The organism is Oceanobacillus sp. M60 (assembly GCF_053839645.1).
In genome coordinates, this window is sequence record NZ_JBSSNH010000012.1 from 1 (window position 1) to 57,671 (window position 57,671).

A 57,671-nucleotide genomic window follows, 5' to 3' on the forward strand; every position below is an offset into this window, starting at 1 on the left:
TATTCCACAGTAGCTCAGTGGTAGAGCAATCGGCTGTTAACCGATCGGTCGTAGGTTCGAATCCTACCTGTGGAGCCTTTTGCTTCCATAGCTCAGCTGGTAGAGCACCACCATGGTAAGGTGGGGGTCAGCGGTTCGAGTCCGCTTGGAAGCTTAGTGTTAAACGCTTATCCTATAAAGGGTAGGGCGTTTTTTTGTGTTTATAAGGCTCTATACTGAATGTGGTGGTGTCCTCCGTTCCATCGTCAGATGGAAAGAAGGCAAAAAAATACACTCCTTTTCCTCTCTCTGATACCCTTGAGTTGTCGAGACAAAAGGAATGGGAGAGGAAAAGAGTGCATCATCATTTTATCACAGAGTTATTAGGAATAAAAGATTCTCATGTAGATGTGTGGATATCAGACTTAAAAAAGGTTTCCATTCAATAGATATATTTATTGAATGGAAACCTTTTAATTATATAACAATGATTAGAGCTAAGAATTAATCCTTTGGTTCTAAATCCTCAAGTGAATCAATATCCATATAAGCTGGTACTGCCAAACCAGTCTTAGCACCATCTAAGTTTGGTCCCAAATCATCAAAATCGCTTTCGTATTGCTCATATAATTCGGCATGTGTCACGGGCATCCATACAGCTAAGGATGCATCAGCACTTCCAGTAGCGATGGATTCAAACATAATAGCTGGGTCAACTTGTGTCAATGTTACCTGAAACCCTTGTTGTTCTAATGCAATTTTAGCAACATTTGCTGTGAAAATAGCATCATCCCAGGGTAAAAGAGCCAACTCAATGGAAGTGCCATCTACAGAATCTACGCCATCTGTCCACTCTGTAACAATTTCCTGATTAGCATCTGCCCAGTCCTGCGCTACTGTTTCAAAATCCTTTTCTTGAGCTTCTAATAGCGCTTCTTCTACGTCTGGAAGCTCTAACTCGATACGATCAAGAATTGTATAAGCTTCAGGCATTTCATCCTTCAGGCCCTCTCTTGCTATCGTTGTGATTTGTTCTTCATCTCCATGGATTCCCTGTGGATCATCTAAGTATTTTAAATCCCACTGAGCAAACTTATAGTGAGGAGACCAAGCACTGAAAACGATTGGTTCTTCATTTTCAATAGCATCACTTAATTGCGTTAACATTGCTCCTGCGGAAGACAGCTCCTGCTCCCAACCAGCAAGATTATTGTAGGAATCTAAAACTTCTTCATTTTTTAGAGTTTGCCCGGCACCAGGTTCTGTTCCAGTGATTGTATAATCTAGTTCGTCACTAATATTTGCTTCAGCGTGTACGTCCCCATCATTGGAATTGCAGCCTGCAACAATGAGTGATAAAGATAAACCAGTAATTATACCGAGACTTTTCCAAGTGAATTTCTTAAATTTCATCATATGTAAAAATACCCTCCAATTTTATGTACTGCTTTTCTAATAACGTTACCAATTACTTTATAATACACAGAGTTTGTTATGAGCCGGCAGAATCAATGCTATACTTATTAGGTTTTTAATTCAAACGCTAAAAATAGTTGTTTCTGCATAAATAAGTTGTTAAAAGCGGATTAAACATAGGTTTCTGTAAAAGAGCAGCCTTTTACTGCGTCTATCTCTGTATTACATGTTGCTTTCGAATTTTAGTTAGAAGTTTATGTATTGGAAGTATAGGGTGGTAGGAATTTAGCAAAGAATTTTCAAGAGTACAGTCTTAGTTTGGAACGCTTAGATCATAGGAAATCAAAGTAGTTTAAACAACATATGATGTTAGAAAAAATTAAATTTAATATAGTTAATAATTGAATTTAAAAAGCTCAAAAAGTAGAAATAAAAGCATTATGTAGCTAATGAGTCTTCTTCCCTCAGGCTAGCATCCGATAGAGGAAAAGAGTAAATAAAACATGTGTAATCCATTTTAAATTCTCTACCTTTTTCAAAATTGAAAATGCCTATATAAAAAAGCAAATCCATTGAAAATAGGATTTGCTTTTTTATATAGGCATTAAACTATACTACATCCGTTGTACAACAAATAGCTGATATTAAGGTGCAACCAGCTCTACTTTTATTCTATCCGGATCTTCAAAATAAACGGCATAATGATTGTCTCCGCCCGCAAATGGATGTTGGTCAGCATAAAGAATAGATACCCCTCTTTGCTGGAGCCTTTTCGTCATGTCATCTACAAATCTCCGGGAATCTGCATGGAAGGCTAAGTGATTTAAGCCAACTCGGCATCGATGATAAGGAATATCCAGAAATCTTTCTTCCGCTTGTACAAAAACGAGATACGTTTCTCCCAGTTTCCAGCTTTGCCCGCCGTCCCAATTTTGAAAAGGTGTATATCCCAGCTCGCTTAAAAACCAGTCCCAAAAATGAATCGTTTTATTTAAATTAGTAACATAAATTTCAATATGATGAATTAGACCATGGTTCAAAGGAACGCCTCCTTAAATGCAGTAATTATCTTGACTTACTTAATTATTATCTATGCAGATAGATACAACAGGTTTGAAAAAAGTTTACAAAATACGGGATGAATGAGAAAATAAATAGTATATATCTTGATAGAATAAATGCATTATAATCTATTATAGAAGAGCTAGATGATAAAGAAAAGTATTGGAGGAGGAGTTTGATGGTTGAGCGTTATGTTAAATTAGATAAAATTAATGACGTTAAAGATTTTGTAGAAAGAGTATCTGGGTTTGAATACAAGGCAGAGGTTATTTCTGACACATATATATTAAGTGCAAAATCCATTATGGGGATATTCAGCCTGGATTTGACAGAACCTTTAAAATTAAGAGTTCATGCAGATAGCTGCGATGATCTATTAGAGAGTATTTCACTTTATCTTGTTGATAAAGAATAAACTATGAGGGGTATTCAGTTAGGGAACTACATATACTGACACCCCTTTTTTATGTGCGTAAGTAATAGATTTTTCCATGAGACAATGAAACCCTCAAAATGTTTTCCTCGGTGGTTGTTAAATAAAACCTTTCCATTATTGTTCTGTTTTGCCTTCAATGTTGTAAATGTTTCTAAGTAGATTTTTCAACATCTCTTAATTCTATTTATGAATTTCCTGTTTTTGATTTTTTTCAAATGTTTTCGTTTAACATAATGTTTTAAAGGCTAATAAACGATGACTCTTTTAGAGTTTAAAGATAGTATTTAATCATTCATATTGAAAACCTGATGATTTCGTAATTTCTGACACCTATTGTAATTAATCAGAGTAGCTTCAATAAGTATGCTCAAGCGCTGCATCTAAGTTATATAAGATAGCAAGAATTAAGTAATTGAACTTGTTAAAAAAGAGAAATTTAAATAAGATAGGTCTTTTCGTTGGTTTAATTGGGAAAATAATCAAAATGAAAATGATATAAATAATAATTACAAACATAATCAACAACGAAAAAAAATATTAACTAAATTTATCACAAAAAAACAAAAATATTATTGACAAATCGAAAATAAATGATAATATTAATCTAAGGATTTTGAAACCGATTTCAAGTCACTTTTAAAGTTTTATCCTTTATACAAATAGGGAGGTTACAAATGAGTATTAAATTTGGTTGTCATACATCAACTTGGGAACTAGATTACGATAAAGAGACAGACTATTTAGACAATGTAATGAACACAGTGAAGGATGCAGGATTTAAAGGGGTAGACGTACAGGTTGCGATGTTAGGAAGATATCAAAATAATCCTGAAAAACTAAAAAGAGCATTAGATGAAAGAGGTATATATTTAGCAGCTTTAACAGTACCTTTTACTTGGGAAAATGATGAAGAAACAGAAAAAGAAAAGGAACGTGCGGACTATTATATTGATTATCTGATAAATTTTCCTGGAGTAGTTATGAATCTCCCGTCTCGTGTCGGTCCTAATAGAGATAATTTATTAAAGCGTCAAAAGCAGATTATCGCTTGTGCAAATGCCGTAGGAAAAAGAGCATATGAAAAAGGAGTACAAGCTTCTTTTCATCCTGCTTCACCAAAAACGTCTTATTTCAGAACAAAGCAAGACTATGATGTTTTGTTTGAACTGCTAGATAAAACATATATGAGTTATACTCCTGATGCTGGTCATATAAAAGCTGGAGGAATGCGCCCAGAAGAAATTATTAAAGAGAATCTTTCTATTATCAAACATGTACATTTTAAAGATTGTTCTAATAATTTTGAGTGGAAGGAAATGGGCACTGGAGATATTGATTTCCCTTATATCGTACAGACTTTAAAAGATAGCGGTTACCAGGGGTGGATAATGATTGAAGAGGAAACAGAAGAGGCTGCGGAAGACCCGAATCAGGTGATTTTAAATGTTGGGAAATATGTTGAGGAAAAATTGAGACCGATTACAGATGGTGTTAACCAGGATAACTAATTTCCGTTTTACAGTAATATTTTTAGGTTTTTAATTTAACGCTAGTTGATTTTCAATATTTATAAAGGATGAGGGAGGATTATTATGAAGTTTAAAATAGGTCTTGTTTTATTATCCGTGATGATGTTATTGGCAGGATGCGGGGGAAACAGTGAAGAGGGTAATGCGGCAAATAATTATCCGGAAAGAAACATTGAAGTTTTAGTAGGGCATGGTGCAGGAGGAGGAACAGACTTATTTGCACGTGCTGTGACTTCGGAGTTAGAAGATATTTTAGGAGTAAATATTAATGTTGTTAACCAAGAAGGAGGAGCTGGGGTTGTTGCGGCTCAGAATGCTTATAATGCTCCATCAGACGGATATACTTTAGTGGGGGATGCTGCTTTCCCGCTTACAGTAGCTGCGGGTACGAATCAGCATGGGTTAGATGATTTTACCCCAATTGCCCGTTTTCAAAGTGATACATATGCGCTTTGGGTAGACCCTGATAAATATAGCAGCATTGAAGATTTTATCCAAGCTGCAGAGGACAACCCAGGTGAAATTACTGTAGGTGGAACAGGTTCTATGGGGATGGATGAATTTACAGTATTTCTTCTAGGACAAGAAGCAGAAGTAGATTTGAGTTTTATAGCGATGGAAGGTGCAGGTGATATGCACGCTGGAGTTATTGGAGGACATTTAGATGCAATGGTTGAAGAATTCGGTCCGGCAAAAGCGCTTTATGATGATGGTTCAGTTGAACCTCTTGTAGTTTTTTCAGAAGAGAGATTAGATGAATTTCCAGATTTACCCACAACGGTTGAGAATGGTTGGGACTTAACAGATGGGAATGAGCGTGGTTTTTATATAAAAAGCGATGCTGACCCTGAAATTATTAGTGTATTAGAAGAGGCTATGAAAGAAGTCTATGATTCTGAAGAATATAAAGCGTATGAAGAGGAAAATTATCTGCACTTACGTGAAGGATGGATGGATTCAGAAGAGTTTACACAGCGGACAGAGGAGTTAATTGAACGATATACAGAAGTTGCTGATGAATTGCAAGGAAATTAATTGAGAAAGGGAGGGAAGAACCCTCCTTTCTTAAGCATTACGATATAAAGGTGGGACGAAAATGAATCAAGCAAAAAAAGACTATATTTTCTATAGTATTGTCATGATCTTTGCTATTTTTTTTCTTGCTTCTACTCCTCAAATCCAGAGTACAAATCAATCTTTTATTATTGGACCAGCGACATGGCCATATATTCTTCTGATTTTAATGATTTTTTTGGGACTGTACGGGATTGTTAGCACATTAATTAAAGCAAAGGTAATGAAGTCAGAGGAATTAATAGCTAAAGAAGAAGCAGCACCAGTAAAGAAAATATTTCATTTGTCCATTCCGGTTGTTTCTTTATTGGTAGTAATTATTTATGTATTATTGCTGAATGTAATTGGTTTTATTTTCTCTACCGTTTTGTTCTTATATGGCATTACGCTTTTACTTGGTACAAAAAAACAATTAACGGCTATTTTATTTTCAATTATAACAATGGTAGTTTTTGTTATTCTGTTTTCTGTTTTATTACAAATCCCATTACCAAGGGGTATAGGTGTTTTTAGAGAACTCAGCCTGTTTTTTTACTAAGTTGTAAGGGGGCAACACAATGTTGGATTATTTAATATCGGGACTATTAAATGTAGTCACTGACCCAATAAACCTAATTATGCTAATTGCTGCAATATTTATTGGATATTTGGGCGGAGCTATTCCGGGGGTTAGTGGAACAATGCTGGTGGTAATAATGGTTCCGGTTACTTATTCATTTGAACCAGATTCGGCTTTTATTTTACTTACTGGGATATATGCAATAACTGCATTTTCAGGTGCTATTAGTGCTATTTTACTTAGAACACCAGGAACTCCAGAAGCGGTAGTAACCACGTTTGACGGCTATCCTATGGCGCAGAAAGGGCAGCCTGGAAGAGCTCTGGGGATAGCAATTTTCTGCTCCGTTGTAGGAGGAGTTATTGGTACACTCTGTTTGATGCTAATTTCCCCAGCGTTGGCGAACGTAGCCCTCTCTTTTTCAGCTCCAGAGTATTTTGCTTTAGCAGTAATGGGATTGACGGTAGTAGCTTCGCTTAGTGGAAAGGCTTTGGCAAAAGGGTTGATAGGAGTATTAATCGGGTTAATGATTAGTACAATAGGTATGGATCCGTTGACAGGAACATTGCGTTATACTTTTGGATCTTCAGCTTTATTATCAGGAATTGATTTGATTCCGGTAATTATTGGACTTTTTGCTTTATCGGAATTCCTTAAAAAAACGACAGAGAGCCATGCTGTGCAAGAGGTAATATCAAATGTTAAAACAAAGTTATTTGAAATAGAAATATTTAAAAAAATAAAAGGTACAATGGCCAGATCTACTATTATTGGTATATTTGTCGGCATTTTACCGGGGATAGGTGCAACTACCGCCTCTATGCTTAGTTACAGTGAAACGGTAAGGTGGTCTAAAGAAAAAGAAAAAGATTCTTATGGTAAAGGTAATCCAAAGGGGATTGCTGCATCGGAAACAGCAAATAATGCTGCAGCAATGGGGACGCTTGTTCCGTTATTATCATTGGGGATTCCGGGCGGCGCAACTGCAGCAGTTTTATTAGGTGCTTTTGTTCTTCATGGAATGCAGCCGGGCCCGACACTATTCAGTACGGAGCCAGAATTGATGTATACCATATTTGCAGCATTGCTGATTGCGAATTTAGTTATGCTGATTGTATCAAAACCATTTATAAAAATATTTCAAAAAATAGTTAATGTTCCTTATTCTATTTTAGGTCCGCTTATTGTTGTGTTTTGTGTTATTGGTACTTACACAGTCCGGAATAGTTATGTTGATATTTTGATTATGGTTGTGTTTGGGATTATTGGTTTTATCCTTGAAAAATACCGTTTTCCTTTGGCGACAATTATTCTGGGTGTCGTGTTAGGTCCGTTAACGGAAAGTCAATTTAGAAGAGCTGTTGAGATGTCTAGCGGAGACTTTTCTATTTTCTTCACAAGACCTATTAGCTTAACTTTATTGATTATTTCAGCATTAATGTTGTTTTTCCCATTAATTAGCGGATTATTTAAAAAGAGAAAAAATCAAGAGCAAGAGGGCTAACCTAATAGATAAAGAAAATTAATGATTTATATTTGCTCTCATTAAAATGAAAGGCAAGAGAAATATCATCATCAAAGAATGTGAAATTATTTATTGAGGAGGAGTTTAAATGAGTAAACCACGAGTTGGGTTATTATATGGAGATGCGGCAGGGGTAGGACCGGAAATTGTTGCGAGAGCAATGATAAAGGAAGAAATTTTAGAACAAGCAACATGGGTTTTAATAGGAGACGAAAGAATCTTTCAAAGAGGTGCTGAGGTAGCGGGTAATGAAATGAAGTATCAAAAGGTAGATACAATAGACGATGTTGATCCTGCGAAGGGCAGCTTATGGCTTATTGATGTAAAATCTACTGATCCTAATGATGTCGAATATGGTACTTTATCTGCTGCTTCAGGAAAAGCTGCAGGAGACAATTTAGTATATGCGCTTAATTTGGCAAAAGAAGGAAAGTTGGACGGTTTAACTTATGGTTCTATGAATAAAAGTGCCCTGTATCAGGGAGGGTATGAATTTAAGGATGATATTCATTTAGTAGCTTCTGTATTTGAATTAGAATCAGGATTTAGTGAAGTGAATGTAATGAATGATGTATGGTTTACGCGTGTGACATCTCATGTTCCTTTAAAAGAAGTCGCAGAAAATATTACTAAAGAAAGTGTACTAGAAAGTATCTATTTTGCTAATGAGATTGTTTCTAAAGCGGGTATTAAACCCAAAATAGCAATTGCTGGACTGAATCCACATGCAGGAGATAATGGATTATTAGGTGATGAAGAAAATGATATTATCATCCCGGCAATTGAAGAAGCGAAAAAGAATGGTGTGGATGCTCATGGACCATTCCCGGCAGATACAATGTTCCTTAGGTTAGAAAAAGAATCATTTAACACTCTGCTCGCAATGTACCATGACCAAGCTCAAATAGGAATGAAAACATTAGGATTTAGCAAAGGAATTACGATTAGTGGAGGACTGCCAATTGTAATTACAACTCCAGCTCATGGGACAGCATTTGATATTGCAGGTAAGGGAATCGCGGATTCGAACGCACTGGAAGAATCATTAAAATTGTGTGTGAAATTAATCAATAACGGATATAAGTAAAACGATTATAACTTGTAGAGTTCTCTCCTTTAAAGAGAAAGGAGAGAACTCTACAGAACAATACATAAATAACCGAGGAGGTTCCTCTCATGAAAAAAGTCATTAACAATCCAGGTGATGTAGTTGAAGAAATGCTAGAAGGAATTATGCGCGCACATCATGGTAGCTTCCAAAAAATAGATGGAGTAAATGGAATCGTTAAAAAAGAATTAAAAGATAAAGTAGCTGTTGTTACTGGTGGCGGTAGCGGTCATGAACCTCTTTTCTTTGGTGTAGTTGGGGATGGGTTGGCTGACGGAGTTGCGATTGGAAACGTTTTTGCTGCTCCTACGCCGAATACGGTTCAAGAGGTAGCAAAAACAGTGGACTCTGGCAAAGGGGTTTTATTTATATACGGGAACTATGCAGGGGATGTTCTTAACTTTGATATGGCAGCAGAGCTCCTTGAATTTGAAGATGTGCAGACGACCACTGTTAAAGTGACGGACGATGTGGTTTCTGCACCGTTAGAAAGAAAAGAAGATCGCCGTGGAATTGCGGGAGATATTTTCGTTATTAAAGTGGCAGGAGCAGCTGCTGAGAAAGGTCTTTCTTTAGAAGAAGTAACAGCGGTATCACAAAAAGCGAATGAATATACTTACTCTATTGGGGTAGCATTATCGCCTGGAACCATTCCTGATTCTGGGGAACCTACGTTTACATTAGCTGATGATGAAATAGAGTTAGGGATGGGTATTCACGGGGAGCCGGGGATGGAACGGACCAAACTAATGCCGGCTGATGAACTGACCAATCAATTAATGGAAAAGTTATTAGATGAAAGTCAATTGACATCGGGTGATGAAGTGAGTGTTTTAATCAATGGCCTTGGTTCAACAACATTAATGGAATTATTTATTGTTAATCGCAAAGTAGCGCAAATTCTCGATGAAAAAGGAATTGGCATTCATGATATCGATGTAAATAATTATTGTACAACCCAGGAAATGGGTGGATTTTCGATTTCTTTACTGAAATTGGATGATGAATTAAAAGCATATTATGATGCCCCGGCAAATGCACCATACTACAAGAAATAATGGAGTTGGAGGGATTTACAATGACGGCAACGGACGTAAAAAAATTGGATGCTGCGCAAACAAAAGCAATGATTCTCTATGCAGGAGAAAAAATAAGAGAAAATAAGCCATTGTTAACCAAAGTCGATAGCGCGATTGGTGATGGCGACCATGGAATTGGTATGTCAGTAGGCTTTGAAAAAGTGGAAGAAAATCTAAAAGATCAAGAATTTACAACGATTAATGATATTTTTAAAAAGACGGGTATGTCCATGGTGCAATCTATGGGAGGAGCTTCTGGCGTTATTTTCGGCACGATGTTTCTTGGCGGTGTAAAAGATCTGGATTCTAAAAGTGAATTAGATGTACCTGTACTTTCGGAAATTTTTAGTGCATCCTTAGATGCGATTAAGCAGCGGGGTAAAGCCAGTTTAGGAGATAAAACAATGATTGACGCTCTGGAGCCGGCTGTTAATGGGTTGAAAGAGAGTGTAACTGACTCTGCAACACTATTAGAAGCTTTGAAAAAAGCAGAAGAAAATGCTGCTGATGGAGTAGAGAAATCTAAGAATTATATTGCGAAATTTGGAAGAGCAAAATCTTTAGGGGAAAGAGCGCTTGGTAATCAAGATGCTGGTGCTACAAGTGTATGGATCATCTTTAAATCCATGAGAGAATGGGTAGAGCAATTAAATAAATAGATACGAGGTTAATATAGAGGCATTTCTAAGGAGTGCCTCTATATTATTGAGGCGATTAAAAACAGCAGCTTATATAAAGTAAGGAGAAGGTGATTTAAAATGACAAGTACTACAAACGTATCAACAGAACAATTATCTATTAATACAATTCGAACATTATCCATTGATGCCATTGAAAAAGCAAATTCAGGACATCCCGGTCTGCCGATGGGGGCAGCACCAATGGCTTACACGCTATGGACGGAATTTATGAGGCATCATCCGAAAAGTTCAAAATGGTTTAACCGTGACCGTTTTGTCCTTTCGGCTGGTCATGGTTCGATGCTTTTGTACAGTTTGCTGCATTTATCAGGCTATGACGTATCATTAAATGATATTAAAAATTTTCGTCAATATGGATCTAAAACCCCAGGGCATCCGGAAGTGCATCATACGGATGGGGTAGAAACCACAACTGGCCCGCTCGGACAAGGAATTGCGACAGCTGTTGGAATGGCGATAGCGGAAACGCACCTGGCTGCTACTTATAATAAGGAAGGTTTTAATGTAGTCGATCATCATACCTTTGCACTTGTGGGTGACGGAGATTTAATGGAAGGAATTTCTCATGAAACTGCCTCCTTAGCCGGTCATCTTGGTTTAGGGAAATTAGTTGTCTTGTATGATTCAAATGATATTTCACTAGATGGTGATTTAGATAGATCTTTTTCAGAGAATGTGCAGGAGCGTTTTCAAAGCTATGGCTGGGAAGTCATTCGGGTGGAAGATGGAAATGATGTCGATGCTTTGAGAAAAGCAATGAAAGCAGCGAAACAAAATACAGAACAGCCGACACTAATTGAAGTGAAAACGGTAATTGGGTATGGGTCGCCCAATAAATCAGGATCTTCTTCTTCGCATGGAGCGCCTCTTGGTGAAGAGGAAGCGAAACTTACGAAACAAAACTATAACTGGGAATATGGTGCTTTTCACGTCCCCGTTGAAGTATATGACGATTTTAAAAATAAAGTTGCAGAAAAAGGTGCCAAGGCAGAAAGTGATTGGAATGAACTGGTAGAAGCTTATGCTGATAAGTATCCAGAAGAGGGGAAACAATTGCAATCAGTGATGAAAGGAGAATTACCGGCTAATTGGGATAAAAATCTCCCGGTCTATGAAGCTGGTTCTTCTCTGGCAACGCGAGCCTCGTCTGGAGAAGTGCTAAATGCCATCGCGAAGAATGTACCTAATTTCATCGGTGGCAGTGCGGATTTGGCGGGATCTAATAAAACAACGATAAAGGATGTATCTGATTTTTCAAAGGCTGATTACGCCGGGAAAAATATTTGGTTTGGAGTGCGTGAATTTGCAATGGCGGCAGCGCTTAATGGAATGGCCCTTCATGGCGGATTAAACGTATTTGGCGGCACCTTCTTTGTATTCAGTGATTATTTACGTCCGGCAGTAAGATTGTCTTCTTTAATGAAATTGCCAGTCACCTATGTTTGGACACATGATTCTATTGCGGTCGGGGAAGACGGACCGACTCATGAACCAGTGGAGCATCTAGCTTCTTTCCGTGCAATGCCTGGTTTGTCTCTTATCAGACCTGCGGATGGAAATGAAACGCAGGCAGCATGGAGACTTGCTGTGGAATCAACGGATCAGCCCACAGCTATTGTATTATCGAGGCAGAATCTGCCGACTTTACCAGGAACAAAGGAAAGTGCTTATGAAGGCGTGAAGAAAGGTGCTTATGTGGTGAGTGATTCTTCTCAAGGTGAGTCTGATGCTATTCTTTTGGCAACCGGTTCTGAAGTTCAGCTGGCTGTCGAGGCTCAAAAAGTATTGCGGGAGAAAAATATAGATGCTTCTGTCGTAAGTATGCCATCTTGGGATCGTTTTGAAGCACAAACGGCATCGTATAAAGAGAGTGTTTTGTTGCCTAACGTGAAGAAGCGGGTTGCTATTGAAATGGCCTCTTCATTTGGCTGGGACCGTTATCTTGGGAATGATGGAGTAATGATTGGTATAGATACGTTTGGGGCTTCTGGGAATGGAAATAAGTTAACCGAAGAATATGGATTCTGTGTTGATAATATTGTGGCGCAAGTGGAGCGTTTATTTGTTTAGAATCCGCAGAGATTTAATTTTTTGGTGAACCCAATTTTGGTTCTGCCAAACTCATAATATCCTCATCTATTAAGAATCGGGAGCAAACCGAATCCGATAGATGGAGGATATTTCATTTCCTTTGTTTCTGCTAAGGGAGCATGGATACATAACTTTTAATAAAAAAATTCATTATTTAAAGTAAAATTATCAATCGCTTTCATTTATTATTTTATTCATTCATTTTATGGTATAATACACCATAGACAACTATGGACTAATCAGGAATAGGAATAGATACTTTTTTTTGCGAGGATGACGGATGATGAAAATGTTTGTTACGGAAAGAAGAAACAAGATAATGGAACTCTTGCATGATAAGCAGCGGCTGACCGTGAAAGAATTGTCGGAGCAAATCGGTGTGTCTGAAGCAACCTTGCGTACAGATTTAAACAAAATGGAGAAAAACGGTCTTTTAACTCGTACACATGGCGGGGCAATGTTAAATCAACAGAGCGAGGTTGATTATGATACCAGTTTTTCTGTGCGTGAAAAACAAAACCGTAAAGAAAAATCATTGATTGCTAAGGAAGCTTTTCAGTTCATTGAAGAAAAGCAATGTATCTTGCTCGATGCCAGTTCGACAGCACTTGAGTTAGCACGTTATCTTAATGAACAAATGATCCGGCTGACAGTAGTAACGAGCGGGATTCAAACAGCGCTGGAGTTAAAGGATAACCCGAATATTACGGTTATTTTAATTGGCGGTGTGGTGACGAAGGGTTCTACGACAATGGAAGGCACATTAGGGGTGGAGTTATTAAACAAGCTTAATATTGATATTCTTTTTACTTCTGCCAATGGGTTTTCTGTAGAAAATGGAATGACCGATTTTAATTTGTATGAGGTTGAATTAAAACAACATATGGTGAAGAAAGCGCAGAAAATTGTGGCTGTTATTGATCATTCTAAAATTGGGGTGACTTCTAGTGCGCCATTTGCAAGTACAGATCAGATAGATGTACTTATTACCAATGATTCCATCGATTCGGATACAGAGCGGATTCTTGTGAATCATAATATTCAAGTGATTTCGGCGCTGTAAAGCGAGTAATTTTTTGTTTATATATACTTTAAGGAAAAGCACTGTACAAGAATTTTCTTACGTACAGTGCTTTTCCTTATGATAATATCGAAAACATTAACAAGAACTTTTTGCTGCATCTTTGAAGTTCTGATCAAGAAATTGGCTTTCTCTGTCAGTGATTTGATCTACTTTGCGTTGAGATCCGCCGGACCATGCTACATTCAGATAGGCTTCCACTACTTTTTTAGCGGACTCTGGTCCGATGACTTGGGCTCCCATTGCGATGATTTGGGCGTTATTACTTAATTGAGCGCGTTCTGCAGAGTACGTGTCATGCGCTGTCGCTGCGCGGATTCCCGGGTATTTATTAGCTGCAATTGCAACGCCGAGACCAGTTCCGCAAATAAGCACACCGCGTTCTATTTTCTTCTCGCTGATGGCTTCTGCTACATTGAAGGAAACCCCAGGATAGTCCACAGCATCGCAGGAATGTGCTCCGAAGTCCACCACTTCATGATCGGTTGATTCTTCAATAAATTTCTTTAACGTTTCTTTTAATTCATATCCGTTATGGTCTGCACCAATACCAATTTTCATTCTGCAAACTCCTCTCGTATATTTAATCTACTTTCATTATATACTTCTAATTTTCTTTTATCAACTTTTATTTTCGTTTTTAATCAATTTGATAAAAAATGAAAATAAAATTGCGTACTTTATGGAAGCATCTTTTTCGACTGTGTACAATTCTACAGAAAAAGATTCTTTTGATTCAAAGTATATATTTTAGATATACGAGAGGACGTTGAAGGTTTCAATCATTTTTTATATCAATTATTATTTTATTTCATTTGCTTTTATTTTATTTTTACTTGTTTCACTGTATGAAGAATTTGTTTGTAATTTGCAGGGTCATGTCCGAATCGGCCGATGAAAACCCCGTCTACATCGTCATGGGCGGTAATTTCATAGACATTGTCTTTGCTCACCGAGCCGCCGTAAATGATACGGATGGCTTCCGCTGTTTCTGCATAATATGCTTCTTTAACAATTTCGCGGATCAGTTCATGTGTCTGATGCACATATGCTGCATCGGCTGCTTCTGTCTTTCCGATTGCCCAGACTGGCTCATAAGCTAAGATGGTCCTTCCAATATGTTTTACGTCGACTTCACCAAAGGAAGTAAGGATTTGTTCCTTCAACGCCTGTTTACGTTCCAATTTATTCTCTAAGTACTCCTCTTCACCAATGCATAGAACGGGGGTCAGTCCTTTTTCCAGCGTAAGTTTTGTTTTCAAATGAATCATATCCAGTGTTTCGTGGAAAATACGTTGTCTTTCTGCATGGCCAATTTCCACATAGGTTGCGCCTATGTCGATAATAGATTCAATTGAAACCTCTCCGGTATAAGCGCCATTTTCATAGGGTGAAATATTTTGTGCGCCAAAGGCAATTTCAGACCCTTTTAAGGCTTGTGCTGCTGGGTAGAGGACACCTAAAGATGGGAAGGCGAATTTTTCTACTTCGTTTTCGTTTTTGGCCACTTCTGCTAAGGCTTTTACTAATTCCGTTGCTTTGTCGATTGTGTTAACATATGTTTTATAGCTGATTCCAACGACTGGTTTTCTCATATTATTATCCTCGCTTTCTACTTTTTGAATGCGTTTCTATTTATGATTGTATTTTTCCCTCTATCGTATAGGTATTTCATTGTACCTTTTACAAAGAAACTGTACATTCGCCGGAGGGCAGGCGAATTCGGGTTTTGGCAATACATCACCCCTTTCAGGTAGAAGTTTAAAAGAATAGCTGTTCAACAGCTTGGGTGCATTTTAAATCATCGTGCCAACGTCATGGGGCAAATCAGATAGAAACAGGATTCTCAATCCTTTCTTCTGCTTTTTTTAAATAGCATATAATCATACACATCTTGCATTTCCTCGGGAGTGAGAGCTGCCATATCACGGAGCATCGCTTCGGCATCGGGACTTATCTTTTGAATGTGCTGGACCAATTCATTCTCGTGGTCAGCTGCACTAGAAGGAGCTTCTTCTGCTCTGCCTAATAAATAGTCTGCAGTAACCTTCAATGTATCGGCAATAGCGGTTAATTCTTCTCCTTTAATTGGGCGTTCGCCAGATTCGATCCGATTCATGACACTGACGTTCATATTTACTTGTTTAGCCAGCTCTTTTTGTGTCCAATTTCGTTGCGACCGTAATTGAATGATTCGTTGACCGGTATTCATTGCGCACCTCTTTATTTCTATTTTAGAAATTAATTATAACATATGAAAACGGTGAAAAATAACTTCTGGCGAGGTTTGGATAGAAAAGCGAAAGTATAGTATAATTGTTATAGATTCAGTGTTGGAGATACATATTTTGGTTGATGAAGGAGCGGCTTCAATGAAACGGATAGGAATCCTTTTTATAATAGCAGGTGTCATTTGTATTGGTGTTTTTGGCTATCAAATTATAGGACACGAACAATCGCAAAAGCAGTCTTTGATTCAGGCGGAGGAAAGAATCAAACAAGGCGCCAATGAGCAGGGTGAAGCAGGCGGGGAGGATACAGAAAAATCAATAGAAGCGTTCGATGCGGACCAGGACGAAGCATTTGCTACATTAGAGATACCTAAATTGGGAAAAACGTTGCCTATTGTGGAGGGGACAGACCCAGATTCATTGCAAAAAGGAGTCGGACACTTATCCAATTCCGTTTTTCCTGGGCAGGGGGAGCAAATCCTCTTATCCGGGCATCGGGATACGGTTTTTCGTGATTTTGGTGAATTGGAGATAGGGGATACATTTGTGGTGCAGATGCCTTATGGTGAGTATACGTATGAAATAAGAGAAACGGAAATTGTGCCTGAGGATGACACTTCTGTCATCGGTGAGATGGGGGAAGAGGTATTAGTTGTCACTACCTGTTATCCATTCCACTTTGTGGGCAGTGCGCCGGATCGTTTTGTTGCCTATGCTTATCCGGTTTCTGAATAATAGAACAAAAAAGGAGCTTTCAACCTGATAAATCATATCTGGCTGAAAGCTTCTTTTTAATCATTTAGTACGGTTTTTAACGTTTCAATATTTTTTTCCATTAGACTGAAGTAATCTTCGCCGTTTTCTATATCCTCTTCGGTAATAGTCTCCATATTGCTCAGTACAGCACTGTCAGCGCCAATTTCGTCTTGGATAATTTCACTAATTCTGCTGCTGATATTTCGTTCAAAGACAACATACTTTAAATCATATTCGCGGGCAGTATCCACTATTTCCACCAAAGCAGACTGAGAAGGCTCCTGCGAAGAGGAGAGTCCATGGATGCTGATTTGTTCTAAGCCGTATCGATCTTCCCAATAGCCATATGCTGCATGGGAGACAATCATTTGCGGATGGTCTGCGTTCTCAATCGTTTGTGCTAATTCCTGATCCACCTGTTCCAATTGTCCTTCTAATTCTTCTAAGTTCTCCGTGAAATATGCTTCATGTTCTGGCATTTTTTCGATAAGAAGATCGGTAATATTTTCAGCTAATTGAATGCTGATGACAGGGTCAAGGAAAACATGCGGATCACCCACACCGCTTTCGCCGTCATGATTATCGATCAATAATTCAACGACGCCTGATTCGGCAATTACTTCTCCATCTGCATCTTCAAGCTCCAGTTTTACTTCTAACGTATCGTTGATTTGTGTTTCAAAGGAAGCATCGTCCGCTTCTTCATCCAATTCCCATTCCTCTGAACCCTCTGTGCGGAAATACCAGTTCCATCCCGCGATGTCTTCATCGACATTTGCTTCTGCTTCTATGGAAGCTGTATCGCCGCTGTGGTAATGGTCATTGATGCCGTCAATGATAATGTCGCCGTTGTCCTCTGCTTCTTCCTCGTTGTAATGTTCTTCTTCATTCTCATGAGCGTGCTCCGCTTCTCCGCGAAGAGGGATATCTTCACCGATGGCAGAAACCTCTACATTTTCTCCTTCTAAAATATCCTCCGCTTTGGAAGCAAAAGGCTCCATGCCGACACCGGAATAAATAAATAAATCCTTCTTAGCTAAATCGACCATCTCACGTGAGCTTGGTTCGTATGTGTGTGCATCCGCATTTGGCGGGTAGATGCTTTCTACATCGACATAATCGCCGCCGATTTTGGAAATAAAATCTTCTAATGCGAAAATAGTAGTAGAAATTTCAAGCTGTTCCTGATCTCCATCCTGACTGTCCTCTGCGGATTGACAGCCTGCAAGGAAAAGAAGGAATAAACCGAAAAAGAGAATGACCCGTTTTTTCATTGAATTGAACCTCCATTAATTTATATAGTGCGTTTGAATTTCTTATAAAAAAGAAAAATAAGTAATCCTTACTATTATGGTTTGCTTCGTAAAAAACAAACAATGAACCTGTAATTCTTATTATTCGTAATCGTTACGATTTAAAATTTACAGGTTTTTAGAGGGGTTGTCAAGGAGTTTTTTACAAAAAAATTGTCAGCAGCTCATTTGCTGCTGACAATGGATGTGGTATTTATTAAGGTAAGCCGACAATCGTTTTTGGTTCTAAGAATTCTTCGATGCCGTAATCTCCCCATTCGCGTCCAATACCAGACTGGTCGAAACCGCCAAATGGAGCGGTAAAGTCAGCTTGTTCATTATTGACTACAATTCTGCCGGAGCGAAGGCTTTTTGCTGTTTTGGTCAGCGCCTCCGGATCATTACCGACAACATAGCCTGCTAACCCATAAATTGTACCATTGGCAATTTCAATTGCTTCATCTAAATCGTTATAGGTGATAACGGAAAGTACAGGACCGAAAATCTCTTCCTGGGCAATCGTATCTTCAGGTTTTACATTAGTAAATACAGTCAGTTTAGAATAATATCCGGTTTCCAAGCCTTCTGGTTTACCTGTTCCGCCGGTAACTAGAGTTGCGTTACTGTCGATTCCTTTTTGGATATAGTCTTGAACGGTTTTCCATTGATCCTCCGATACCTGTGGTCCGGTGAAAGTAGACTCGTCTTTTGGATCGCCGACAGGATATTCGGAAATATGGTTTTTAATCGCTTGGATAAAATCATCATGCATGGATTCTGGGACCAATGCTCGCGTTCCTGCTGTACATACTTGACCTGTATTGCCAGCGATATGGGAAATAGCTGTTTTTGCAGCATAATCCACATCTGCATCATCCAATACGACAATTGGCGATTTGCCGCCAAGCTCTAAGGAAACCTTTTTAATATCTTGAGCGGCGTTTTCCATAATTTTCGTACCTACGCCGCCGGATCCTGTAAAGGATACAAAGTCGATATCTGGATGAGAGCTGATGCCGTTACCGATGGTAGAGCCTGTTCCGTTTACCAGATTGAATACGCCTTTTGGAACACCGGCAGCTTCGAACACTTCTTTTAATAAGACAGCCGCGAAAGGTGTTTCTGTTGATGGTTTTAATACGACGGTGCTGCCCGCTGCAAACGCACTAGCCAGCTTTGTAGACGCCTGATTTGTCGGGAAATTCCAAGGCGTGATTAAACCAGCGACGCCAATCGCATCCTTTTGGATAAAGGAGTTTTCCCGGTTTTCAGTAAAGTCAAAATCACGTACCAGTTTTGCCGCTGTCCGGAAATGATTTAATCCCATCTGATATTGTACGTTGGTTGTAAATGTTACTGGAGAGCCAAGCTCTGCCATGATAACTTCAATAAATTGATCTTTTCGTTTTTCATATTCATCTGCGATTCGGTCTAATAAATCAGCACGTTCTTCTTTGGTTGTTTGTGAAAACGCCGGGAAAGCATCCCGTGCAGCTTGAACTGCTTTATCAAGATCCTCTTTGGTACCAGAGCTGATTTCACCAATTTTTTCTTCGGTTGCAGGGTTGATTACATCAATTGTTTCGTTTCCAGTGGAATCAACCCACTGACCGTTAATATAATGCTGTATATAGTTATACATTTTCTCCACCCCTTTGCTTGTTTTTCAATAAAGAATATTCAATAATACGTTATCAGCCTTTTTGAATATCCATTACTACTTGTTCCCGCAATAAAAAGTGATTAAACGTAGTAGAGAACATGGATTTAGCCAATAAAAAAACTGTCTCTTCTTAAATAATGAAGAGAGACAGTTTTTGAGAGATTAGCCGCCAATAATATTGAATCCGGCATCTACATGCAATACTTCGCCGGTGATTCCACGTGCCAGTTCGCTAAGAAGGAATAATGTTGCATCTCCAACTTCGTCTTGATCGATGTTGCGGCGCAGCGGAGCTTTTTCTTCCACAACTTGAGATTTTTCGTTGAAATTAGCTACTCCTTTTGCAGAGAGTGTACGGATTGGGCCGGCTGACACAGCGTTCACACGAATGCCATCTTTGCCCACATCTTCAGCTAGGTAGCGGACGCTTGCTTCCAGAGAAGCTTTAGCAACACCCATCACGTTATAGCCAGGAACGACTTGTTCTGCTCCGATGTAAGTTTGTGTCACGATCGAACCGCCTTCAGTCATCAGTTCCTTCGCAGCATTTGTTATGGTTACTAAGGAATAAGCGCTGATTTCTTGAGCAAGCAGGAAACCATCGCGGGAAGTAGTGACAAATTCACCCTGCAGGTCTTCCCGTTTAGCAAAGGCAACAGAGTGAACCAAGCCGTGAATCACGCCGATTTTTTCTTTTATTTCATGAAAGGCTCCCTGAATACTTTCATCGGATTTAACATCGCAAGAGATGATTGCTTTTGGTTCAATTTCATGCTTCTCTAAAAGTTTTACTAATTTTTTGTAGGATCTTTCCTGTCTATTGGTGAAAATAAGGTTCGCTCCGGCATTATGTAGAGATTTTGTAATACCCCAAGCAATACTTCTTTCGTTAGCGACGCCCATTACAACAATGTTTTTACCTTCTAATAATTTTGTCATACGTATCCTCCATTCAACATTTAACTTAGCATCTATTATAACGGATTAGTACCAGGTGATAAAGTTATAAACTGTTTTTCTTTTCTATAAGAAGTATGTGTGATAAGTAAAAAAGCAGTTCAGTTGGACCGCTTTGCCGATTCAGAACCCAGGTAATCGCAGTCGGGAAAATATACGGTACTTTCCTGCCGGAGAATTCTTGTTGTCAAAAAAGATACTCACGCTGGTTTTATATTTATAGAAGAAAAGAGAGGAAATAAGAAATGAGAAGCCTTGGAAATAGTGTCATAACGGGTTTGGTGGAGTGATTTATCGACTTTTGAAAAATAAAATAAGGTTTTTTTCATTTTTCCCTTTACAAACGGTTGGTTCCTCGATATAATAAAATTCGTCAGTTTGCGAGAGAAGCTTTCAAAAAGCCTCTCAGAAACGCATTATGGCCCGTTGGTCAAGCGGTTAAGACACCGCCCTTTCACGGCGGTAACACGGGTTCGAATCCCGTACGGGTCACCAAATGGAGGATTAGCTCAGCTGGGAGAGCACCTGCCTTACAAGCAGGGGGTCGCAGGTTCGAGCCCTGCATCCTCCACCATCACGCCGGCCTAGCTCAACTGGTAGAGCAACTGACTTGTAATCAGTAGGTTGGGGGTTCAAGTCCTCTGGCCGGCACCATTTTTTCATGTATATAATTGATAATATGGTTAACAATAATATGGAGGGGTAGCGAAGTGGCTAAACGCGGCGGACTGTAAATCCGCTCCCTCAGGGTTCGGCAGTTCGAATCTGCCCCCCTCCACCATGTTTTTGTTGGGCCATAGCCAAGCGGTAAGGCATCGGGTTTTGATCCCGTGTACCCCAGGTTCGAATCCTGGTGGCCCAGCCATTTTTATTTTTTAGAAGAAATACATGATAATACTATTACTGATAATAGTATTTTTTTATGGACAGGGCTATATATAATAACCTGTCTTATCATAGGAGCCATTAGCTCAGTCGGTAGAGCAACGAGCGAAACTTCTGCCGAATCAGCTTCGAGTAACCCCGAAGCATTCACTTCGAAGCAAATGCTTGCAGATGCAGGGGTCCACCAAATAAAGAAGCACGAAATAAGGTACCATTCTATTTATAAAACGAGCCATTAGCTCAGTCGGTAGAGCATCTGACTTTTAATCAGAGGGTCGAAGGTTCGAATCCTTCATGGCTCACTACAAGCATGACAAGTATAAAATACAGAAAAACGGGATAATTTTATCTCGTTTTTTTCTTTATCAGCATAAAAATCTCATATTATTTGAACAACAGTTCGACGTTAGTAAAGAGCCTGCCATAGTCTGAGCAGTCCAGCGATTTTGTATATGTTAGAAGCTGGAAATACCAATGCATTACGGTAATGCTGCAAACATAGTTTCAGTCACGAAATAAGTATCTTCTGAATGAAAAAACGATAGAATTCGTGTTATAATCAAAATAGTTTATTTTAGTACATTGTAATAAAAAAGCATATTTCAGATATGATAAATAAAAAGGATGAGCTAGGCATGACCTCTTCAAGGATACCAGGTTTTTATAATATGACGGTAGAAGAAAGGCGGGCATTATTACGTGAGGCCTTTACTTTAACAGATGCAGAAACGCAAAATTTGTCTAACGCCGATGCGCTTACGGTAGGAAAAGCAGATAATATGATTGAAAACGTCATTGGCACCTATCAATTACCATTCGGATTGGGATTAAACTTTTTAATAAACGGGAAAGAATATGTAGTACCGATGGCTATTGAAGAAGCTTCTGTTGTTGCTTCTGCCAGTCATATTGCGAAGATAGTCAGAGAGGCTGGCGGTTTTCGGACAGAATCAAAAGAAAGACTGATGATTGGGCAGATTCAAGTGGTTGGATGTCCGGATTTTCAAGAAGCAAAGCAGCAAATCCTTCGTCAAAAAGATATATTAATGAAAGCTGCCGATGATGCCTATCCAAGCATTGTCAGCCGCGGAGGCGGTGTGAGAGACTTAGATGTACGGGTTTTGAATGAGAACGATGCATCGTCTTATAGCAAAATGCTGGTCATGCATATCTATGTAGACACCTGTGACGCCATGGGAGCGAATATGATTAATACCATGGTGGAATCGATTGCGCCAATCGTGGAAGAAATAACCAAAGGAAAAGTGCATTTGCGTATTTTATCGAACTATGCCGATCGCAGCCTGGCTACAGCAAAATGTGTAATACCTCCGCATCTGCTAAAAACAGGTTCGTTTGCTGGAGAAGAGGTCAGAGATGGTGTCATCCATGCGTATGAATTTGCTGCCTCTGACCCGTATCGTGCAGTAACGCATAATAAAGGGATTATGAACGGCATTGACCCTGTTGTGATTGCGACAGGAAATGATTGGCGGGCAGTAGAGGCGGGGGCACATGCTTATGCTGCCAGAAATGGTCATTATGGCTCCATGACTACGTGGTCAAAGGATGAAGAAGGTAATCTCGTTGGTGAAATTGAGTTGCCAATGTCGATAGGAACTGTCGGGGGAGCGACTCGCGTGCACCCATTAGCTGATTTTTCTTTATCCGTTATGCAAATTGAATCAGCAGAAGAGCTTGCGCAGGTAATTGTAGCAGTTGGTCTTGCTCAAAATCTTGGAGCGCTCAAAGCGTTGGCGACCGATGGGATTCAAAAAGGGCATATGGCGCTTCATTCACGTTCTGTTGCGATAGCTGGCGGAGCAACTGGGGAGATGATTGATGTGATAGCAAAACAATTAGTAGAACAACAAGAAATCCGTGTGGGAAAAGCTAAAGAATTGGTGGAACAGTATAAACAATGAGTGCAGAAAAAGTAACAGCATCGGAAAAAACAGCTATTGGCGTAGCTCATAGTAAGGTCATTTTAATTGGAGAGCATTCGGTTGTACACGGGCAGCCGGCAATTGCTATTCCATTTCCTTTAATTGGCGTAGAGACGGTAATTGAGTATGTTCCTGGAGCGGTGAAAATGGACAGTACCTTTTATCATGGCCCATTGCGGCATGCCCCGAAAGAGCTGGAAGGAATTGTGGAATGTGTCTCTAGTTCTTGTGAATATCTTGGGATTCCTTATAAGGATTTGTTAATACGGATTAATTCCTCGGTACCGCCAGGAAAGGGTCTTGGTTCAAGTGCATCTGTCGCTATTTCTATTATTCGCTCTTTATTCCATTATTGCGATAAGGAATGCTCGACAGAAGATTTGCTGCAATTAGCGAATGTGGCAGAAACCTATGCGCATGGAGCACCAAGCGGGCTGGATACCTTAACGATCACTTCCGATAAACCAGTGTGGTATAAAAAAGGAAGTCCTGTTGAGCACATTGAATTAGGAGAAGACCTGCATTTTATTGTTGCAGACTCCGGCAGATTTGGGGATACACGTACATCAGTTGAATCGGTAGCAAGTCTGTTAAAAGCAGCTCCGCAGCGTATCCATTCCAAAATAGAACGGATCGGGGCGTTAACGCATCATGCAAAAGATGCATTGGAAAAAGCTAGTAAACAGTTTTTAGGTCAACTGTTAAATGAAGCACAAAAAGAACTGGAAGCATTAGGAGTCAGTGATGCCGGTTTAAATAAATTGATTCGCTTTGCCCGGGAAGAAGGGGCTTTAGGTGCGAAATTGACAGGCGGCGGAAATGGCGGTTGTATCATTGCGCTTGCGCAAAATGAAGTTCATTCAAAGCAGCTGGCAGAGAAATTACGCCGTTTTGGTGCAGCAGCAGTCTGGCCGTTTGTTTTGAAGAAATAAAGCGATGCCTCATTCGGCGGGGCTTTTCCCCGGCTGAATGAAGCCGCATGAAAAGAATGATTTGACAGGGATTGTAGAAAAGGAGATTCAAATAATATGAAGGCAACAGCAAGAGCGCATACGAATATTGCTTTAATCAAGTATTGGGGGAAGCGGAATGAATCATTGATTCTTCCTGCCAACAGTAACCTTTCCGTGACATTAGATGGTTTTTCTACAGAGACAACCGTTCATTTTCAGGAAGGGTTAAAAAAAGATTCCTTTCATTTGAATGAACAGAATGTAGAAGGAGATGCGCTTGGAAAGGTAGCGATATTTTTAGATAAGGTGCGTGCTCTTTCTGGAAAGGAAATCTATGCACAGGTTCAATCTGTGAATCATGTTCCTACTGCTGCCGGATTTGCTTCTTCTGCATCTGGTCTTGCAGCATTAGCTGCAGCGAGCTCCAAAGCAATCGGACTTTCTCTAAATGATACGGAATTATCGAAGCTGGCTCGTCAAGGCTCTGGTTCTGCTTCCCGTTCGATTTTCGGCGGTTTTGTTGAATGGCAGATGGGGGAACGGGAAGATGGATCCGATTCGTTTGCCGTGCAAATTGCTGACAAGTCACACTGGGATATTCGCATTGCTGCTGTGGTTTTGTCAAAAACAGAGAAAAAGGTCTCAAGCAGGGAGGGGATGCGCCGTACCGTAGAAACCTCTCCTTTTTATGCAGGCTGGCTGGAGCAGACAGCAAAGGATCTGCAAGAAATAAAACAAGCCATTAAAGTGAAGGATTTTGAGAAGATGGGAAGCGTTGCAGAAGCGAACTGCATGCGCATGCATGCTACAACTTTGGGAGCGAATCCTCCGTTTACATACTGGCAGGATACCACGATGCGAGTGATGCAGACGGTACAAACCTTAAGAGAACAAGGGATTCCTGCCTTTTTTACGATTGATGCCGGCCCGAATGTAAAAGTTTTATATTTACCAGAAAACGAAGCTAAGGTGAAAAAACGCCTGCAGGCAACAGAAGGCGTGGAGGATATTATAATCAGTAAACCCGGAAGCGGAATAAGCTATAGATAGGAGGATAATATGGTGGCAAAATCAATCACGGTCAAAGTACCAGGGAAATTAATGATTGCGGGAGAATTTGCCGTATTAGAGCCTTATCAGAATCTGGCAGTGATGGCTGTGAACCGTTTTGTCTATGCGACGGTAGCGGAAGCGGATAGCCACCAGCTGACTCTTTCGGACTTTTCTCTTCATAAGGTTCCATGGTCTTGGCGAGAGACAGACATACATATTGATTCAGACGATCCCAGGCTGTCTTTTGTTAAGAATGCACTCCGGATTACATATCGTTATTTAGAAGAACAAGGACTGCCGGTTCTTCCGATGCATGTTTCTACACGCAGTGAGCTGGATGATGCCTCTGGCGTGAAATATGGATTGGGCTCCAGTGCAGCGATTGTTACTTCTATCGTAGCGGGAGTATTACGTTTTCAGGCTCCGCAATTGGCTGAAAAAGATACCATTTTCCGTCTGGCTGCGATATCGCATGTGATTACGCAAGGAAACGGATCGGGAGCAGATATCGCTGCATCCACTTATGGCGGGCTGCTTCAATTCTCTTCTTTTCAGGCAGATTGGCTTCTCGAAGCATACCAGGAAGCGGGGTCTGTCACAGAAGTCGTAGAGAAGGATTGGAAATATTATAAAACGAAGCCGATTACGCTGCCAGAAAATGTTTACTTTTGTGTAGGCTGGACAGGCAGTGCTGCATCTACGAAAGATTTAGTGAACCAGGTGCGCTTATTGAAAATAAACAATGCGAAAGCTTATACTTCATTTCTGAAAGACAGTGAACATGCCGTATCTCAGTTTTTAACTGGCTCAAAAGACAATGATATCAATCAATTATTTGCTGGGATAACAGCTAACCGAAAAGCGTTGAATCAAGTTGGGAAAGCAGCAGATACAAATATTGAGATACCCGATTTAACCGTCTTATGTAACTTGGCAGAGGATTTGGGTGGCGCAGGAAAGCCTTCTGGCGCTGGAGGCGGAGATTGCGGGATTGCTTTTATGCCTTCGCAGGAAGCTGCGGAACAACTAGCGCATGCGTGGGAAGAAGCAGGAATCAAAGCTTTGACGTTATCTCCTTCTACCGGCGGAGAGACGGTGATGGAAGAGAATCATTCTGTTTAAGAAATATTAGAAAAGATAAAGGAGAGCCGTTTTGCAATTCGATGCATTGTAAATCGGTTCTTTTATTTTTGCATTTAAATCAAAGGAATTCTGATACCATCTTCAAATATTTTCAAGTTTCTTATAAAAAATAAAAAATGTTTAATGAAGTGAAGGACAAAATAAGATATTATTATTCATAGAGATATAGTTGGTGAGGGGAAGATTACATAGAGATGTTTGTGGATAGGAAATGTAACAAAAAAAGACATACACAGAAGATGTCTTTGAAAATTGAGTAAGGATGATTTAAGAGGTTTTTTTTAAATAAGCAAAAATTAATGCATCCAATTTTTCGCTTGTGGACAGAACAGGTTCTGAGTCTAATCCATGCTCCTCAGACAATGCCAGCATTTCTTGCCTGCACTGTTCAATCTCCATGAATAACGATTTTTTATCCACAAATTTCACTCCTTTTTTAGTATACTTATCGTTAGATATACCCTGTCGGAAAAAAAATAAACATTCTTTTTTAAAATGTGAAACCTTACAAGCGGTTGTTTCGTATAGAGAGTACCGCATAGTGCGGAGGTAATTAGATGGACCAATTTATAAAGAAAAAGATTATAGAAGTTAAAAAAGGAGACCAATCTGCTTTTTCGGATGTCGTATCCTTTTATCAAGATAAAATATACCAGCACTGCTACCGTATGCTGGGTAATAAGCACGAAGCGGAAGATATTGCACAAGAAGCGTTTATACGTGCATATGTGAATATTGATTCATTTGATGAGAGCAGAAAATTCTCTACATGGTTATACCGCATAGCTACGAATTTAACCATTGACCGCATGCGCAAGCGTAAACCGGACTTTCATCTTGATGCAGAAGTAAAAGGGACAGAAGGTTTGGATATGTATTCTCAGCTTGCCAGTACGGAACGTCTGCCTGGAGAAGAAGTGGAAAGCAGAGAACTGCAGCGGTATATTCATCATGAGATTTCTCAGCTTCCTTCTAAATACCGGAGTATTATCATGCTCAGGTATCTGGAAGAATTTTCACTAAAGGAAATCAGTGAAATTCTTGATGTTCCTCTTGGTACGGTAAAAACGCGGATTCATCGTGGAAGAGAGGCCTTGAGAAAGAGGCTTCGACATGTGTAAAGGAGCGTGCTTGATGTGAGCTGCAATAAAGAGTATATAAAAAAAATGCATGACTATTTAGATGGGGATATTTCCGCAGAAGAAGAAAGCTTACTAAGAAGGCATCTGGAGGATTGTGAAGATTGTCAGAAGCATTTTCATGAGCTTCATCGAACCATTGCTTTAATAAAAAGTGCGGAACGGATGGAAGCCCCGGTTGGTTTTACAGAAAATGTTATGAATAAATTGCCGACAGAAAAGAAATCGGTAAAGTATAAGCGCTGGTTTAAACATCATCCAATCCTTGTTGCAGCAGCTATTTTCTTCTTGTTGATGATAGGCAGTCTTTCCTCCACTTTTAATCAAGGAACGGATCAGCTTGTTGTTTCTGCACAGGAAGAGCTTGTCGTTGATGGAGACACCGTGATTGTGCCCGAGGGTGTCACTGTTTCCGGAGATGTCTACGTGAAAAACGGTGATTTATTAGTGCTTGGAACGGTGGACGGCAATGTTACCTTGTTTAATGGAGAGCTTTTAGACGGCGAATCGGAGCTGGAAGGCGGCGGCCTGATGGCCTCTGCAGGAGGAGTCAACGGAGAACTGGAAACCGTAGACCAAACGTTTGAGTGGATATGGTATCATATAAAGAATTTCTTTAAAGGATTATTCGCATTTTAAGATAAAACAATGAAAAAAGGAGCGAGATGATGTCGCTCTCTTTTTTTGGGCGAAAGAAACTGTCATAATGGAGTAAAACATAGCTGCTCCATCAATTATGAAAAAACAGCTGGTTCAGGGTATTGAAGTGGTCAAATTTGGCAGGATTTCTACACACACATTTTAATGGTGTTCCATTTTCTAAAGAAAATAAAAAACTACAGACAGGTCTGTTTTTACAAATTTATGATATAATAATTATCGACTGTAATTCATAATAGTTCATGATAATATAAAACGAAACTTCATTCAGCGGGAATTTATTCTTTCCCTCCGCTGAAGGATTCAGAGAGCTGCATCACGTTATCTTCTGCTTAAATAAATCGAGTTTCATTCTCTATTTAAAGGCGGGAATTTTACGGCCGGTTCTCCGAGAGAAATAATTGCTTTTAAGATAATGTTTAAAACAAACAGGTAATTCTATTGGGTAAAGGATGTGTGCACATGCTTGATGGGGGATTTGACTTTTTAGATCTGCTGCGAATTGGCGTTGATATCGCTCTCGTCTGGTATGTATTATATAAATTAATCATGCTGATCAGAGGTACAAAGGCTATTCAGCTATTAAAAGGAATAGCAGTTGTAATGGTTGTGTGGGGAGTAAGTATGCTGTTAAACTTACAAACCATCCAATTTATCACAGGCCAAGTTATTAATTGGGGAGTTATTGTAATTGTTATTTTATTCCAGCCGGAATTACGAAGAGCACTGGAACAGCTGGGGCGAGGGAATATCTTCGCCAGATCGGGAAGCTCTGCTGAAGAAATTATTCAAAATGAAATTGAGGCTATTGTTACATCTTGTAATTATATGGGTAAAAGAAGAATTGGTGCGCTTATCTCCATTGAAAGAGAAACAGGAATTGGGGATTATGCGGAAACCGGGATTCCAATCAACGGAAAGCTTACTCACCAGCTTCTGACAAACATATTTACACCAAATACACCGCTTCATGATGGGGCAGTAATTATAAAAAATGAAGAGATCACAGCTGCGGCTTGTTACCTGCCTTTATCCGAGAGTCCATTTATCTCCAAGGAATTAGGAACAAGGCATCGTGCCGCAATGGGAATAAGTGAAGTAACAGATGCGTTAACGATTGTTGTTTCTGAGGAAACAGGTGCCGTCTCTTGTACAAAAAATGGAGAGCTGCATCGTGATATCGATGAAGAAAAATTAAGAGAAATGCTTTTAACGCATTTATCAATCGTCCCGAAAGCCTCTGACAAAAAATCATGGAAACGGAGGACTGGTAAGCGTGGATAATTGGTTTAAGAGTAAGTGGTTTGTCCGTATCCTTTCCTTAGCTTTTGCGGTAACACTCTATGCTTTTGTCAATGTGTCCGAAACACCAAATTCCGATTCAACATTTTCTGGTTCAACCACTTCCACAGAAACCTTGGAACAAATTCCAGTAGATATCCGTATTGACCGCGACAGCTATGTTGTCAGTGATGTTCCAGAAGAGGTCGATGTTACTTTACAAGGGAATCGAGGCAGTATGACACCGTATATACTTCAACGTAATTTTGATGTATACGTCGACTTAGAAGGCTTAGAAGAAGGAACGCATGTTGTTGAACTGCAGCATAATATAGCAGGAGATGTGGAAGTATTTATTGAGCCGAAAACAGCAGAAGTCACCATTGAAGAACGGGCATCTCAAGAGTTTACTGTAACTGCTGATCTGATTAATCAAGACCTGATGGCAGATGGTTACGAAGTGGTCGATTATAGTGTCGATCCGGAAACGATAACGATAACAAGCTCAGCGAGCGTCATTGAATCGATTGGCTCTGTAAGGGCTTATGTGAATATGGAAGGTGTCGATGAGTCAATTAACAATCGGGAGCTTCCGATTAGTGTATATGATATACAAGGAAATGAATTGAATGTCGGATTAGACCCTGAAAGTGTTCAGGTCTCCGTAGAAGTCGACAATCCAAGCAAGTCTGTACCACTGTCTGTAGAGACAACAGGTGAGCTGGAAGAAGACCTTGAGCTGGACTCTATTTCTCCAAATGAAGAGGAAGTGGAGATTTACTCTCAAAGTGACGTGCTGGAGGATATTTCAGAAGTGACTACCGAGCCGCTGGACTTATCCGAGATTGAAGAATCCGGCACAGTTGAAGTACCGCTTGATTTGCCTGAAAACGTGCAAGCACCGGAGACGGAAGAGGTAGAAGTTACGGTAGAAGTAGAAGGAACAAATGTAATCGAGAATGTAGCTTTAGAAGAAGAAGGCTTAGCAAATGGATTGGAAGCATCTTATGCAGACCCTGCATTAGAAGTAGAAGTGACAGGGGATGCCTCGGTGGTAAATGGTTTAACGGCAGATGATATCAACGCCGTACTGGATTTATCTGATTTAGAATCAGGAGAGCATGAAGTGCCTATTGACATTGAAGCTCCTGAGGATGTCACTGCCACAGGAAATGTGGAAGAGGTCACGGTGGAAATAATCGATCCGGCTGAAACAGCAGAAGAATAGTTGTATATTGTATGGTCAAAGGAGAGATATAATAATGGGTAAATTTTTTGGAACAGACGGTGTCAGGGGAGTAGCAAATGAAGGGCTGACTCCTGAAATGGCATTTAAGCTCGGTCGTTTTGGCGGATATACGTTAACAAAAGGCAGTGAAAAGCCACGCGTTTTAATCGGCAGAGATACACGTATTTCTGGACATATGCTGGAAGGCGCGTTGATTGCAGGACTTCTGTCAACAGGCGTAGAAGCAATGCGGCTGGGTGTTATTTCAACGCCGGGGGTCGCTTACTTAACAAAAGCAATGAGCGCGCAGGCAGGGGTGATGATTTCTGCATCCCATAATCCTGTAGAAGATAACGGGATTAAATTCTTCGGCTCAGATGGATTTAAGCTGACAGATGCTCAGGAAGCGGAAATTGAAGCTTTATTAGAACAAGAAGAGGATGATCTGCCTCGCCCGACAGGCGCTGGTATCGGATCAGTGAGTGATTATTTTGAAGGCAGACAGAAATACCTGTCCTTCTTAAAAGATACGATTGATAACGATTTTGACGGAATACGTATCGCTGTAGATTGTGCACATGGAGCAACATCCAGCCTGGCTACACATCTATTCGCAGATTTGGAGGCTGACATTCATTCCATGGGCTCTACACCGAACGGCCTGAATATTAATGATGGTGTCGGTTCTACACATCCGGAAGGACTACAGCAATATGTGCTGGATAAAGAAGCGGATGTCGGACTGGCTTTTGATGGAGACGGTGATCGCTTGATTGCTGTGGATGAAAAAGGAAACATCGTGGACGGCGATAAAATCATGTTCATCTGCGCAAAATACCTGAAAGAAATTGGGATGCTTCGTAAGGACACTGTCGTATCCACTGTCATGAGTAACTTAGGCTTTTATAAGGCATTAGAAGAAGCTGGTCTGAAAAGCGATAAGACGGCAGTCGGTGACCGATATGTTATGGAAGAAATGCGTAAAAACGACTATAACCTAGGCGGGGAACAATCCGGCCATATTATCTTTTTAGATTATATTACGACAGGAGACGGTCTGTTATCTGCATTGCAGCTTGTGAATGTAATGCGTGAATCAGGCAAGACCTTGTCAGAACTGGCAGACGAAATGACTATTTTCCCGCAGACATTGATTAATGTTCGGGTTACAGATAAGAATGAAGCATTGACCAGTCCAATCATCTTAGATGAAGTACAAGCTGTGGAAGAAGAACTGGGAGAGAATGGACGCGTTTTAGTCCGCCCATCTGGAACAGAACCGCTTGTGCGTGTCATGGTAGAGGCGAAGACAGAGGAAGATTGCCAGACCTATGCAGAACGAATCGTAAAAGTCATTGAAAATCATTTAGGTGCTTAATAATATCATGTACCTAAAGTAAAAAACGCATGGATGTACCCATCCATGCGTTTTTTTAACTTCTAGAATCCATAGGAATCCTCTTTCTTTTTCCGGATGATTTCGTTGGCTTCATACGTGTCCATGGTATCCTCAATCAAACGCTCTAATCGAATGAAGACATCGTCATCGACGATTTTCTTTTGTTGAAAGCTCTTTTCCTCAACATAAACAAAGGTTTGTACTATTTGTGCTTTCATATAGGATAAAGTTGGTTTTAATTGATGATCAGCAACTAAATAATGCTTGGAAGAGCCTGCGGTTACGAAAAAGCTTACGGTCTTATTCTGAAATGCCCCGACAGGAAGCAAATCAAAAATATTCTTTAAGCTTGCCGGAATCGATGCCTGGAAGACAGGCGTGCCGATAATCATCACATCTGCCTCCATCACCTGCCTGGTGACCCAGGCGGTGTCTCCGGAATAATCGAGATAGTTCCGGCCGTCACTAAATTGCAAATCATAATCTTTTAAATCAATCAGCTGAAAATCTGCTTCTGGATATTTTTCAGCAATTTCTTTTGCTACAGCATCCATGACTGTCCGTGTTTTTGAACCGACAATGGAGCCGGATAAACCAATGATCTTCATGTGCTAATCCTCCTGATTCATGCCAGTGTGCTTACGAATGGCAGGCAAAATTTTCGTGCCAATCATTTCAATATTCTTAGCCAATTGTTCAAATGGAACGCCACCAAAGTCCATTTGCGCTAAGTAGCGCTGATGTCCAAACAGCTCATGCTGATAGAGAATTTTTTCAATAACCTCCTGCGGACTGCCGACATTGATGACACTGCGCTTATCCTTTGCTTGTGCAAATGCCTGCTTTGGAAATCCTTGTCCATTCGTCAGCTTCATTCCTTCATTGATATAAGGGTACATTTGCTGCAGTGCCTCCTGGCTTGTTTCTGCCACATGGAAAAAACCGGTGACGCCGACAGGAAGATCGTCAGTATGATGTCCGCTTCTTTCAGCTGTTTCCCGATACGCATCAATAACATTTTTAAAAGCGCTGGCCGGTCCGCCAAGTGTTGCCAGCATCATCGGTACCCCGGTATAGCCTGCCTTCATTGCACTGGCCGGGGTTCCGCCAACTGCACGCCAGATGGGCAGTGTATTATCTTTCGGGCGGGGCAGCACATGGGCATCTTTTAAGGGTGCACGATAGTCCCCTTCCCAGCTGAGCCTTTCCTTCTCATTAATTTGCAGCAGCAAATCAAATTTTTCTTCATATAACGCTTCATAATCCTGTACGTCATATCCTAATAATTCAAATAGCCCGATTCGGGAAGCTCTTCCGGCAATAATTTCGGCACGTCCATTCGAAATTAAATCAATCGTAGCAAAATCTTCATAAACCCGAACGGGGTCAGAAGTGCTGATAATCGTTGACGAGCTGCCCAGCTTGATGGTTTCTGTCGCCTGCGCAATCGCCGCCAATACCACGCTGTGTGCCTGCGTAGTGAAATAATCCTGATGACTTTCTCCGACACTGAAAAAATCTAACCCTGCTTGTTCTGCCAGCTTTGCTAATTCGATAATTTCCTGAAGACGCTGCTGTGCCGAAATCCGTTTTCCGGTGAAAGGGTTGGCCAGATGGTCTCCCAGTGTATAGAGCCCAAATTCTAATCCTTTCTTTTGGTCAATGCGATATTGTTCCATACCTATGCTCCTCCATTGTTTTAGATTTTAAGGTTAAACCTATCTATTAAAAAATGTATTTGAAGTAAATTGCTTTGGGGAGGAAGTGAGCTACAGGCAGATAGGAAAATGGCGTGTTATTTTCTGCATGTATCGTCTCAAATTCTCCTCTCTATATCACTTTACTATTCAAATGATAAAATGACAATCAAAGTAGCTTGAATTAAAGATAGTTTTGCTGTTCCGCACGGAAAGGCCAGAGTGTATGGTGTATTTTATAAATAGTGGTATAATATAGAAAATACAGATAAAAGGGAGTGCGGGCAGAATGATAAAATTTCCAAAACCGAAAGTAGAACAGTTCTTTTATACGTATAGTATCGATCATTTCCAAGTGAGCAAAGATGAACAAAAGCTGGTATTTTCAACGAACTTGAGCGGTAAACGTAATTTATGGGCATTAGACTTGAGTAAAGAGCATGCGTATCCATTTCAGTTTTCTCAAAAGGATGAATCCTCCTCATTTATTCAGTTTGATCCAAATGGGAAGTATGTTTTAACAAGCTTTGATGCAGATGGGGATGAAAATTATCACATTTACGCCCTGCCTCCAGAGGGCGGATTACCGCAGCCGCTGATTACGGGAGCAGAGGACGAAAAATACTTGTTTGCATACCTGAGCAAGGACGGAAAACGAATTTATTATAATACCTCTAAAAATAATCCGAGCTTTTTAAACACACATGTGCGCCATCTGGATACAGATAAAGATGAGCTGATAGCAGAGGGAGAAGGAGCGCCGACTACACTGGCAGGTGTATCGGAAGATGAAGAGACACTAATATACGAAAGCGTGTTTGCGAACACGTATAATAATATATTCATCGAAAAAGAGGAAGAGAAAATCTATCTTACTCCTGATCCGAAAAAAGTGCATGTATCCTATGATCCAGTTTTTACGGATAATCACAGCATTTATTTCCCGACGGATTATGAAGGCGAATATATGTATTTAGCCAAGTATGACATGAAGCAAGAGACGTTTTCAAAAGTTCTTGAGCTGGAGGAAGAATCGATTGAAACCGTAAAATATGATAAATCATCCGATTCATTGTATGTAGTGACAGAAAAGGGTGTTGTCGATAAGCTTTATCAGTATAAAATAAAATCAGGAGAGCTGAAAGAAATCACAAAGCCTTTTGATTTGATTGATCAGGTGACTGTAACAGAATCAGGGGCAGTATATCTCCTTGGAGGATCCGCAGTAAAGCCGGATAACATTTATCGTCTGACAAATGGTGAGAAATGGGAGCAGCTCACAGATAATCGTGTTCTGGGTGTATCGGAAGAGGAGCTCGTGGATCCTGAAATTGTGACCTATGCTTCATTTGACGGGATGGAAATCGAATCACTTCTGTTCAGGGCAAAACCGGAAAATGCCAATGGGTATACCGTTTTTTGGCCGCATGGCGGACCGCAGGCAGCAGAACGGAAATTTTTCCGTGCGATGTTCCAAAGCATCCTCAATCGCGGCTATCATATTTTCGCACCAAACTTTCGCGGGAGTACAGGCTATGGTTCCTCTTTTGTGAAACTCGTCGAGCAGGATTGGGGGCATGGACCGCGCCTCGATAATGTGGAAGGCATCAAATGGCTGTTTGATCAAAAGATTACGGACCCGGATCATCTATTCTTAGTAGGAGGAAGCTACGGCGGTTATATGGCGCTGCTCCTGCATGGACGTCATCCAGAATATTTTAAAGCAGTGATTGATATCTTTGGCCCGTCCGACTTATTTACCTTTGTCAATTCTGTACCGGCGGATTGGAAGCCGATTATGGAAAGATGGCTAGGTGATTCAGAGCGTGATAAGGAGCGCTTTGTAAATGATTCTCCAGTGACTTATTTGGAAACCATGACAAAGCCGATGCTGGTTATCCAAGGTGCAAAAGATCCGCGTGTGGTGAAGGAAGAATCAGATCAAATTGTCCAAAAGCTGCAGGATAAAGGCCGCGATGTGGAGTACCTGGTGCTGGAGGATGAGGGGCACGGATTCTCTAAAAAAGAGAATGAGATTAAAGTGTATAAGCGGATGTTAGATTTTATGGAAAAGCATAAGTAGAAAAAACATCAGTGAAGCTGCGAATGGGATAGCTTTGCTGATGTTTTTTGTTTATAAATTATCGAATATGTTTTATCTGTGTTGTTATCCGGTCCAATCGCTTTTTTAGATTGGAGCGGTTATCTTCTTGTAATACTAAATTGGCTTTTGCTGCAAGGATTTCTACAACGCCGTCAATGGATAAATGGTCTGTCTGTATTTTTTCTCCAAATGCGTCATCAGCTAAACGTGTTATACATCGGTCCATTTGTCTGAAGCTCCATGAATTCTTTCTTTCCAACCGTTTCTTTAACCGGCGTTCAATGACTTCTTTTGATGCGGATAAAACGAACGGATATAATTGGATTTCTTCTGATTCCAAACTTCCGGTAATTTCTTTAAAATAAAGCTTATCTGTGATTGTCATTGGAATAATAATTGGCTCTTTATCGTTTTCAGCGATATACTTTATGGTCTTGCAATTAAATTCTCTCCACATTTCATAATCTTGAAAGTCATTCTTTCTCAACGTGTCAGGCAAATTCTGATTTAGGAAGAAACCAATATTTTCTGGGTCGTACACGAAGGAGTTTTCCAGTCTTCTGTGAAGCTCATATGCTGTTTGTGTTTTTCCTGCTCCAAAAGCACCGTTGATCCAAATAATTTTTGTCATGGGGAAGCTCCTTTTGTCAGGTGAGGTTTTAAAATTTTCTTTAAAGTCTTTTCATTTATTTTTCATTATATCACTCTGCTTCACCCCTCTTCAAACCTTCTCCCATCCACTTCTGTAAGGCGGATACCTCCCGACACTTATGGATATTCTGCAACATTTTAGAAGGATTTCATAAACTATCTTATCGGAAAGCAAGAAAAAGGTTGACCTTGAATACGACTTTCCGATAGAATATAGAAAGTTCTTGTTTTCCAAATGAAAGAAGTCCGTTTAACAAGAGCAAATAAAAGGAGAGAGGAGCAGAGAAACACGAAAGGAAACTATAATAACAAGCGCCAGGACTATTCTACGGACGGTCAGGAAGAATAGTTGACGAGGTCGGGGGTTATCGAATTATTCGGCGGGTGCCTCCCAGCTGTCCATCGCAGCTGCTGCTTTATCTTTAAACCATCAGGGTGACTTGATGAACAAAGAGATAAAGAATGATGTCTATAAAAACTAACACGAGAAAGGGGCAGAACAAGGCCCCTTCGCTTCGAATCGGTCTTTTGTCTCTGCCCCTTCAAACAAGGAGGACATCGACATGTGCGGAATCGTCGGTTACATTGGACAAAATGATACGAAAGAAATTTTATTAACAGGCTTGGAAAAATTAGAATATCGCGGATATGACTCTGCAGGTATTGCGACTTTAGGGGAAGATGGCGTACACGTAACAAAGGTAAAAGGACGTATCGCAGCGTTACGCAAAGAAGTAGATAACAGCAAGGATGCGACTATTGGTATCGGTCATACGCGTTGGGCGACGCATGGTGTGCCAAGTGTGCAAAACGCACATCCACATCAGAGCTCAACAGAACGTTTTACCATTGTGCATAATGGGGTTATTGAAAACTATGTAGACCTGAAGAAGGAATATCTGGAAGATGTTGACTTTGTAAGTGAAACAGACACAGAGGTTATCGTACAGCTTATTGAAAAACTTTATGAAAAACATAAAAATACCAAAAAAGCATTTGGTGAAGCAATGAGCCTGCTGAAAGGTTCTTATGCTATTGGTCTGATTGATGCAGAAGATCAGGAAACTTTATATGTATCCAAAAATAAAAGTCCGCTATTGGTTGGTTTAGGCGAAGGTTTTAACCTGATTGCCAGCGATGCTATGGCGACGTTGAAAGAAACAAACGAGTACTTGGAAATCTATGATAAAGAAATTGTTCTTGTCAATCGAAGCTTTGTAGAAGTGCAGACATTAGATGGAGAAGTTATCAACCGCGAGCCGTTTACAGCGGAAATCGATGCAAGTGATACAGAAAAAGGAACGTATCCTCATTTCATGCTGAAAGAGATCGATGAACAGCCAATTGTGATGCGCAATATTATTCGTGAATATCAGAATGAAAAAGGCGAATTAAAGCTAGAAAAAAATATTCGTAAAGCCATGCAAAAAGCAGATCGCATATATATTATTGCAGCAGGAACGAGCTATCATGCCGGATTAGTTGGAAAAGAGTTTCTAGAAAAGCTTTCTAATATCCCTGTAGAAGTACATGTTGCAAGTGAATTTTCCTATAACATGCCACTGCTATCTGAAAAACCTTTATTTATCTTTATTTCCCAAAGTGGGGAAACTGCAGATAGCCGTGCTGTATTAGTTAAAGTAAAAGAATTAGGACATCCAGCACTGACATTAACAAATGTGCCTGGATCAACCCTTTCTCGTGAAGCAGATTATACCTTGCCTTTACATGCTGGACCAGAAATCGCTGTTGCTTCCACAAAAGCATATACAGCACAAATTGCTGTTTTAGCGGTTCTTGCAGTAGATACAGCAAGGGTAAAAGGTATTAAATTAGATTTTGATCCATTACAAGAGTTGGCTATCGTAGCGAATGCAATGGAAATCATTACGAACCAAAAAGAAGAGCTGGAGCAGTTAGCAAGAGATTATTTTGCGACAACACGCAATGCTTTCTTTATTGGCCGCAGTACAGATTATCATGTTGCGCAAGAAGCAGCATTGAAGCTGAAAGAAATCTCCTATATCCAAGCAGAAGGCTTTGCTGGAGGAGAGTTGAAGCATGGTACCATCGCATTGATTGAGGATGGTACGCCAGTTATTGCTTTAACTACACAAGAAAATGTAAACTATTCTATTCGTGGAAACGTGCAGGAAGTGGTTGCACGCGGGGCAAATGCACTTATTATCAGCTCAAAAGGCTTAGAGCAGGATGAGGATGCTTTTGTACTGCCGGCAGTGCATGAGCTATTGACTCCATTGGTAAGTGTGATTCCAATGCAGCTTCTGGCTTATTATGCAGCATTGCATCGTGACTGTGACGTGGATAAACCACGGAATTTGGCGAAGAGTGTTACGGTGGAGTAATTAAGAGTCTTAATGACAAAAAGTTGTTGAGTGACAATAAAGTCGTTTAATTACAAATAAAGTTGTTTAATTTACAATAAAGATGTTTAAAAAACACGCGTTATCGATTATAATTAATGTAATCGAACGTGTGTTTTTTATTGCATTAAAATATGAGGTGATAAATACGTGGCTAATGCTAAATACAGGATCAAAAGAAGAAAAAATGCTTTGAAGGAGCTAAATGAGCTAGTAGAAAGACACTCTAATCTATTAATTATCCATTACTCTTGCGAAAGTTTTTATAATATTAAAGATGGGAGAACGCCACGTATTACATCTATTGCAGTAAGGTATTTCAATACAGGACAAACTATTTCCTTTTCAATTCATAAAGTGGCGGAGAAACAAGGTAAATTGAATAGCATTGAAGATCACTATAATGAATTAGAAAAATCCATGTTAGATGAATTTTATCAATTTGTTTCAACTCATATCAACTTTAAATGGATCCATTGGAATATGAGAGATATTAATTTTGGATTTGAGGCCATTAACCATCGGTATAGCGTTCTTGGTGGAACGCCTTCTATTATCCATGACAATAATAAGTATGACTTGGCTAGAAAAATGGTTGATATTTATGGAACCTACATTAAAGAACATCCAAGATTTGAAAAATTAATTGAAAAAAATAACATAACCAAGAAGGATTTTCTCAGTGGTGCAGCTGAGGCGGAAGCATTTGAAAATAAGGAGTTCGTAAAGCTTCACCAATCAACATTAAGAAAGGTGGATATACTGCATATTATTGTTGAAAGAATTATTGAAAATAACTTAGAAACCGATGCTACTTTAAGAGAAATCTATGGTTTTACTCCACAAGGGTTGTATGAATTAATGAAGGAAAATTGGGGGTATAATCTTTTGATATTCCTTTTAGGAGCTGTACTCTCGGGAGTAGTTGGATATATAATTACCTTTTTATTAATGTAGAAGGAGGTTGCTAATATGCCTAAACGCCAAACAGGTTGGACTGAAAAGAAAATAGCTCGTTATTATAAAGAAGGTCGTGGCCAAGGAGAATTAGGAAATTATAAGCCTTGGATAACGATTCAAGATGTTCCGTCCAGTGGTCGCGCTCATCGAGACATCGGTTGGAAAACAGAACGTGAGCATCATCTTTTATCTGATCTTGAATACAACTATTTTTGCTTACTTGATTGGTCAGATAATGTAATAGATATTAGAGAGCAGTTTCCCATCAATAGGGAAATCACCACAAAAATTGCTGAAGACATGAACATTACGCACCCCATAGAATCTACAACACAGACCCCGATCGTAATGACAACAGATTTTCTTATTACATTACGGTATGATTCAAAAGTTAAGTATATTGCCAGAACTATTAAACCAGAAAAAGAGCTTAATAGTTCTGGAGTTATTGAAAAATTTGAAATTGAACGTGCATATTGGGAAAATCAAGATGTTGATTGGGCTATTGTAACAGAAAAAGATCTTCCCAAAACAATAATTAGAGAAAATATAAAATGGCTGCGATCTTCTTATATACTCGCTGACACTACAGATAGTAGCTTTATATCTATCCTTTTAGAAAGACTAAAAACAGGTAACGGAACAATTTTAAATGCTTTAAAAGAGTTTGATGAACACTATCACCTTGAAAAGGGAACAGCTTTAGCCCTTTACCGTCACTCTATTGCGAAAAAGTTAGTCAAACTAGATATGACACAAAAGTTTGATTTAACTTCTGACCTATCAACTATTAAGGTATTATCTCTGATCCCGAAGAAGAGAGGTGGGCTACATGAATTTCTTTATTAATGAAATTCTACAGGATGTTACGAATGATAAAATATCCCGTATTTTGTGGATAGATGATAACAATACGATAGCTTATATCATTGATTTAAACGACGATAAGGCACTTCCTGTTAAACGAATGATCTTAGAAATAAGGGAAGAGATTGTTACTGGAAGTCTAATTAAACTTAAAGAGGATCCCTTCATCGTTAATACCATTGAAGAATACACGCAGAAGCACATTGATTCTCGTGATCAAGCATGGCAAATCATTAAAGAAATGGTTCTAGACGAGCCTGGGATTTATGAAAAAAATATAAGAGCTACCTATATAAAAAAAACAAGAGAGACCTATGGTGTTTCTTACCCTACTGTAAGAAAGTATTTGTGCAAATACTGGCAAAGGGGGAAAACAATTAATGCTCTTTTACCAGACTATCAAAACTCAGGAGCTAAAGGTAAGGAAAGAACTTCTGGAACAAAAAAGAGAGGTAGACCTCCGAAATATGCGGCGACAGGTGTTAATGTAGATGAAAAAACAAAGAAATTGTTTCGTGTTGCCCTTGAAAAATATTATTTAACCTCCAAAGAAAATAGATTAACTGATGCTTATAAAATGATGGTAAAAGAATTTTATGCAAAGGATATTTACTATGAAAATGGTATTGAGAAGGTGATTATTCAAGACGAAGAAAAAATGCCTAGTATTCGCCAATTCCGTTACTGGTATGAGAAAGAATATACTGTACCGGAATCACTGAATGCTCGAAAAGGAAGGAAAAAATACAATAAAGATCACCGAGCTGTGTTAGGCTCCTCACTTTCAGAAGTGTTTGGACCTGGATCCCGTTATCAGATTGACGCAACGATTGGGGACGTGTACTTAATTTCAAAACACAATCCAAACTGGATAATTGGACGTCCTGTGATCTACTTAGTGATGGATGTTTTCAGTCGTATGGTTGTAGGTAATTATATAGGCTTGGAAGGCCCATCTTGGATTGGCGCTATGATGGCTTTAGCAAATACAGTAATGGATAAACAGGAATTTTGCGCCCAGTATGGCATTGAAATATCGAAAGATGATTGGCCTTGTGAGCACTTACCTGAAATACTATTGGCAGATAGGGGTGAATTTGAAGGTTTTAATGTAGAACGTTTAATCGAGGCATTTAATCTTCATGTTGAGAATGCTGCACCATATCGTGCTGACTGGAAAGGAGTAGTTGAAAAGCATTTTGATTTGATTCAGATGAAAGTTAAGCCAATGCTTCCTGGTTATGTAGATAAAGATTTTCAAGAGCGTGGTACAAGGGATTATCGTTTAGATGCAGTTTTGACATTAGATGAATTTACAAAAATTATTATAAAGCAAATTTTATACTACAATCAAAAGCACTATTTGAAAGATTACGTACGTGATGAGGATTTAGTTCATGATGATGTATTGCCTATTCCACTTAAACTTTGGAATTGGGGAATGGAAAATCGGACGGGCAAACTCAAGTATTTTCCAGAGGACATTGTAAAGTTACATTTAATGCCAAGAGAAACCGCAACTGTTACGTATAAAGGTATCCGAATGAAGGGGATTTATTACAGTTGTGAACGGGCAGTAAAAGGGTTATGGTTTGAAACTGCTAGACAAAAAGGATCATGGAAAGTTGAGATTGCATATGACCCAAGGGATATGTCTATTGCCTATTGGATTGATAGTTATTCCAATGAATATGATAAATGCTTTATGCTTGAACCATCTAAACGATATGAACATTCAAGTTTAGAGGAAGTAATGTATCTAGTGGAAAAAGAAAAACAATTAGCCCAAAGTGTGAGTCACCAGCAACTGCAAAAAGACGTTGATTATATAGCTGAGGTAGAATCGATCGTAGCTAATGCTTCTAAAAGAAAAGAGAAATTAAAAGATCAAACATTAAGCAAAGCGGAGAAAGTAGGGAGTATAAAGGAGCACCGCAGAAATGAAAAGCGAAGTCTGAAATCTGAAGAGGCTTTTCAACTGGAAAAAGACAAAGAAGAACAAATGAAAGAAACGGAAATACTCTCTTTTCAATCCAATAAAGAAAACAATCAAGACTTTTCAAGGCCGAATGTAAGGGAGTTATTTAATAGAAGAAAGGAAGAAAGGGATGAGTGAAGAACAGCGGTTAGTCAGTGCTGAAGTAGCTAATTATAGACAGCAGCAAGTAATTGATTTCAAGGGTAATCAACTAATCGAAGCATTGCCTAATATTTTATCTCCGGAAGAAGCCTTTGATGCACTCAGTTATTATCCTAATTATGATGAACAAGAGAGGTTCCTACCTACTCATATTCGTTACCATGCTATACCGAGACTTAACCGTTTCTTTCAACCGGTTATGCAGCATTTAGACTTAGAGCAACGCTTTTCTCGTCTATTAAGGCATGGGTATATAAGTCGAAACCCGTTAACTCCTGAATTTACTAAAAGCCTTGCGACTGGGCATCAACAGTTACACGGATTAGAAACAAAAAACGATATACGTTCTACTGCATCAAGTATGACATTAATGGGGTTTTCAGGAATAGGGAAAACAACAGCGATTGAGCGAGTCCTATCATTATATCCACAATTAATTATACACAAGCACCCTTTAAATATTACCCAGGTTGTCTGGTTGAAGTTAAATTGTCCTCACGACGGTTCACTGAAATCATTGTGTATGGACTTTTTCTTGAAAATGGATCAACTTCTAGGATCAAATTATTATGAACGATTCGGAAGTAGAAGAAACTCCATCAGTTCGATGGTAACAAGGATGGGGCAAATTGCTAGATTGCATTGTGTAGGAGCCCTTGTAATAGATGAGATTCAACATTTACTGGCAACTCGGGATAATAACTCGGAAAAAATGATGAATTTCTTTGTAACCCTTGTTAACGAAATTGGAATACCTGTCATGATGATTGGAACGATGCGTGCTAAAAGCGTTCTACAGCAGGACTTTAGGCAAGCCAGAAGAGGCAGTGGTCAGGGTGATATGGTGTGGCAGCAAATGGAGAAAAATGATGATTGGGATTTGCTGATTGAAAGCATGTGGGAGTATCAATGGCTTCAAAACAAAGTCGAGTTGACAGATGAACTTAATAAAGCGATTTATGAAGAGAGCCAAGGCATTATTGATATTGCCGTAAAACTTTTTGCTTTATCGCAAGGGAGAGCTATTGAAACGGGGGTAGAAACAATAACACCTTTACTTATAAGTAAAGTAGCTAAAGATGACCTTAAGCTAGTACAGCCAATGTTAAAGGCACTAAAAGATGGTCAATTGTCTGAACTGGAGAGGTATGAAGATATTATGCCAATGGACATTGCTGATTATTTGAAACATCACGAGTCTAAAATTGATTTGCGTGCGTCCATTCAAAAGAAAAAGGAACAAATAGCGAATAATCGAAAAGAGCAAAAAACGTCATTGATTAAAAAAGTGATACTAACGTTAATCAACCTAAATATCGAACCTTCACTTGCCGAAAAATATGCAGTCAAAGCCATCAATGAATTGCCCGGCAGTGCTGAAGCTGAAGTTACTGGACGAGCATTACAAATGTTCACAGAGAAGAAAGAGACAAAGAAAACCAAAAGAGATAACCCTAAGAAGAACGAATTACAATTGATAATAGATAAAGGAAAAAGGAATCAGAAATCAGTTTATGAATCTTTAAAAGAAGCTGGTTTCATCAAATCGCCACTGGATGATTTTGCAATCTAAGGGGGAAAACAAATGCATGCCTATTTTCCAACACTTTATGAAGATGAGTTGTTGTACAGCTGGTTTGCTCGTTATCATGTTCATTCCGCAAATGTCAGTCCAAAACAAACGATGAAGGAATTGTTTGGAACGACCAGTGCTGTGGCTGTTCCAGATTTACCAACACAATTAAAGCAGGTTTATGACCGCATCAGGCACTTTGACATACAGTCATTAGACAACCTTATTTTGAATCATACGCTGTTTCGTTATTATACAGCTTTTCAACCGGAGTCCGTAAGAGAGAAAGTATATCAGGCAATGGTTGAAGGAAATCAACCGGGTGCTATTCATACGATGACGGGAATAGCAGCGAGTGTGGTACAGGAGTGGACGTTTCTCCGGTTTTGTCCGACATGCCTTCAAGAAGACATGCAAAAGAAGGGGGAACCTTACTGGCATGTATCACATCAATTTCCAGGTGTTTTCACTTGTTTGAAACACGGTGATTATTTATGTGATTCAACAGTAAGATACAGAAACACTGAAAAACATAAATTTGTTGCTGCCACAAAAGATAACTGTCCAAGTATTTTTCTACAGGCTTCATATTCGGACAAGACTAAAGCTTTTTTAAACATGATTGCTAGACAAAGTCAGGAACTTATATCGTCTGATTTCCTGTTTACATTTGAAGGCATCCAAAAAGCCTATCAATATCTTTTAAAAGAGAAAGGTTTTTCAAATATTAACGGAAAAGTCGATCAAAAAAGGTTAGCTGAGCAGTTTCAGTTGTTTTATGGCGAGGAGCTTTTGAGTGTCGTCCAATCTTCAGTCAGTTATGAAAATTCATTTTGCTGGCTTAAAAACATCACTCGAAAGCACCGTAAATCCTTTCATCCTTTGCGTCATATTTTATTTATTCATTTTCTTGGTGAGTCAATAGAGACATTTTATAAATTTGCATCTAAAGAGTATCAGCCATTCGGAGAAGCCCCCTATTATTGTTTAAACCCTGCTGCGGGTCACTTTAAGGAAAGATTCATTACAGATTTGCGAATGAGTTTATGCACAGATACAAGACGCCCTGTGGCTACATTTAGTTGTTCCTGTGGTTTTGTTTATTCAAGACGAGGACCTGATAAAGTTAAAGAAGATAAATTAAAGGTTGGTCGTATTAAACAATTTGGAGATGTATGGGAATCAAAATTAAATAAGCTAGTTCATATAGAAAAGAAAAGTTTGAATTCAGCTGCAAAGGAATTGCAGTGTGATATAGGGACGGTTAAGAAATACACAACTAGTCCCACTTTTAAAGATGTAAGCATTTTTGAAGAATCTACTGAGGATATGACTTCAACTAAGCAAAAGAAATGGCTGGATTTGATACAAATGCATCCAGAAAAATCAGTTACTCAATTAAGAAAAATAGTACCTGCCTTATATGCTTGGCATTATCGAAACAATAGAAAATGGCTTAAAGAGCATTCACCGAAACAAGAAAGAAAAGCTGACACTTTAAGAAGAGTGGACTGGACAGAAAGGGATGAAGAAATATTACTTCAAGTACAGCAGACAATCAATAAGTTGTACGCTTATGATAAACCAATTTATGTGAATAAAACTCGTATTGGCAAAGAAATCAATCAGTTATCGTTCATTGAAAAGCATTTAGCAAAATTACCAAAGACGAAAAAGTATATAGAAGATCATATTGAATCAAGATATCAGTTTCAAATAAGGAGAATTAAATGGGCATGCGGACAATTGGAAGTTAAAGGGGAAGAAATTATAGAGTGGAAAGTAAGACGTTTAGCCGGAATCCGTAATGACGTAAGCGAGGAAGTACAAATTGCATTGCAAACAGAAATATTGAACTACAAAGCAGGTGATCAAGATTCTAAAAATCAGACCATGGCCTTTTAAAAAAGAAGTAGCAACATTGCATTGGATTGGAAATGTAAAATTGGAAAATAAACAATGGCGCATACAAGCTGCGTTTGTTTATAGAAATGATTGCATAATTATTTCTCTACCTATTGCAGCCCTACCTTTGTTAAGAATAGGTACTCCTTATCACGATGGATTGCCAATACAAACACAAAAGATAGGTACATTATACGAAATTCAAGTGGATAACTTGAAAAATGGATTCATTTCGAAAGCGATTAATGTTTGTAGGAACTTTAATTATTTTCTTTATAAGAAACCAGTGTTAATGAATCAACATATGTGGTCATTTCAATCAGGTGGTATAACGTATCATATTCCACAAACAGAATTGATAAGAGCATTGTTTGCAATTAATAAGATCCTTACAAATGCATTGTTGCGACCAAACGGGCTAGATCTTTTAGTAAATAAAGTATCTATCAATCAAAACCGAAAAGCAGCGATTAATTTTTCCGATGAAATTCCTGGCACAATAATGACAGATGATTTTGCACGTTATTTTGGATGGCTATATTTACATCCTGAAATGAAACAATCGTATTCTTCCATTCAAAGTAATGCTTATGCAATGATAATAAATGGTCCAAATTTAAAAGGAACTCCAATGGAAATGACAATGCCAGATACAGAAGAATTCAACCTAACCGTTAGAGGATTACGAAAAAATGACGAAATACTAATATTAGAATGGCTGGCATCAGACCTTGCTGATCCACCATTTAAAGAATTAAATATAAAACATAAATCAATAAAAAGACGTTTGTATACACCAGATAAAAGAAAAAAGCGACTGTCAAAACAAAATCAGCCGCAGGAACATGTATTAAATGAAAACAGCGGAGAGCGATCACGAGAGGATGCAAATCAACCGGTCATTGATATAGAACTCACTCAGATAGCTTTCCGTCAATCAACTATAGTAAATAGAATACCAAAACAAGAACAAAATGTGAACCAAGGAGATGAATATATTTCAAACTCTGGCCGTGGGGGAGGAATGAACCAGAGTGTTGCTGGATTAGACGAATCAATATTTGGCGGTAAAATAACGCCTATAGAGTTTAAATCCATGGAAATCGCAGATACACATATGAACTATGGATTGGATAAATTCATTGCGATGATTAAGTATCTTGCTGCTAATTATAGCCATTTGAGTGTATCCATAAATTTTGTTTACCTTCCTTTAGGACGGAAGTTTTCGTATTTGCCAGACGGGAGAAGAAGAATTTGTGCTATTGTTAAAGTAAATAATGGAATGAAGGAGTCCTTTATAGTTGAAGTGGCTGTGCCAGATAATCGTTCCTTATCAACGTTAATTATACCCTCATCGGGATCAGTCCATAAAAGTGAAATTCATATTCAAGGATTATTAACAAAGTTGGTTTTTAATAGTGGAAGTTGGAGTAATTCATTCTTAAAAAATCAGGTACACAACAAGATCAGACATTATAATGAGACCGTGAAGAATTGGACCCAAAGGATAATATGCTACCTATAGTTGTTGATTTAAAATAAAGTCGCGGCCATTCTTAAAAAAGATACGAATTTGTATCCCCTTGATGTATGCCTTTGTCAAAAGCGTCTTTTTGTGGTAAAAATAACTTAATATTCTTTAGCAACCGGACCAGTTCGTAGTATAAGGTCAATCAGATCTTTATTTTCAGGTTGGCCATTTTTAATGGTTTAATCGAGGTAGCCGGAGGGGAACGAAGGAGCCGGTGGGACTTTAATTGATCCCGTCCACAAAAATGTTACCCTCTACTTACAGGAACATGGGTGAGGCTGATTGGGGGATTATCAGATGATCTCGTATAACAAGAGAGTAGAAGACAAACCCCATAAAGTTGTGATGGGGGCCTGCATGAATAAGCTGATTCATTGATTTTTTTACATGCTTAAGCGTATAGAAGCCTTTGTAGAGGTATAAACAACGGGAACTTCTATTCCCTAGTGTACCTTCCTATCCGGAAGGCTCTTGTATCATAGTAGAACTTTTTTACCCTTATGGTGTAAATATCCACATTATTTCAGTTTCACATTAGCACAGTAATTCAGATTGAAGAATGCTAAGAAAAATCGGTGACACGGCTTTACATAGAGAAGTGGGCATGGTAGGCTATACGCCTTGTGAAATCGGTGTTTTGCAGTTATCTGCTTTCACAACGACCCATGGTCACAGAGGCTATATGTCAAGCCGGCAACACATAATTGCAATTAAATGGTAATCTATTTGTGTATTACGCCAGATTTTTGCCGAAATAACATGAAAATATCCGTTCTAATTTGCAAAAAATCACCCGTTTCTGGCTGGAATAGTGTGCAACTTTACACTTATGGGTTGACTTCTTATTAGCTGGTATTATGGAATAAATCATCAATCATGAAAGTGAAGATTATTGGGTAAAACCACCCTTAATGATGTGGAAAGGATATGTTCAAAATGGAAATTAAGAATTTGATTGGAGTTAAGACAAGACGGGAATTAAGAAGTTAGCTTGAGGAAAATTCAAATACAGATAGATTTGCTCAAGAAGTGTGGTTGGATGAAAATAAAAGAAGGTATTTATTAATGGGATCACAGGATATCCCTGTAAGCCAGTGGCAAGATACCTCAAATTCTTAAATAACACTGGAAAGAGTAGCGATACTCAAAAGACGTACTGCTGTTATGCCTTGAAACAGCATTTTGATTACTTAGGGGAAATTGACAAGGATTATATGGATATCATCTTCATAGGTTCGAGATTTATTTGGTGTTCTAATATATCTATAAGTATAGAGCAGGCCTGCTTGGGCTTTCCATTGATTATTATTGAACAAGCTCCACACACTTCTTCTAGTCAGCTCATGTCCCCACAACGGGGGCGTTTCCTTTCCCTTTTTATTTATAGGGTTCATCCGGGTGTCTATTAAGGCGGCAATTACTTACACCTTTGGCCGATGATTAATAGAGAACGATTCTAAAAAAAGTCTTGACCCAGAGGATTATCTTGTCTAAAAATATCGATTTGAATATCTTCCGCCATTTCTACACCCCAAGCGCTCTCGTCGGATTGGGACGAAGTGCGCTATTCTCGTGGTGTCACCCAAATTGATCGAACAGCATAACTGTCTAATATCTTTAGTTCCGCAGTAACAGGCGGGTCCGATTAACTTAGGAAGAACGACTTTCCCTTGACGAAAACGCCTCCGAGTTGGATTCTCTTCATCGTTCTGATGTCATTATTTTTTATAGTATATTTTAGACTGCTCAATGTATTCAAGGTTGAGATCTACCGGTACCCTTTAGCATCTGCAGGCTTGCCTACATCCTGAACTTCGACGATGTAGCGCCATGCATCCGGTCGAGATCCGTCGAGATCCGTTATTCCGTATTCGTTTGCAAGCTCACCGCTTGAGGTGGATTGTCCGCTCCAGCGCGCGACGTCAGGATCATTAGCCAATGCTGCGATCCCGCGACCAATGAAGCGAGGCGTTTCGGAAATGATGAAATGCGGTTCGCGGACGAGCGCATCTCTCCAGTTTGCTTCGGTTACGCCGTATTCCTCCAGCATGATTTCGGAGCGCAGCCAGCCTGGCGATACGGATAGGACAGTTCCTTGGTAGGGGGCGAGTTCATGTGCCAAAGACTTGGCCATTCGTATGACGGAGTTCTTCGCCAAATCGTAGAATAACGACAATCGGTAGTTTGTTTCATTATAGGTTTTCGTGCCGTCCGTGACTTCCACAACGAGTCCGTTGGGCTTGCGGATTAGCAGCGGCAGCGCGTAGTGGCTTGTAATGATATGGGTATCAATGGCCAAATGCAGCATGTGCAAACCGTTTTCCAACGAATGCTCCCATACAGGAACATTCCACTCCACCATATATTCGCCGCCCCAGATATCATTAACCAAAATGTCCAGTTGACCTTGTTCGCGTTCGATTCTTGCGATTAAAGCTTGAACCTGAACGGGATCGAGATGATCGACTTGTACCGCAATCCCGATGCCGCCCGCCTGATCAACTAGTTCAGCAGTTTCTTCAATGGTTTCTGGACGATTATATTCAGAGGGACTCATCCGTGTTGTACGGCCAGTCACGTAGACAGTTGCTCCTGCTGCCCCCAACTCAATTGCGATGCCTCTGCCTGCTCCCCGGGTCCCTCCAGCAACCAACGCCACTTTTCCTGATAAAGGTTTCATAATTAGCGACCTCCCTTCCTCTAATAATCGATTTTATCATAGTGCTAACTCTTTTTTAAATTTAAGTAGTAATCCTTTGTATTTTTATCAAACTTCTCGATAGCGTATCTTAATGTGACTCTAGGCATGGTGCGAGTGTGCTTATTCAGGAAAGATTTCAGCTTGTCCTCGTCTTTTTTACCTGCTTCACGAATGAAACTGCCAACGGCCTTATTGATCAATTCCTCCGGATCGTTTATTAGTATCTCAGCGATAGCAAATGTGTCCTTCGTGTTTCCGGCTTTGATAAAGCTATACGTACTTACCATAGCTGTTCTTCGTTCCCAAATATTAGAAGAGTGTGCCATTTCGTATAGTTTATCCTTCGGTTTATCCAGCAAATAAGTTCCGATTACAGAAGGAGCGGCACGATCAACGAAATCCCAGTTGTTGATTCGATCATGTCTCCGTATATACAGCTCGTACAAAGCTTGCCTGTTTTCCTCCGGTAGTTTCTTGGCTTTGGCTTGAAAATCCATAATGCTCACGGCGCCCATTCTCACTTCATAATAATCGCTTTCCAGCAGCCGTTCGACTTCGGTTAAAGGCATATCCGTAAATTGCTTAGCAATTTGGAATACCGTACGCATGTTAAGACCTAAGCACTTCGTGTTTTCATCTGAACCTTTAAAAAACTTTTTCATTTTTTCTATTTCTGCTTCATTTTGATGCTGCTTCAATTCCTGAATAAAACCATCAGCGGTATGATTTGTCATTTGGTTAACCTCTTTTCATTTAATAATAAAGTTTTAAGCCCCAGTAAAAGGTTGACAACTTACTTTCCATTTTTGCTTGATTCCCTCAGGCTGTTCGTTTTTTGCAAGAATACGCCAATAAAAAAGAGGCGAAATGTTAATTTTATAAAAACGTCCATCTGGCGTGCTGCTTGCCATCCTGCGTTGACTGTATAAAGAGCATATTAGTCTTTAAATAACATTTAAATCACCTCACAATCAAAATTCCGAATCCACTCATGATTATTATAACAGTAGTTTGAGGGTGAAATTTCTTTTATATTGCTAAATCACACATCAAGTAAAACATTTTCGATCTCTTCAACGGAACTGTAAACAGTGATAGAAAAATATTAAAATGATTCCAGTTGCAGCTTTGCAAAACGCCTTGCAAACTTGGATTTTTGCAGAAAAATACAAGCATTCATTTTTGAAAAAGACTGATTTTCTTTCACTTAAGCTCTTCCATTAAAATATCATTGACTTAAGCCCCTAAATATTTTTTTCAGTTTATCTGTAAAATCCAAATACTTGTACGTGACATTGGCACTATCTACGGAAGCATATTCTGTAATTCAAAAAAGTTAAGTGTGCTCAATGTAACAGAGATGATCAACAATATGAACGCTGGTATGGATTTACTGTACGAGTCTTTTACTCTGATGTGTACGATGACTCCAATCAACATAGTAATTGCAAACCATAGTCCTGCGATGACCACAACCCACGGTAACCAAAAACCAATAATCAATCCCACAACACCAGCTACCTCTACCCAACCGGTTACTACCCGAAACCACTGAGGAAGTTTTAGATGCTTAAAAATGGAAATCTGTTGTTCATGCCCCAATATTTTTTGTATGCCAACACTTACAAATATAACAATCAGTATAAACTGCAAAACAAAAGAAATAACCAAAATAATCCCTCCATACATTTAATTTTTGAATCTTATTTAGTAATATTAGCAAATTATATCTCTCCGGTTTTTTCCGCTGTAACAATAGAAAGAAAGACACTAAGACTTCCTAACAGACACAGCACCACAAGAACTAGGTTAAAATTAAGGTTTAACATTGATGAGAGGTATGATGATTGCATCGTAACAATAGCAACAATTACAGTTGGAACTGTCGCTCTTTTCCAAACTCCCAAATAAAAGAGCGGAATAAAACTAATCAAGGTAATCATCAATGAGCGAAAAATCATCTGACTAAAAAAAGTGATGATATCTGAAAATGTCGGATCACCGTTTATAATTGAATGGACTTGATCATAAAAATAAGTGACAATACCTGTTAATAAATAAGAGGCCATAGTAAGGAGAAATACAAACATTGCAATAAAAAGTATTTTCGCTGCAAACAGTTTTTTTCGGCTGAACGGATAACTAAAGGATAAAGAAATCGTTTTATTTTTATATTCATCAATAAAAACTTGGTTGATTAAAGAGGCTCCAAATAAGATAAATCCCATTTGAATGAAGAAATTCAACTCAATAACTGCAGCATAACTCTGACCAAAATCATAGTTAAGGACTTCTATAAAGAAAATGGGCAAAAACATTATTATAAGTGGATAGACTATCACTTCCCCAATCACCGATTTTTGTTTTAGCTTTCTCCACTCTAATCGCATTAATTTAATCATCGCCATTTCCTCCATTTATTTGTTGGTAAAAATAATCTTCCAATGAATTGGAATGTTTCTTTATTTCTTCAATTTCAATATTATGAAGAATAAGTGTTTTTGAAATTTCGTTTGGAGTAAAGGCCGTATCATAAATGCGAATTTTACGATCCTGAATAATTTTCATATTCGAAAGGTGGAGATCGTTTTCAAGTAAATAAACAGCCTGTTTAACATCCGTCACCACAAGCTCGATATAATCAGAACGTTCATTTCGAATATCTGCCAAAGTGATCTCATTTAATAATTTTCCATGATGAATCACACCAACTCTGTCAACAATTTGCTCTAATTCTCCTAATATGTGACTTGAAAGAACAAAAGTCATCCCATATTCTTGATTGAGCATTCCAATTAAATGACGCATATCTTTAATCCCAATTGGATCTAGGCCATTTGTCGGTTCGTCTAAAACGATTAGTTCAGGTTTTGTGATAATCGCTCTCGCAATCCCAAGCCGTTGCTTCATTCCAAGAGAAAAATCTTTTACAGTTTTTTCTTCAATTCCTTTTAAATTTACCAGTTGTAACGCTTGTTTCATCTCATGTTCGTCAAAAAAACCTAAATACTCACAATGCAGCTTTAAGTTTTCAAATGCAGTTAAATGTTCAAAAAAGACCGGATATTCAATAATACTGCCCACTCTTGCCAATACGGATTTTGTTTGTTCCGCCAATCTCTTATTCAAAATTAAAATTTCTCCCTTTGTAGGTCTTGTTATACCCGTAAGCATCTTCAAAATGGTTGTTTTACCTGCCCCATTCGAACCGAGTAACCCATAAATTTCACCTTTTTTAATATGAATGCTTATATCGGATATAAGCTCTTTCTCTTTAATTTTTTTCGTTAAACGATTCATTTGAACGATATATTCCATGATTTAGCCCCTCCTTAACTATATCTTATTGTAATAATTGAAATTAATTTTTTTCTTTCTCATTCCTTACAAATTTCTTAAGTTTGCGTTAATTACAAAAAAGAGGCTGTTCCTGATGAACACCCCTTTGGAAGTCTCTAATACGTTATTCTCTTAAAAATACATGTAAACACTGTTTTTTTATACGGTCGGCTGATTAGTTTAATCTCACCATTCATTGCTTCAGTTAAACGTTTAGTAATACTTAAGCCAAGGCCGCTCCCTTGAAATTCTGGATTTCTTGCATCATCCATCGTATACAATCTTTCGAATACACAATCTTGATGTGGTTCTGCAATCCCTTTACCTTCATCCCAAATATCAATAGCAATATTCTCACCTACTTCTCGAATCGTTAAGCCAATTACACCGCCATCACTTCCATAATGAATCGCATTTGAAATTAAATTGCTCAAAATACGATTCAACGAGTTCTCATTACCTAGAATAAAATAATCCTGTTCTGGAATGTCTACCTCTACACGGAGACCTTTTTCTTGTAACAAGTGATAAAACTCCAATACATTCTTCCGGCAGATTTCGTTGACTGATAATCGACCGATTGGAAAATCATCGTCACCTGACTCTAGCTTAGCAAGGTCAAAAAATTTGTTCATCAATCCGATGACATTTAGTATTTTTTCATGAAGGCGCGTCATTATCTCATATCGCTCTTCTTCCGAAACTGTCTCATCCTTGTTTAACTTCTCTATGTATACAAGAATAACGGTTAGTGGTGTTTTTAAATCATGCGACATATTGGAGAGCATTTTTTTCATACTTGCTTTTGTTCTGACGTTATCAGCAACCACCTTTTGGTTATGGCTTAAAAGACGATTCACTTGAATAAGCATTTGCTGAATAGATGTCCGATTCGTTTGCATTAACACTTTATTAGCTGATTCCTGTTCGATAATATTAGATAATTTATCATGCATTTCGTTAAGTTCACGTTTCAATTTTTGCATGGACACATATTTCCATCCGATGACGAGTAGCAAAAAAATAATTATTACTATTAGAAAAAAACTCATACCTTACTCCCCTAATTTATAGCCAATCCCCCAAATTGTCCGTATATATTGCGGATTTGATGGATCTTTTTCAATCTTTTCACGCAACCTTCGAATATGAACATTAATGGCATTCTCATTACCAAAGTAATCCTCTTCCCATATTAATTGATATATTTGTTCTTTCGTAAAAACTCTGCTTTGATTCTGCATAAAAAGCTTTAAAATATGGAATTCCTTTGACGTGAGTTGGATATTTTTCTCGTTTAATTTTGCTGAAAACGCATCCAAGTCAAGCGTCAGTGCTTTAAATTGAATGATATGTGAAGAAGATTCCCTTGCTCCAGGAAGATACTGCGTAGCTCTGCGAATAGCAGCATGAATCCTTGCCGTTAATTCAACAATGGAAAATGGTTTGCTGATATAATCATCCGCACCTAAACCAAGACCTAACGTTTTATCAACATCACTTTCTTTGGCTGAAATAATCAGTACTGGAACAAAGCTTCTCTCTCTCATTCTCTTTAACAACTCTATTCCATTCAGCCTTGGAAGCATTAAATCGAGTAATACAAGGTCAACTGGCGTATTTTCAAAGAGTTCAAGTGCCTCTTCACCGTCAAAAGCTGTCAGCACTGTGAAATTTTCCTGTACTAAGTGCCCTTTAACCACTTCACTTATTTCCATGTCATCTTCTACAATTAATATCTTCTTTTGCATAATCAAACATCCATTCTTTTATGATTAAAACTACACGATACTTTAGCGAAAAGTACAAGGACACGCTTTTTACTATATGCAATTAAATCATTCTATCCTAAAAAGTTTGGTTATTCTGTATGTTCTCTTCTATAATAATTGGTCTGATCGCATAATATGCTTTCTCTAGAAAAACGTCCTTTTAGATTATCATATCTAAGGAGGTTAAACTTCGCAACTTTATTTTCAGCTTTTAGGAGGTGCATGTGAATGAATACCTAGAATAATGTAGAATAGAGATATATATACGTTTGGCTGTAAAAATCAAAAAAGATTTTTGGAGCAGGACATGCGATTATTTATTTTTGTATCCGTAATATTTTTATCGGACCAGCAAAAAAACAAAAAATAGCATTAAAAGAGGATTTCACGGACGAAAAAAGTCGTTAAGTTTGATAAAATCAAACAGTAGTATTGATAACTGAAATGTTTAAAAAGATGCCTATACATCATTCCATTTTTTTTGCTTTTTAAACAAATCATAGAATCTAAGCCATGTAAGGCCAAAATACATGTAAAGGGGGAGAAAAGTGGTAGACAAGAAGAAAAAGAAAAAACGGGCCCAGCTTCCTGTGCGTATGAATATCCTTTTCTTTGCCATCTTCTTATTATTTTCTGCACTCATACTCCAATTAGGTGTTGTTCAAATTTTAAACGGAGAATCTTATCAGGAAGAAATTGAGAGAACGAATTTAGACACAACAAGTGTGCCGGTGCCCCGGGGGAAAATCTATGACAGAAATGGGAACATCATAGTCGATAATGAAGCTATGTATTCCATTACATATACGCCCCCTAAGGACGTTCAGGCAAAGGACCGATTAGAGGTAGCTGAAGCTTTAGTTAAATACATCGATATGAGTGACGAGAAAAAAATCGATCGAATCACAGATAGAGATAAAAGAGAGTATTATTTACTGCTTCATCAAGAGGAGATAGAGGATCGGCTTGAAAATTGATACAGAGGAGATGGATGCTTCAGAGGAATATGCTGCCACATTGGAATTAATTACCGATGAAGAAATTGCAGATTTTACCGATGAAGAATTAGAAATTATTGCTACAAAAAAAGAACTGGATAAAGCATATGCACTGACGCCGCAGATAGTTAAAAATGAGGGCGTAACAGCAGAGGAATATGCTTCTGTTGCTGAGCATCTGGATGAACTTCCCGGAATCAATGCAACAACAGACTGGAATCGCGTTTATCCGAACGGAGATACATTATCAACTATTTTAGGGAACATTTCCAGCCAGGAACAGGGAATTCCGGCAGAGGATATGAGCACTTATCTGACGAAAGGCTACAGCCGGAATGACCGCGTCGGCAGAAACGGTCTGGAAGAACAATATGAAGACTTTCTGCGCGGACGTAAAGAGCAGATTCAGTATACGACGCGTCAGAATGGGACCATTATCGGTTCAGAGACTATTGTTGAGGGCCAGCGTGGAAAGGATTTAGTTTTAACAACTGACTTAGAATTCCAACAGGAAGTTGATAAAATTGTCCTGGAGGAGCTGAAATCAGCAAAAGCGAGTAATCCTTATGATAACCGGTATTTAACAAATGCTTATGCGGTTGTGATGAATCCCAAAACAGGAGAACTCCTGGCTATTTCCGGTGTGAATTATGATAAAGAAAAAGACGAATATACCGATGCTTCCTTTATGGCTTTATCCAATGCTACGGAACCTGGTTCAAGTATTAAAGGAGCCACCGTTCTTGCCGGATATGATTCGGAAGTTATTTCACCTGAAACATTTTTCTATGATGCACCAATAACACTGGCAGGAGGAGTA

At 39.0% G+C, this 57,671-nt stretch carries 50 protein-coding genes and 8 tRNA genes (1 of these 58 running past the window's edge); 38 read left to right on the forward strand and 20 right to left on the reverse strand.

The window, feature by feature from the left end:
* The first annotated feature begins 3 nt into the window (after positions 1–3).
* Positions 4–75: transfer RNA gene (locus tag ACW0TQ_RS21325), tRNA-Asn, on the forward strand.
* 6 nt (positions 76–81) lie between these two features.
* Positions 82–154, forward strand: a tRNA-Thr gene (locus ACW0TQ_RS21330).
* Positions 155–483: 329 nt separating this feature from the next.
* Here the strand turns inward: ACW0TQ_RS21330 and ACW0TQ_RS21335 are convergent.
* Together ACW0TQ_RS21335 and ACW0TQ_RS21340 are read right to left on the reverse strand one after the other, a co-directional pair.
* Complete coding sequence (locus ACW0TQ_RS21335) at positions 484–1,395, reverse strand: glycine betaine ABC transporter substrate-binding protein (RefSeq protein WP_226895222.1); 912 nt, start codon at positions 1,393–1,395, stop codon at positions 484–486.
* 644 nt (positions 1,396–2,039) lie between these two features.
* Positions 2,040–2,435, reverse strand: coding sequence for a VOC family protein (locus ACW0TQ_RS21340; RefSeq protein WP_042531008.1), 396 nt, complete (start codon positions 2,433–2,435; stop codon positions 2,040–2,042).
* A gap of 200 nt (positions 2,436–2,635) precedes the next feature.
* Between ACW0TQ_RS21340 and ACW0TQ_RS21345 the strand changes: the two genes are divergently transcribed.
* The 10 genes from ACW0TQ_RS21345 (at position 2,636) to ACW0TQ_RS21390 (ending at position 13,622) form a co-directional block, all read left to right on the forward strand.
* The gene (locus ACW0TQ_RS21345; protein WP_042531011.1) at positions 2,636–2,872 is read left to right on the forward strand and encodes a hypothetical protein; all 237 of its coding nucleotides are present in this window, start codon (positions 2,636–2,638) and stop codon (positions 2,870–2,872) included.
* Positions 2,873–3,567: 695 nt separating this feature from the next.
* Positions 3,568–4,401 (forward strand): sugar phosphate isomerase/epimerase family protein, encoded by an 834-nt coding sequence (locus tag ACW0TQ_RS21350; RefSeq protein WP_256705518.1) that lies wholly within the window; start codon positions 3,568–3,570, stop codon positions 4,399–4,401.
* 84 nt (positions 4,402–4,485) lie between these two features.
* Positions 4,486–5,457, forward strand: coding sequence for a tripartite tricarboxylate transporter substrate binding protein (locus ACW0TQ_RS21355; RefSeq protein WP_042531013.1), 972 nt, complete (start codon positions 4,486–4,488; stop codon positions 5,455–5,457).
* A 61-nt stretch (positions 5,458–5,518) separates the two neighbouring features.
* Positions 5,519–6,034 carry a tripartite tricarboxylate transporter TctB family protein gene (locus ACW0TQ_RS21360; protein WP_052484944.1) on the forward strand — a complete coding sequence of 172 codons (516 nt, stop codon included), beginning with the start codon at positions 5,519–5,521 and terminating at the stop codon, positions 6,032–6,034.
* A 19-nt stretch (positions 6,035–6,053) separates the two neighbouring features.
* A complete protein-coding gene (locus tag ACW0TQ_RS21365; RefSeq protein WP_042531015.1) occupies positions 6,054–7,559 on the forward strand; it encodes a tripartite tricarboxylate transporter permease in 1,506 nt (501 codons plus the stop codon).
* Between the two features lie 109 nt (positions 7,560–7,668).
* A complete protein-coding gene (locus ACW0TQ_RS21370; protein WP_193065327.1) occupies positions 7,669–8,667 on the forward strand; it encodes a PdxA family dehydrogenase in 999 nt (332 codons plus the stop codon).
* Between the two features lie 89 nt (positions 8,668–8,756).
* The gene (locus ACW0TQ_RS21375) at positions 8,757–9,746 is read left to right on the forward strand and encodes a dihydroxyacetone kinase subunit DhaK (RefSeq protein ID WP_193065328.1); all 990 of its coding nucleotides are present in this window, start codon (positions 8,757–8,759) and stop codon (positions 9,744–9,746) included.
* Positions 9,747–9,766: 20 nt separating this feature from the next.
* Positions 9,767–10,426, forward strand: a complete 660-nt coding sequence (dhaL, locus tag ACW0TQ_RS21380; protein WP_042531021.1) for a dihydroxyacetone kinase subunit DhaL — start codon at positions 9,767–9,769, stop codon at positions 10,424–10,426.
* Between the two features lie 99 nt (positions 10,427–10,525).
* Positions 10,526–12,538: a transketolase gene (tkt, locus tag ACW0TQ_RS21385; protein ID WP_368901931.1), complete on the forward strand. Its 2,013-nt coding sequence runs from the start codon at positions 10,526–10,528 to the stop codon at positions 12,536–12,538.
* Positions 12,539–12,839: 301 nt separating this feature from the next.
* Positions 12,840–13,622, forward strand: coding sequence for a DeoR/GlpR family DNA-binding transcription regulator (locus tag ACW0TQ_RS21390; protein WP_319022584.1), 783 nt, complete (start codon positions 12,840–12,842; stop codon positions 13,620–13,622).
* Between the two features lie 96 nt (positions 13,623–13,718).
* Here ACW0TQ_RS21390 and ACW0TQ_RS21395 read toward each other — a convergent pair whose 3' ends face one another.
* The 3 genes from ACW0TQ_RS21395 to ACW0TQ_RS21405 all read right to left on the reverse strand — a co-directional run bounded on the left by ACW0TQ_RS21395 (position 13,719) and on the right by ACW0TQ_RS21405 (position 15,852).
* Positions 13,719–14,201 carry an RpiB/LacA/LacB family sugar-phosphate isomerase gene (locus tag ACW0TQ_RS21395; RefSeq protein WP_368901930.1) on the reverse strand — a complete coding sequence of 161 codons (483 nt, stop codon included), beginning with the start codon at positions 14,199–14,201 and terminating at the stop codon, positions 13,719–13,721.
* A gap of 260 nt (positions 14,202–14,461) precedes the next feature.
* Positions 14,462–15,235 (reverse strand): triose-phosphate isomerase, encoded by a 774-nt coding sequence (tpiA, locus tag ACW0TQ_RS21400; protein WP_368901929.1) that lies wholly within the window; start codon positions 15,233–15,235, stop codon positions 14,462–14,464.
* 251 nt (positions 15,236–15,486) lie between these two features.
* Entirely contained in the window at positions 15,487–15,852 is a 366-nt protein-coding gene (locus ACW0TQ_RS21405; RefSeq protein WP_193065333.1) for a helix-turn-helix domain-containing protein, read from the reverse strand.
* 160 nt (positions 15,853–16,012) lie between these two features.
* Here ACW0TQ_RS21405 and ACW0TQ_RS21410 point away from each other — a divergent pair, with 160 nt between their 5' ends.
* Complete coding sequence (locus tag ACW0TQ_RS21410) at positions 16,013–16,606, forward strand: class D sortase (protein WP_193065334.1); 594 nt, start codon at positions 16,013–16,015, stop codon at positions 16,604–16,606.
* Positions 16,607–16,662: 56 nt separating this feature from the next.
* Here ACW0TQ_RS21410 and ACW0TQ_RS21415 read toward each other — a convergent pair whose 3' ends face one another.
* From ACW0TQ_RS21415 to fabI, 3 genes are all read right to left on the reverse strand, one after another.
* The gene (locus ACW0TQ_RS21415) at positions 16,663–17,901 is read right to left on the reverse strand and encodes a metal ABC transporter solute-binding protein, Zn/Mn family (RefSeq protein WP_368901928.1); all 1,239 of its coding nucleotides are present in this window, start codon (positions 17,899–17,901) and stop codon (positions 16,663–16,665) included.
* 235 nt (positions 17,902–18,136) lie between these two features.
* Positions 18,137–19,561: an aldehyde dehydrogenase family protein gene (locus ACW0TQ_RS21420; RefSeq protein WP_042531037.1), complete on the reverse strand. Its 1,425-nt coding sequence runs from the start codon at positions 19,559–19,561 to the stop codon at positions 18,137–18,139.
* A gap of 183 nt (positions 19,562–19,744) precedes the next feature.
* Positions 19,745–20,521 (reverse strand): enoyl-ACP reductase FabI, encoded by a 777-nt coding sequence (gene fabI, locus ACW0TQ_RS21425; protein WP_256705525.1) that lies wholly within the window; start codon positions 20,519–20,521, stop codon positions 19,745–19,747.
* A 438-nt stretch (positions 20,522–20,959) separates the two neighbouring features.
* Between fabI and ACW0TQ_RS21430 the strand changes: the two genes are divergently transcribed.
* From ACW0TQ_RS21430 to ACW0TQ_RS21475, 10 genes are all read left to right on the forward strand, one after another.
* A tRNA-Glu gene (locus ACW0TQ_RS21430) sits at positions 20,960–21,034 on the forward strand.
* Positions 21,035–21,037: 3 nt separating this feature from the next.
* Positions 21,038–21,113: transfer RNA gene (locus tag ACW0TQ_RS21435), tRNA-Val, on the forward strand.
* Between the two features lie 4 nt (positions 21,114–21,117).
* Positions 21,118–21,193 (forward strand) — tRNA-Thr (locus tag ACW0TQ_RS21440).
* A gap of 42 nt (positions 21,194–21,235) precedes the next feature.
* A tRNA-Tyr gene (locus tag ACW0TQ_RS21445) sits at positions 21,236–21,320 on the forward strand.
* Between the two features lie 9 nt (positions 21,321–21,329).
* Positions 21,330–21,404: transfer RNA gene (locus ACW0TQ_RS21450), tRNA-Gln, on the forward strand.
* 249 nt (positions 21,405–21,653) lie between these two features.
* Positions 21,654–21,726 (forward strand) — tRNA-Lys (locus ACW0TQ_RS21455).
* A gap of 333 nt (positions 21,727–22,059) precedes the next feature.
* On the forward strand, positions 22,060–23,349 hold the full coding sequence (locus tag ACW0TQ_RS21460; protein WP_193064930.1) for a hydroxymethylglutaryl-CoA reductase, degradative: 1,290 nt from the start codon (positions 22,060–22,062) through the stop codon (positions 23,347–23,349).
* Positions 23,346–24,302: a mevalonate kinase gene (mvk, locus tag ACW0TQ_RS21465; RefSeq protein ID WP_042531043.1), complete on the forward strand. Its 957-nt coding sequence runs from the start codon at positions 23,346–23,348 to the stop codon at positions 24,300–24,302. Before ACW0TQ_RS21460 ends, mvk begins: the two co-directional genes overlap by 4 nt.
* 96 nt (positions 24,303–24,398) lie before the next feature.
* Positions 24,399–25,373, forward strand: a complete 975-nt coding sequence (gene mvaD, locus ACW0TQ_RS21470; protein ID WP_042531045.1) for a diphosphomevalonate decarboxylase — start codon at positions 24,399–24,401, stop codon at positions 25,371–25,373.
* A 9-nt stretch (positions 25,374–25,382) separates the two neighbouring features.
* Positions 25,383–26,498 carry a phosphomevalonate kinase gene (locus ACW0TQ_RS21475; RefSeq protein WP_256705526.1) on the forward strand — a complete coding sequence of 372 codons (1,116 nt, stop codon included), beginning with the start codon at positions 25,383–25,385 and terminating at the stop codon, positions 26,496–26,498.
* Between the two features lie 288 nt (positions 26,499–26,786).
* Here ACW0TQ_RS21475 and ACW0TQ_RS21480 read toward each other — a convergent pair whose 3' ends face one another.
* Entirely contained in the window at positions 26,787–26,939 is a 153-nt protein-coding gene (locus tag ACW0TQ_RS21480; protein ID WP_139089041.1) for an aspartyl-phosphate phosphatase Spo0E family protein, read from the reverse strand.
* 137 nt (positions 26,940–27,076) lie between these two features.
* Between ACW0TQ_RS21480 and sigW the strand changes: the two genes are divergently transcribed.
* The 5 genes from sigW (at position 27,077) to glmM (ending at position 32,205) form a co-directional block, all read left to right on the forward strand.
* Positions 27,077–27,640, forward strand: coding sequence for an RNA polymerase sigma factor SigW (gene sigW, locus ACW0TQ_RS21485; RefSeq protein WP_042531049.1), 564 nt, complete (start codon positions 27,077–27,079; stop codon positions 27,638–27,640).
* Between the two features lie 15 nt (positions 27,641–27,655).
* Positions 27,656–28,297, forward strand: coding sequence for an anti-sigma-W factor RsiW (gene rsiW, locus ACW0TQ_RS21490; RefSeq protein ID WP_042531051.1), 642 nt, complete (start codon positions 27,656–27,658; stop codon positions 28,295–28,297).
* 483 nt (positions 28,298–28,780) lie between these two features.
* Complete coding sequence (gene cdaA / locus ACW0TQ_RS21495; RefSeq protein ID WP_042531053.1) at positions 28,781–29,602, forward strand: diadenylate cyclase CdaA; 822 nt, start codon at positions 28,781–28,783, stop codon at positions 29,600–29,602.
* Positions 29,595–30,827, forward strand: a complete 1,233-nt coding sequence (locus ACW0TQ_RS21500; RefSeq protein WP_042531055.1) for a CdaR family protein — start codon at positions 29,595–29,597, stop codon at positions 30,825–30,827. The genes cdaA and ACW0TQ_RS21500 overlap by 8 nt, the downstream gene beginning before the upstream one ends.
* A 34-nt stretch (positions 30,828–30,861) precedes the next feature.
* Positions 30,862–32,205, forward strand: coding sequence for a phosphoglucosamine mutase (gene glmM, locus ACW0TQ_RS21505; RefSeq protein ID WP_042531057.1), 1,344 nt, complete (start codon positions 30,862–30,864; stop codon positions 32,203–32,205).
* 62 nt (positions 32,206–32,267) lie between these two features.
* On the opposite strand, the gene ACW0TQ_RS21510 is transcribed toward glmM, so the two are convergent.
* Positions 32,268–32,834, reverse strand: a complete 567-nt coding sequence (locus tag ACW0TQ_RS21510; RefSeq protein ID WP_212929421.1) for an NADPH-dependent FMN reductase — start codon at positions 32,832–32,834, stop codon at positions 32,268–32,270.
* A gap of 3 nt (positions 32,835–32,837) precedes the next feature.
* Complete coding sequence (locus tag ACW0TQ_RS21515; protein ID WP_193064933.1) at positions 32,838–33,905, reverse strand: LLM class flavin-dependent oxidoreductase; 1,068 nt, start codon at positions 33,903–33,905, stop codon at positions 32,838–32,840.
* Between the two features lie 307 nt (positions 33,906–34,212).
* On the opposite strand from ACW0TQ_RS21515, the gene ACW0TQ_RS21520 reads away from it, so the two are divergent.
* Positions 34,213–36,006, forward strand: coding sequence for a S9 family peptidase (locus ACW0TQ_RS21520; RefSeq protein WP_256705527.1), 1,794 nt, complete (start codon positions 34,213–34,215; stop codon positions 36,004–36,006).
* Between the two features lie 58 nt (positions 36,007–36,064).
* Here ACW0TQ_RS21520 and ACW0TQ_RS21525 read toward each other — a convergent pair whose 3' ends face one another.
* Complete coding sequence (locus ACW0TQ_RS21525) at positions 36,065–36,658, reverse strand: AAA family ATPase (RefSeq protein WP_193064935.1); 594 nt, start codon at positions 36,656–36,658, stop codon at positions 36,065–36,067.
* A gap of 583 nt (positions 36,659–37,241) precedes the next feature.
* Here ACW0TQ_RS21525 and glmS point away from each other — a divergent pair.
* The 7 genes from glmS (at position 37,242) to ACW0TQ_RS21560 (ending at position 48,035) form a co-directional block, all read left to right on the forward strand.
* Positions 37,242–39,044: a glutamine--fructose-6-phosphate transaminase (isomerizing) gene (gene glmS, locus ACW0TQ_RS21530; protein ID WP_042531067.1), complete on the forward strand. Its 1,803-nt coding sequence runs from the start codon at positions 37,242–37,244 to the stop codon at positions 39,042–39,044.
* A 168-nt stretch (positions 39,045–39,212) separates the two neighbouring features.
* The gene (locus ACW0TQ_RS21535) at positions 39,213–40,019 is read left to right on the forward strand and encodes a hypothetical protein (RefSeq protein ID WP_256708492.1); all 807 of its coding nucleotides are present in this window, start codon (positions 39,213–39,215) and stop codon (positions 40,017–40,019) included.
* Positions 40,020–40,034: 15 nt separating this feature from the next.
* Positions 40,035–40,871: a TnsA endonuclease N-terminal domain-containing protein gene (locus tag ACW0TQ_RS21540; protein WP_455726007.1), complete on the forward strand. Its 837-nt coding sequence runs from the start codon at positions 40,035–40,037 to the stop codon at positions 40,869–40,871.
* Positions 40,855–43,005, forward strand: coding sequence for a Mu transposase C-terminal domain-containing protein (locus ACW0TQ_RS21545; protein WP_256708494.1), 2,151 nt, complete (start codon positions 40,855–40,857; stop codon positions 43,003–43,005). The genes ACW0TQ_RS21540 and ACW0TQ_RS21545 overlap by 17 nt, the downstream gene beginning before the upstream one ends.
* Positions 42,998–44,602, forward strand: a complete 1,605-nt coding sequence (locus ACW0TQ_RS21550; RefSeq protein WP_256708495.1) for an ATP-binding protein — start codon at positions 42,998–43,000, stop codon at positions 44,600–44,602. Before ACW0TQ_RS21545 ends, ACW0TQ_RS21550 begins: the two co-directional genes overlap by 8 nt.
* Positions 44,603–44,614: 12 nt before the next feature.
* Positions 44,615–46,507 carry a TnsD family Tn7-like transposition protein gene (locus ACW0TQ_RS21555; RefSeq protein WP_341083355.1) on the forward strand — a complete coding sequence of 631 codons (1,893 nt, stop codon included), beginning with the start codon at positions 44,615–44,617 and terminating at the stop codon, positions 46,505–46,507.
* Positions 46,508–46,547: 40 nt separating this feature from the next.
* Positions 46,548–48,035, forward strand: a complete 1,488-nt coding sequence (locus ACW0TQ_RS21560; protein WP_455726008.1) for a Tn7-like element transposition protein TnsE — start codon at positions 46,548–46,550, stop codon at positions 48,033–48,035.
* Positions 48,036–49,251: 1,216 nt separating this feature from the next.
* Here ACW0TQ_RS21560 and ACW0TQ_RS21565 read toward each other — a convergent pair.
* The 8 genes from ACW0TQ_RS21565 to ACW0TQ_RS21600 all read right to left on the reverse strand — a co-directional run bounded on the left by ACW0TQ_RS21565 (position 49,252) and on the right by ACW0TQ_RS21600 (position 55,832).
* Positions 49,252–49,368: a 2Fe-2S iron-sulfur cluster-binding protein gene (locus tag ACW0TQ_RS21565; protein WP_445667714.1), complete on the reverse strand. Its 117-nt coding sequence runs from the start codon at positions 49,366–49,368 to the stop codon at positions 49,252–49,254.
* A gap of 441 nt (positions 49,369–49,809) precedes the next feature.
* A complete protein-coding gene (locus ACW0TQ_RS21570; protein ID WP_341083357.1) occupies positions 49,810–50,721 on the reverse strand; it encodes an SDR family oxidoreductase in 912 nt (303 codons plus the stop codon).
* 44 nt (positions 50,722–50,765) lie between these two features.
* Complete coding sequence (locus tag ACW0TQ_RS21575; RefSeq protein ID WP_341083359.1) at positions 50,766–51,476, reverse strand: DNA alkylation repair protein; 711 nt, start codon at positions 51,474–51,476, stop codon at positions 50,766–50,768.
* Positions 51,477–52,047: 571 nt separating this feature from the next.
* Positions 52,048–52,413, reverse strand: a complete 366-nt coding sequence (locus ACW0TQ_RS21580; protein WP_341083361.1) for a DoxX family protein — start codon at positions 52,411–52,413, stop codon at positions 52,048–52,050.
* A gap of 53 nt (positions 52,414–52,466) precedes the next feature.
* Positions 52,467–53,144, reverse strand: coding sequence for an ABC transporter permease (locus ACW0TQ_RS21585; protein WP_341083363.1), 678 nt, complete (start codon positions 53,142–53,144; stop codon positions 52,467–52,469).
* A complete protein-coding gene (locus tag ACW0TQ_RS21590; RefSeq protein ID WP_341083365.1) occupies positions 53,137–54,060 on the reverse strand; it encodes an ATP-binding cassette domain-containing protein in 924 nt (307 codons plus the stop codon). Before ACW0TQ_RS21590 ends, ACW0TQ_RS21585 begins: the two co-directional genes overlap by 8 nt.
* Before the next feature lie 137 nt (positions 54,061–54,197).
* Positions 54,198–55,133: a sensor histidine kinase gene (locus ACW0TQ_RS21595; protein WP_341083367.1), complete on the reverse strand. Its 936-nt coding sequence runs from the start codon at positions 55,131–55,133 to the stop codon at positions 54,198–54,200.
* Positions 55,134–55,136: 3 nt separating this feature from the next.
* On the reverse strand, positions 55,137–55,832 hold the full coding sequence (locus tag ACW0TQ_RS21600) for a response regulator transcription factor (protein WP_341083368.1): 696 nt from the start codon (positions 55,830–55,832) through the stop codon (positions 55,137–55,139).
* A gap of 569 nt (positions 55,833–56,401) precedes the next feature.
* Here ACW0TQ_RS21600 and ACW0TQ_RS21605 point away from each other — a divergent pair.
* Together ACW0TQ_RS21605 and ACW0TQ_RS21610 are read left to right on the forward strand one after the other, a co-directional pair.
* Positions 56,402–56,830, forward strand: coding sequence for a penicillin-binding protein 2 (locus ACW0TQ_RS21605; protein WP_455726009.1), 429 nt, complete (start codon positions 56,402–56,404; stop codon positions 56,828–56,830).
* On the forward strand, positions 56,820–57,671 hold the 5' portion of the coding sequence (locus ACW0TQ_RS21610; RefSeq protein WP_455726010.1) for a peptidoglycan D,D-transpeptidase FtsI family protein. Its footprint extends 825 nt past the window's final position; only the first 852 of its 1,677 coding nucleotides appear in the window; it begins with the start codon at positions 56,820–56,822; its stop codon lies off the right edge, out of view. Before ACW0TQ_RS21605 ends, ACW0TQ_RS21610 begins: the two co-directional genes overlap by 11 nt.

Bases quoted from the DNA above. Each gene is read 5' to 3' on its own strand.
- ACW0TQ_RS21370 (WP_193065327.1), top strand. From the start codon at position 7,669: ATGAGTAAACCACGAGTTGGGTTATTATATGGAGATGCGGCAGGGGTA.
- cdaA (WP_042531053.1), top strand. From the start codon at position 28,781: ATGCTTGATGGGGGATTTGACTTTTTAGATCTGCTGCGAATTGGCGTT.
- dhaL (WP_042531021.1), top strand. From the start codon at position 9,767: ATGACGGCAACGGACGTAAAAAAATTGGATGCTGCGCAAACAAAAGCA.
- tkt (WP_368901931.1), top strand. From the start codon at position 10,526: ATGACAAGTACTACAAACGTATCAACAGAACAATTATCTATTAATACA.
- ACW0TQ_RS21555 (WP_341083355.1), top strand. From the start codon at position 44,615: ATGCATGCCTATTTTCCAACACTTTATGAAGATGAGTTGTTGTACAGC.
- ACW0TQ_RS21585 (WP_341083363.1), bottom strand. From the start codon at position 53,144: ATGATTAAATTAATGCGATTAGAGTGGAGAAAGCTAAAACAAAAATCG.
- ACW0TQ_RS21375 (WP_193065328.1), top strand. From the start codon at position 8,757: ATGAAAAAAGTCATTAACAATCCAGGTGATGTAGTTGAAGAAATGCTA.
- ACW0TQ_RS21390 (WP_319022584.1), top strand. From the start codon at position 12,840: ATGATGAAAATGTTTGTTACGGAAAGAAGAAACAAGATAATGGAACTC.
- ACW0TQ_RS21520 (WP_256705527.1), top strand. From the start codon at position 34,213: ATGATAAAATTTCCAAAACCGAAAGTAGAACAGTTCTTTTATACGTAT.
- fabI (WP_256705525.1), bottom strand. From the start codon at position 20,521: ATGACAAAATTATTAGAAGGTAAAAACATTGTTGTAATGGGCGTCGCT.
- ACW0TQ_RS21415 (WP_368901928.1), bottom strand. From the start codon at position 17,901: ATGAAAAAACGGGTCATTCTCTTTTTCGGTTTATTCCTTCTTTTCCTT.
- ACW0TQ_RS21595 (WP_341083367.1), bottom strand. From the start codon at position 55,133: ATGAGTTTTTTTCTAATAGTAATAATTATTTTTTTGCTACTCGTCATC.
- mvaD (WP_042531045.1), top strand. From the start codon at position 24,399: ATGAAGGCAACAGCAAGAGCGCATACGAATATTGCTTTAATCAAGTAT.
- ACW0TQ_RS21395 (WP_368901930.1), bottom strand. From the start codon at position 14,201: ATGAAAATTGGTATTGGTGCAGACCATAACGGATATGAATTAAAAGAA.
- ACW0TQ_RS21350 (WP_256705518.1), top strand. From the start codon at position 3,568: ATGAGTATTAAATTTGGTTGTCATACATCAACTTGGGAACTAGATTAC.
- ACW0TQ_RS21575 (WP_341083359.1), bottom strand. From the start codon at position 51,476: ATGACAAATCATACCGCTGATGGTTTTATTCAGGAATTGAAGCAGCAT.
- ACW0TQ_RS21570 (WP_341083357.1), bottom strand. From the start codon at position 50,721: ATGAAACCTTTATCAGGAAAAGTGGCGTTGGTTGCTGGAGGGACCCGG.
- mvk (WP_042531043.1), top strand. From the start codon at position 23,346: ATGAGTGCAGAAAAAGTAACAGCATCGGAAAAAACAGCTATTGGCGTA.
- ACW0TQ_RS21600 (WP_341083368.1), bottom strand. From the start codon at position 55,832: ATGCAAAAGAAGATATTAATTGTAGAAGATGACATGGAAATAAGTGAA.
- ACW0TQ_RS21525 (WP_193064935.1), bottom strand. From the start codon at position 36,658: ATGACAAAAATTATTTGGATCAACGGTGCTTTTGGAGCAGGAAAAACA.
- glmM (WP_042531057.1), top strand. From the start codon at position 30,862: ATGGGTAAATTTTTTGGAACAGACGGTGTCAGGGGAGTAGCAAATGAA.
- ACW0TQ_RS21460 (WP_193064930.1), top strand. From the start codon at position 22,060: ATGACCTCTTCAAGGATACCAGGTTTTTATAATATGACGGTAGAAGAA.
- ACW0TQ_RS21420 (WP_042531037.1), bottom strand. From the start codon at position 19,561: ATGTATAACTATATACAGCATTATATTAACGGTCAGTGGGTTGATTCC.
- ACW0TQ_RS21355 (WP_042531013.1), top strand. From the start codon at position 4,486: ATGAAGTTTAAAATAGGTCTTGTTTTATTATCCGTGATGATGTTATTG.
- ACW0TQ_RS21550 (WP_256708495.1), top strand. From the start codon at position 42,998: ATGAGTGAAGAACAGCGGTTAGTCAGTGCTGAAGTAGCTAATTATAGA.
- ACW0TQ_RS21590 (WP_341083365.1), bottom strand. From the start codon at position 54,060: ATGGAATATATCGTTCAAATGAATCGTTTAACGAAAAAAATTAAAGAG.
- ACW0TQ_RS21510 (WP_212929421.1), bottom strand. From the start codon at position 32,834: ATGAAGATCATTGGTTTATCCGGCTCCATTGTCGGTTCAAAAACACGG.
- glmS (WP_042531067.1), top strand. From the start codon at position 37,242: ATGTGCGGAATCGTCGGTTACATTGGACAAAATGATACGAAAGAAATT.
- ACW0TQ_RS21475 (WP_256705526.1), top strand. From the start codon at position 25,383: ATGGTGGCAAAATCAATCACGGTCAAAGTACCAGGGAAATTAATGATT.
- ACW0TQ_RS21545 (WP_256708494.1), top strand. From the start codon at position 40,855: ATGAATTTCTTTATTAATGAAATTCTACAGGATGTTACGAATGATAAA.
- ACW0TQ_RS21365 (WP_042531015.1), top strand. From the start codon at position 6,054: ATGTTGGATTATTTAATATCGGGACTATTAAATGTAGTCACTGACCCA.
- ACW0TQ_RS21540 (WP_455726007.1), top strand. From the start codon at position 40,035: ATGCCTAAACGCCAAACAGGTTGGACTGAAAAGAAAATAGCTCGTTAT.
- ACW0TQ_RS21360 (WP_052484944.1), top strand. From the start codon at position 5,519: ATGAATCAAGCAAAAAAAGACTATATTTTCTATAGTATTGTCATGATC.
- ACW0TQ_RS21335 (WP_226895222.1), bottom strand. From the start codon at position 1,395: ATGATGAAATTTAAGAAATTCACTTGGAAAAGTCTCGGTATAATTACT.
- ACW0TQ_RS21515 (WP_193064933.1), bottom strand. From the start codon at position 33,905: ATGGAACAATATCGCATTGACCAAAAGAAAGGATTAGAATTTGGGCTC.
- ACW0TQ_RS21410 (WP_193065334.1), top strand. From the start codon at position 16,013: ATGAAACGGATAGGAATCCTTTTTATAATAGCAGGTGTCATTTGTATT.
- ACW0TQ_RS21345 (WP_042531011.1), top strand. From the start codon at position 2,636: ATGGTTGAGCGTTATGTTAAATTAGATAAAATTAATGACGTTAAAGAT.
- tpiA (WP_368901929.1), bottom strand. From the start codon at position 15,235: ATGAGAAAACCAGTCGTTGGAATCAGCTATAAAACATATGTTAACACA.
- ACW0TQ_RS21405 (WP_193065333.1), bottom strand. From the start codon at position 15,852: ATGAATACCGGTCAACGAATCATTCAATTACGGTCGCAACGAAATTGG.
- sigW (WP_042531049.1), top strand. From the start codon at position 27,077: ATGGACCAATTTATAAAGAAAAAGATTATAGAAGTTAAAAAAGGAGAC.